The organism is Delftia sp. WSY_10, assembly GCF_043104705.1.
GTDB lineage: Bacteria > Pseudomonadota > Gammaproteobacteria > Burkholderiales > Burkholderiaceae_C > Comamonas > Comamonas tsuruhatensis.
Map to the genome: position 1 here is coordinate 1 of NZ_JBICKY010000037.1, position 53,243 is coordinate 53,243.

General features: G+C 68.0%; 57 protein-coding genes and 1 tRNA gene. 32 read left to right on the forward strand and 26 right to left on the reverse strand.

Going from position 1 to position 53,243, the window contains the following annotated elements; genetic code table 11:
• The first annotated feature begins 309 nt into the window (after nucleotides 1-309).
• From ACF8ML_RS17870 to ACF8ML_RS17915, 10 genes are all read left to right on the forward strand, one after another.
• A complete protein-coding gene (locus ACF8ML_RS17870; RefSeq protein ID WP_016448601.1) occupies nucleotides 310-1,041 on the forward strand; it encodes a TorF family putative porin in 732 nt (243 codons plus the stop codon).
• Nucleotides 1,042-1,064: 23 nt separating this feature from the next.
• Entirely contained in the window at nucleotides 1,065-1,403 is a 339-nt protein-coding gene (locus ACF8ML_RS17875; RefSeq protein ID WP_012202241.1) for a P-II family nitrogen regulator, read from the forward strand.
• 31 nt (nucleotides 1,404-1,434) lie between these two features.
• Nucleotides 1,435-2,808, forward strand: coding sequence for an ammonium transporter (gene amt, locus ACF8ML_RS17880; RefSeq protein ID WP_026062912.1), 1,374 nt, complete (start codon nucleotides 1,435-1,437; stop codon nucleotides 2,806-2,808).
• A 197-nt stretch (nucleotides 2,809-3,005) separates the two neighbouring features.
• Nucleotides 3,006-3,377, forward strand: coding sequence for a type II toxin-antitoxin system RelE/ParE family toxin (locus ACF8ML_RS17885; protein WP_016448599.1), 372 nt, complete (start codon nucleotides 3,006-3,008; stop codon nucleotides 3,375-3,377).
• Nucleotides 3,370-3,681: an XRE family transcriptional regulator gene (locus ACF8ML_RS17890; protein WP_016448598.1), complete on the forward strand. Its 312-nt coding sequence runs from the start codon at nucleotides 3,370-3,372 to the stop codon at nucleotides 3,679-3,681. Before ACF8ML_RS17885 ends, ACF8ML_RS17890 begins: the two co-directional genes overlap by 8 nt.
• A 136-nt stretch (nucleotides 3,682-3,817) precedes the next feature.
• Nucleotides 3,818-4,957, forward strand: a complete 1,140-nt coding sequence (gene glcE, locus ACF8ML_RS17895; protein WP_392407574.1) for a glycolate oxidase subunit GlcE — start codon at nucleotides 3,818-3,820, stop codon at nucleotides 4,955-4,957.
• A gap of 25 nt (nucleotides 4,958-4,982) precedes the next feature.
• Nucleotides 4,983-5,765, forward strand: coding sequence for a YoaK family protein (locus ACF8ML_RS17900; protein ID WP_012202244.1), 783 nt, complete (start codon nucleotides 4,983-4,985; stop codon nucleotides 5,763-5,765).
• Between the two features lie 61 nt (nucleotides 5,766-5,826).
• Complete coding sequence (gene glcF / locus ACF8ML_RS17905; RefSeq protein WP_313283732.1) at nucleotides 5,827-7,077, forward strand: glycolate oxidase subunit GlcF; 1,251 nt, start codon at nucleotides 5,827-5,829, stop codon at nucleotides 7,075-7,077.
• Nucleotides 7,078-7,161: 84 nt separating this feature from the next.
• Nucleotides 7,162-8,028, forward strand: coding sequence for a ProQ/FinO family protein (locus ACF8ML_RS17910; protein WP_047326931.1), 867 nt, complete (start codon nucleotides 7,162-7,164; stop codon nucleotides 8,026-8,028).
• Between the two features lie 336 nt (nucleotides 8,029-8,364).
• Entirely contained in the window at nucleotides 8,365-8,883 is a 519-nt protein-coding gene (locus tag ACF8ML_RS17915) for an AmiS/UreI family transporter (RefSeq protein WP_074922563.1), read from the forward strand.
• A 27-nt stretch (nucleotides 8,884-8,910) separates the two neighbouring features.
• Here ACF8ML_RS17915 and ACF8ML_RS17920 read toward each other — a convergent pair whose 3' ends face one another.
• Nucleotides 8,911-9,810, reverse strand: a complete 900-nt coding sequence (locus ACF8ML_RS17920; protein ID WP_392407575.1) for a DMT family transporter — start codon at nucleotides 9,808-9,810, stop codon at nucleotides 8,911-8,913.
• Nucleotides 9,811-10,008: 198 nt separating this feature from the next.
• Nucleotides 10,009-11,310 carry a lysophospholipid transporter LplT gene (gene lplT / locus ACF8ML_RS17925; RefSeq protein ID WP_016448591.1) on the reverse strand — a complete coding sequence of 434 codons (1,302 nt, stop codon included), beginning with the start codon at nucleotides 11,308-11,310 and terminating at the stop codon, nucleotides 10,009-10,011.
• A 134-nt stretch (nucleotides 11,311-11,444) separates the two neighbouring features.
• Between lplT and alr the strand changes: the two genes are divergently transcribed.
• Entirely contained in the window at nucleotides 11,445-12,548 is a 1,104-nt protein-coding gene (alr, locus tag ACF8ML_RS17930) for an alanine racemase (protein ID WP_047218852.1), read from the forward strand.
• On the opposite strand, the gene ACF8ML_RS17935 is transcribed toward alr, so the two are convergent.
• Nucleotides 12,549-12,989 carry a MarR family winged helix-turn-helix transcriptional regulator gene (locus ACF8ML_RS17935; RefSeq protein ID WP_016448589.1) on the reverse strand — a complete coding sequence of 147 codons (441 nt, stop codon included), beginning with the start codon at nucleotides 12,987-12,989 and terminating at the stop codon, nucleotides 12,549-12,551.
• 96 nt (nucleotides 12,990-13,085) lie between these two features.
• On the opposite strand from ACF8ML_RS17935, the gene ACF8ML_RS17940 reads away from it, so the two are divergent.
• Nucleotides 13,086-13,901, forward strand: a complete 816-nt coding sequence (locus ACF8ML_RS17940; RefSeq protein ID WP_016448588.1) for a siderophore-interacting protein — start codon at nucleotides 13,086-13,088, stop codon at nucleotides 13,899-13,901.
• A gap of 68 nt (nucleotides 13,902-13,969) precedes the next feature.
• Here ACF8ML_RS17940 and ACF8ML_RS17945 read toward each other — a convergent pair.
• A tRNA-Met gene (locus tag ACF8ML_RS17945) sits at nucleotides 13,970-14,046 on the reverse strand.
• Nucleotides 14,047-14,188: 142 nt separating this feature from the next.
• Between ACF8ML_RS17945 and radA the strand changes: the two genes are divergently transcribed.
• From radA to ACF8ML_RS17965, 4 genes are all read left to right on the forward strand, one after another.
• On the forward strand, nucleotides 14,189-15,574 hold the full coding sequence (radA, locus tag ACF8ML_RS17950; protein ID WP_016448587.1) for a DNA repair protein RadA: 1,386 nt from the start codon (nucleotides 14,189-14,191) through the stop codon (nucleotides 15,572-15,574).
• An 83-nt stretch (nucleotides 15,575-15,657) separates the two neighbouring features.
• A complete protein-coding gene (locus tag ACF8ML_RS17955) occupies nucleotides 15,658-16,104 on the forward strand; it encodes a hypothetical protein (RefSeq protein ID WP_016448586.1) in 447 nt (148 codons plus the stop codon).
• Nucleotides 16,105-16,148: 44 nt separating this feature from the next.
• The gene (locus ACF8ML_RS17960; RefSeq protein ID WP_016448585.1) at nucleotides 16,149-17,087 is read left to right on the forward strand and encodes a branched-chain amino acid transaminase; all 939 of its coding nucleotides are present in this window, start codon (nucleotides 16,149-16,151) and stop codon (nucleotides 17,085-17,087) included.
• A gap of 121 nt (nucleotides 17,088-17,208) precedes the next feature.
• On the forward strand, nucleotides 17,209-17,418 hold the full coding sequence (locus ACF8ML_RS17965) for a zinc-finger domain-containing protein (protein ID WP_012202256.1): 210 nt from the start codon (nucleotides 17,209-17,211) through the stop codon (nucleotides 17,416-17,418).
• A gap of 31 nt (nucleotides 17,419-17,449) precedes the next feature.
• On the opposite strand, the gene ACF8ML_RS17970 is transcribed toward ACF8ML_RS17965, so the two are convergent.
• A complete protein-coding gene (locus tag ACF8ML_RS17970; protein WP_047326933.1) occupies nucleotides 17,450-18,310 on the reverse strand; it encodes a capsular polysaccharide synthesis protein in 861 nt (286 codons plus the stop codon).
• Nucleotides 18,311-18,440: 130 nt separating this feature from the next.
• Here ACF8ML_RS17970 and ACF8ML_RS17975 point away from each other — a divergent pair, with 130 nt between their 5' ends.
• The 4 genes from ACF8ML_RS17975 to ACF8ML_RS17990 are packed head-to-tail and all read left to right on the forward strand — an operon-like array spanning nucleotide 18,441 to nucleotide 22,811.
• Nucleotides 18,441-19,709 (forward strand): O-antigen ligase family protein, encoded by a 1,269-nt coding sequence (locus ACF8ML_RS17975; protein WP_392407577.1) that lies wholly within the window; start codon nucleotides 18,441-18,443, stop codon nucleotides 19,707-19,709.
• Entirely contained in the window at nucleotides 19,706-20,827 is a 1,122-nt protein-coding gene (locus ACF8ML_RS17980; protein ID WP_280047768.1) for a glycosyltransferase, read from the forward strand. Before ACF8ML_RS17975 ends, ACF8ML_RS17980 begins: the two co-directional genes overlap by 4 nt.
• Nucleotides 20,824-21,861 carry a glycosyltransferase family 2 protein gene (locus ACF8ML_RS17985; protein WP_392407579.1) on the forward strand — a complete coding sequence of 346 codons (1,038 nt, stop codon included), beginning with the start codon at nucleotides 20,824-20,826 and terminating at the stop codon, nucleotides 21,859-21,861. The genes ACF8ML_RS17980 and ACF8ML_RS17985 overlap by 4 nt, the downstream gene beginning before the upstream one ends.
• Entirely contained in the window at nucleotides 21,858-22,811 is a 954-nt protein-coding gene (locus ACF8ML_RS17990) for a glycosyltransferase family 32 protein (protein ID WP_392407580.1), read from the forward strand. Before ACF8ML_RS17985 ends, ACF8ML_RS17990 begins: the two co-directional genes overlap by 4 nt.
• Nucleotides 22,812-22,833: 22 nt before the next feature.
• Here ACF8ML_RS17990 and ACF8ML_RS17995 read toward each other — a convergent pair whose 3' ends face one another.
• Nucleotides 22,834-23,253, reverse strand: a complete 420-nt coding sequence (locus ACF8ML_RS17995; protein WP_392407582.1) for a DUF4440 domain-containing protein — start codon at nucleotides 23,251-23,253, stop codon at nucleotides 22,834-22,836.
• Entirely contained in the window at nucleotides 23,225-24,613 is a 1,389-nt protein-coding gene (locus ACF8ML_RS18000; RefSeq protein ID WP_392407583.1) for an MFS transporter, read from the reverse strand. Before ACF8ML_RS18000 ends, ACF8ML_RS17995 begins: the two co-directional genes overlap by 29 nt.
• 89 nt (nucleotides 24,614-24,702) lie before the next feature.
• Here ACF8ML_RS18000 and ACF8ML_RS18005 point away from each other — a divergent pair, with 89 nt between their 5' ends.
• Together ACF8ML_RS18005 and ACF8ML_RS18010 are read left to right on the forward strand one after the other, a co-directional pair.
• A complete protein-coding gene (locus ACF8ML_RS18005) occupies nucleotides 24,703-25,614 on the forward strand; it encodes a LysR family transcriptional regulator (RefSeq protein ID WP_016453616.1) in 912 nt (303 codons plus the stop codon).
• Nucleotides 25,615-25,988: 374 nt separating this feature from the next.
• Nucleotides 25,989-26,429 (forward strand): hypothetical protein, encoded by a 441-nt coding sequence (locus ACF8ML_RS18010; RefSeq protein ID WP_047326940.1) that lies wholly within the window; start codon nucleotides 25,989-25,991, stop codon nucleotides 26,427-26,429.
• Between the two features lie 74 nt (nucleotides 26,430-26,503).
• On the opposite strand, the gene ACF8ML_RS18015 is transcribed toward ACF8ML_RS18010, so the two are convergent.
• The 5 genes from ACF8ML_RS18015 to ACF8ML_RS18035 form a co-directional block, all read right to left on the reverse strand.
• Nucleotides 26,504-26,746, reverse strand: a complete 243-nt coding sequence (locus ACF8ML_RS18015; protein WP_034397838.1) for a hypothetical protein — start codon at nucleotides 26,744-26,746, stop codon at nucleotides 26,504-26,506.
• Between the two features lie 23 nt (nucleotides 26,747-26,769).
• A complete protein-coding gene (locus tag ACF8ML_RS18020) occupies nucleotides 26,770-28,314 on the reverse strand; it encodes a S8 family serine peptidase (protein ID WP_082145246.1) in 1,545 nt (514 codons plus the stop codon).
• 431 nt (nucleotides 28,315-28,745) lie between these two features.
• Nucleotides 28,746-29,972, reverse strand: a complete 1,227-nt coding sequence (locus tag ACF8ML_RS18025; RefSeq protein ID WP_016448576.1) for an ATP-binding protein — start codon at nucleotides 29,970-29,972, stop codon at nucleotides 28,746-28,748.
• Between the two features lie 8 nt (nucleotides 29,973-29,980).
• A complete protein-coding gene (locus ACF8ML_RS18030) occupies nucleotides 29,981-30,742 on the reverse strand; it encodes a response regulator (RefSeq protein WP_016448575.1) in 762 nt (253 codons plus the stop codon).
• Between the two features lie 104 nt (nucleotides 30,743-30,846).
• Nucleotides 30,847-32,217, reverse strand: coding sequence for an AmpG family muropeptide MFS transporter (locus ACF8ML_RS18035; protein ID WP_392407584.1), 1,371 nt, complete (start codon nucleotides 32,215-32,217; stop codon nucleotides 30,847-30,849).
• Nucleotides 32,218-32,303: 86 nt separating this feature from the next.
• Between ACF8ML_RS18035 and ACF8ML_RS18040 the strand changes: the two genes are divergently transcribed.
• From ACF8ML_RS18040 to ACF8ML_RS18050, 3 genes are all read left to right on the forward strand, one after another.
• A complete protein-coding gene (locus ACF8ML_RS18040) occupies nucleotides 32,304-33,032 on the forward strand; it encodes a helix-turn-helix domain-containing protein (protein ID WP_047326943.1) in 729 nt (242 codons plus the stop codon).
• A gap of 72 nt (nucleotides 33,033-33,104) precedes the next feature.
• Nucleotides 33,105-34,076 carry an EamA family transporter gene (locus tag ACF8ML_RS18045; RefSeq protein WP_209672774.1) on the forward strand — a complete coding sequence of 324 codons (972 nt, stop codon included), beginning with the start codon at nucleotides 33,105-33,107 and terminating at the stop codon, nucleotides 34,074-34,076.
• A 60-nt stretch (nucleotides 34,077-34,136) separates the two neighbouring features.
• Nucleotides 34,137-35,039 carry a M48 family metallopeptidase gene (locus ACF8ML_RS18050; protein ID WP_252652806.1) on the forward strand — a complete coding sequence of 301 codons (903 nt, stop codon included), beginning with the start codon at nucleotides 34,137-34,139 and terminating at the stop codon, nucleotides 35,037-35,039.
• A gap of 10 nt (nucleotides 35,040-35,049) precedes the next feature.
• On the opposite strand, the gene ACF8ML_RS18055 is transcribed toward ACF8ML_RS18050, so the two are convergent.
• From ACF8ML_RS18055 to ACF8ML_RS18075, 5 genes are all read right to left on the reverse strand, one after another.
• On the reverse strand, nucleotides 35,050-36,507 hold the full coding sequence (locus ACF8ML_RS18055) for an aldehyde dehydrogenase family protein (protein WP_016448571.1): 1,458 nt from the start codon (nucleotides 36,505-36,507) through the stop codon (nucleotides 35,050-35,052).
• 23 nt (nucleotides 36,508-36,530) lie between these two features.
• The gene (locus tag ACF8ML_RS18060; protein WP_277849267.1) at nucleotides 36,531-37,406 is read right to left on the reverse strand and encodes a TauD/TfdA family dioxygenase; all 876 of its coding nucleotides are present in this window, start codon (nucleotides 37,404-37,406) and stop codon (nucleotides 36,531-36,533) included.
• 61 nt (nucleotides 37,407-37,467) lie between these two features.
• Entirely contained in the window at nucleotides 37,468-38,223 is a 756-nt protein-coding gene (locus ACF8ML_RS18065; RefSeq protein ID WP_013800204.1) for an ABC transporter permease, read from the reverse strand.
• The gene (locus ACF8ML_RS18070) at nucleotides 38,213-39,013 is read right to left on the reverse strand and encodes an ABC transporter ATP-binding protein (RefSeq protein WP_319076788.1); all 801 of its coding nucleotides are present in this window, start codon (nucleotides 39,011-39,013) and stop codon (nucleotides 38,213-38,215) included. Before ACF8ML_RS18070 ends, ACF8ML_RS18065 begins: the two co-directional genes overlap by 11 nt.
• Nucleotides 39,014-39,027: 14 nt before the next feature.
• The gene (locus ACF8ML_RS18075) at nucleotides 39,028-40,023 is read right to left on the reverse strand and encodes an ABC transporter substrate-binding protein (RefSeq protein WP_392407585.1); all 996 of its coding nucleotides are present in this window, start codon (nucleotides 40,021-40,023) and stop codon (nucleotides 39,028-39,030) included.
• A gap of 84 nt (nucleotides 40,024-40,107) precedes the next feature.
• Here ACF8ML_RS18075 and ACF8ML_RS18080 point away from each other — a divergent pair, with 84 nt between their 5' ends.
• Nucleotides 40,108-40,794, forward strand: a complete 687-nt coding sequence (locus ACF8ML_RS18080; protein ID WP_013800207.1) for a Crp/Fnr family transcriptional regulator — start codon at nucleotides 40,108-40,110, stop codon at nucleotides 40,792-40,794.
• Between the two features lie 13 nt (nucleotides 40,795-40,807).
• On the opposite strand, the gene ACF8ML_RS18085 is transcribed toward ACF8ML_RS18080, so the two are convergent.
• Complete coding sequence (locus tag ACF8ML_RS18085) at nucleotides 40,808-41,446, reverse strand: MBL fold metallo-hydrolase (RefSeq protein WP_034365678.1); 639 nt, start codon at nucleotides 41,444-41,446, stop codon at nucleotides 40,808-40,810.
• A gap of 86 nt (nucleotides 41,447-41,532) precedes the next feature.
• Nucleotides 41,533-41,808: a zinc ribbon domain-containing protein gene (locus ACF8ML_RS18090; protein WP_082145249.1), complete on the reverse strand. Its 276-nt coding sequence runs from the start codon at nucleotides 41,806-41,808 to the stop codon at nucleotides 41,533-41,535.
• Between the two features lie 325 nt (nucleotides 41,809-42,133).
• Here ACF8ML_RS18090 and ACF8ML_RS18095 point away from each other — a divergent pair, with 325 nt between their 5' ends.
• From ACF8ML_RS18095 to ACF8ML_RS18105, 3 genes are read left to right on the forward strand one after another with little or no spacing between them, the layout of a single operon-like run.
• Nucleotides 42,134-43,249 carry a Re/Si-specific NAD(P)(+) transhydrogenase subunit alpha gene (locus ACF8ML_RS18095; protein ID WP_047326949.1) on the forward strand — a complete coding sequence of 372 codons (1,116 nt, stop codon included), beginning with the start codon at nucleotides 42,134-42,136 and terminating at the stop codon, nucleotides 43,247-43,249.
• A 1-nt stretch (nucleotide 43,250) separates the two neighbouring features.
• Entirely contained in the window at nucleotides 43,251-43,595 is a 345-nt protein-coding gene (locus tag ACF8ML_RS18100; RefSeq protein WP_012202276.1) for an NAD(P) transhydrogenase subunit alpha, read from the forward strand.
• A complete protein-coding gene (locus tag ACF8ML_RS18105; RefSeq protein ID WP_012202277.1) occupies nucleotides 43,592-45,016 on the forward strand; it encodes an NAD(P)(+) transhydrogenase (Re/Si-specific) subunit beta in 1,425 nt (474 codons plus the stop codon). The genes ACF8ML_RS18100 and ACF8ML_RS18105 overlap by 4 nt, the downstream gene beginning before the upstream one ends.
• 70 nt (nucleotides 45,017-45,086) lie before the next feature.
• Here the strand turns inward: ACF8ML_RS18105 and ACF8ML_RS18110 are convergent, their stop codons facing one another.
• From ACF8ML_RS18110 to ACF8ML_RS18120, 3 genes are all read right to left on the reverse strand, one after another.
• On the reverse strand, nucleotides 45,087-45,251 hold the full coding sequence (locus tag ACF8ML_RS18110; RefSeq protein WP_082145251.1) for a CcdB family protein: 165 nt from the start codon (nucleotides 45,249-45,251) through the stop codon (nucleotides 45,087-45,089).
• Complete coding sequence (locus ACF8ML_RS18115; RefSeq protein WP_016453599.1) at nucleotides 45,248-45,523, reverse strand: type II toxin-antitoxin system CcdA family antitoxin; 276 nt, start codon at nucleotides 45,521-45,523, stop codon at nucleotides 45,248-45,250. Before ACF8ML_RS18115 ends, ACF8ML_RS18110 begins: the two co-directional genes overlap by 4 nt.
• 92 nt (nucleotides 45,524-45,615) lie before the next feature.
• On the reverse strand, nucleotides 45,616-46,419 hold the full coding sequence (locus tag ACF8ML_RS18120; protein ID WP_016448562.1) for an exodeoxyribonuclease III: 804 nt from the start codon (nucleotides 46,417-46,419) through the stop codon (nucleotides 45,616-45,618).
• A gap of 10 nt (nucleotides 46,420-46,429) precedes the next feature.
• Between ACF8ML_RS18120 and pyrE the strand changes: the two genes are divergently transcribed.
• The 3 genes from pyrE to ACF8ML_RS18135 all read left to right on the forward strand — a co-directional run bounded on the left by pyrE (nucleotide 46,430) and on the right by ACF8ML_RS18135 (nucleotide 50,581).
• Nucleotides 46,430-47,131 carry an orotate phosphoribosyltransferase gene (pyrE, locus tag ACF8ML_RS18125; RefSeq protein WP_016453598.1) on the forward strand — a complete coding sequence of 234 codons (702 nt, stop codon included), beginning with the start codon at nucleotides 46,430-46,432 and terminating at the stop codon, nucleotides 47,129-47,131.
• Nucleotides 47,132-47,177: 46 nt separating this feature from the next.
• Complete coding sequence (locus tag ACF8ML_RS18130; protein ID WP_016453597.1) at nucleotides 47,178-47,792, forward strand: hypothetical protein; 615 nt, start codon at nucleotides 47,178-47,180, stop codon at nucleotides 47,790-47,792.
• Between the two features lie 170 nt (nucleotides 47,793-47,962).
• On the forward strand, nucleotides 47,963-50,581 hold the full coding sequence (locus tag ACF8ML_RS18135) for a membrane-bound PQQ-dependent dehydrogenase, glucose/quinate/shikimate family (protein WP_392407586.1): 2,619 nt from the start codon (nucleotides 47,963-47,965) through the stop codon (nucleotides 50,579-50,581).
• Nucleotides 50,582-50,596: 15 nt separating this feature from the next.
• On the opposite strand, the gene ACF8ML_RS18140 is transcribed toward ACF8ML_RS18135, so the two are convergent.
• From ACF8ML_RS18140 to ACF8ML_RS18155, 4 genes are all read right to left on the reverse strand, one after another.
• A complete protein-coding gene (locus ACF8ML_RS18140) occupies nucleotides 50,597-50,950 on the reverse strand; it encodes a hypothetical protein (RefSeq protein WP_016448558.1) in 354 nt (117 codons plus the stop codon).
• 76 nt (nucleotides 50,951-51,026) lie between these two features.
• Entirely contained in the window at nucleotides 51,027-51,263 is a 237-nt protein-coding gene (locus ACF8ML_RS18145; RefSeq protein WP_016448557.1) for a hypothetical protein, read from the reverse strand.
• A 122-nt stretch (nucleotides 51,264-51,385) separates the two neighbouring features.
• Nucleotides 51,386-51,949, reverse strand: a complete 564-nt coding sequence (locus ACF8ML_RS18150) for a nitroreductase family protein (protein WP_047218857.1) — start codon at nucleotides 51,947-51,949, stop codon at nucleotides 51,386-51,388.
• 49 nt (nucleotides 51,950-51,998) lie between these two features.
• Complete coding sequence (locus tag ACF8ML_RS18155; protein ID WP_047326951.1) at nucleotides 51,999-52,949, reverse strand: hypothetical protein; 951 nt, start codon at nucleotides 52,947-52,949, stop codon at nucleotides 51,999-52,001.
• Nucleotides 52,950-53,243 lie beyond the last annotated feature (294 nt).

Here is a 53,243-nt window from a genome sequence, read left to right on the forward strand (position 1 = left end):
GCTATCCAATCAGGCATGTTCCAGAATCAGGCAATCCAGACTTGGCTGATCATGTGCTGTGGCAGGCGACCTGGGAATGCGCTGTACTGGGCATGAAAGCATTTGCACTTTTTTGGTGCATTTTTGGTGAGATACCATGTGAGCGACCGCTATCACCGTAACGGTGCAGAACTTCTGCACAAAGCCGGTGCATGGGAGGATGCTGCGGTGCTGCATTGGTAGGTCGGAAGGCGCCCCACCCAGCAGAAAAGACTGGCACGGTCCGTGCTTAACCCGGTTGTCACGAAATTTTTCAAACCGGAGGATCCCATGTCCCGTGCCAGCCTCAAGTCGCTCGCCATCGCCTGTGTCGCCATCGCTCCGCTCTGGGCCCACGCCCAGCTCACGGCCAATGTGTCCCTGACGACGAACTACAAGTTCCGCGGACAGGACCAGGACACGGGACGCAACAAGGCCGTCAAGCCTGCCCTGCAAGGCGGCTTCGACTACACCTTCGGCGACAGCGGCTGGTACATCGGCAACTGGAACTCCAGCGTGGACTGGCTGCCGGGCAACTCCCTGGAAACCGACTTCTACGGTGGCTACAAGTTCAAGGCCGGCGAGGTGGACCTGGACTTCGGGGCCCTGCAATACCTGTACTCGGGCAACTCCAGCGGCAACACCACCGAGCTGTATGGCGCGGCCACGTACGGCCCGTTCACGGCCAAGTATTCGCACACCGTATCCAAGGACTACTTCGGCTGGGCGGGCGAGAAAGCCGGCTCGGGCCTGTCGGGCCGCAATACCGGCTACCTGTGGCTGGGCTTCAGCAAGGAAGTCATGCCCAAGGTGACGGTCAAGGCATCGCTGGGCTTCACCCGCTTTGCCAGCGACATCAAGGGCCTGGGCGTGCCCAACTATATGGACTACAGCGTGGGCGGCGCCTACGATTTCGGCGACGGCGTGTCGCTGGGCGCGGCCGTGACGGGTGCGAACAAGAAGTCGTACTTCGGTGACGTCAACAAGGCGCGCCTGATCGTGACGCTGACCAAGACCCTGTAACCGGACCTGAGGAGCAAAGCATCATGAAACTGGTGACCGCCATCATCAAGCCCTTCAAGCTCGACGAGGTGCGCGAGGCGCTCTCCGACATCGGCGTGCAGGGCATCACCGTGACCGAAGTCAAGGGCTTCGGCCGCCAAAAGGGCCATACCGAGCTGTACCGCGGCGCGGAATACGTGGTCGATTTCCTGCCCAAGCTGCGCCTGGAGGCCGCCGTGCCCGACGCGCTGGTGGACCAGGTGATCGATGCCATCGAGGCCGCTGCGCGCACCGGCAAGATCGGTGACGGCAAGATCTTCGTGCTGCCCATCGAGCAGGCCGTCCGCATCCGTACCGGCGAGACCGGCGACAGCGCACTGTGAGTTTCAACCCCACGTTTCCCGAAAGACTGCCATGACCAAACGACTTCTTTCCATGGGCCTGGGGCTGGGCCTGCTGGCCGCAGGCGCCGCTGCCCTGGCACAGGAGCCCGCCGCCGCTGCAGCCGTTGCCGATGCGGCCGCTGCGGCAGCCCCCGCCGCCGCGGCGGCAGCCGAGGCGCCGGCCCCCGCGCTCAGCGCCGGTGACACGGCCTGGATGCTGACCTCGACCATGCTGGTGATCCTGATGGTGATCCCGGGCCTGGCACTGTTCTACGGCGGCCTGGTGCGCACCAAGAACATGCTGTCCGTGCTGTGCCAGGTGTTCGTGATCTTCTCGCTGATCACGCTGCTGTGGGCCGTCTACGGCTACTCGCTGACCTTTGCGGGCGAAGGCAACTTCTTCGGCGGCTTCGGCAAGATCTTCCTCAAGGGCATTGCGCCCGACACGCTGGCCGGCGCACTGCCGACCATTCCCGAGTACGTGTTCGTGGCCTTCCAGTCCACGTTCGCCGCCATCACCGTGGCCCTGATCGTCGGCGCCTTCGCCGAGCGCATCAAGTTCTCTGCCGTGATCCTGTTCTCGGTGCTGTGGTTCACCTTCAGCTACATCCCCATGGCCCACATGGTCTGGGGTGGTGGCCTGCTGGGCAAGGACGGCGCGCTGGACTTCGCAGGCGGCACCGTGGTGCACATCAACGCCGGTATCGCTGGACTGGTGGGTTCCTACATGCTGGGCAAGCGCATCGGCTTCGGCCGTGAGGCCCTGCCTCCGCACAGCCTGACGCTGACCATGGTCGGTGCCTCGCTGCTGTGGGTGGGCTGGTTCGGCTTCAACGCCGGCTCGGCAGGTGCTGCCAACGGCATCGCCGGCCTGGCCTTCATCAACACCATCGTCGCCACGGGCGCCGCCACCATCTCCTGGCTGGCCGCTGAAGCCCTGCACAAGGGCAAGGCCTCGATGCTGGGTGCCGCCTCGGGCGCCGTGGGCGGCCTGGTGGTCATCACCCCGGCGGCCGGCCTCGTGGGCCCCATGGGCGCCATCGTCATGGGCCTGATCGCCGGTCCCGTCTGCCTGTGGGGTGTGTCCGGCCTCAAGAAGCTGCTCAAGGTCGATGACGTCTGCGACGTGTTCGGCGTGCACGGCGTGGGCGGCATCCTGGGTGCCATCCTGACCGGCGTGTTCTGCGCCTCCAGCCTGGGCGGCATCGAGCCGGCAAACTTCAACATGGGCCATCAAGTGTGGGTGCAGGTCAAGAGCGTGCTGCTGACCATCGTCTGGTCCGGCGTGGTGGCTGGCATCTCCTACAAGATCTGCGACCTGGTCGTCGGCCTGCGCGTCAGCGAAGAGTCCGAGCGCCAGGGCCTGGACATCACCACGCACGGCGAGGTGGCGTACTACCGCTGATCGGTTTCCAGGGAGTTCATTGCGGATTGGCCTCGGTGCTTGCACCGGGGCCTTTTTTCATTGCCGCGCCGCAAACGCCCTTCAGCGGCTGAGGAAATCAGGAGGCCTGCTGCACGCCAACCGCCTTATGGTGAGTTCCGTTATAAGACGGATCTTTTGCCTATATGCCATTGACGGAATATATTCTGGAGGGAATAATGACCCAGCCCTGGGAGGTGGAGTACACCGACGAGCTTGGCGACTGGTGGGCCGATCTGACGCAGGCCGAGCAGGAGTCCATCGATGCATCGGTTCGGTTGCTGGAGGCAAGAGGGCCGAATCTCGGATATCCCCATACGTCCGGCATCGAGCGTTCAAGGCACCCGCACATGCGCGAGCTTCGCGTGCAGCACGAAGGCCGGCCCTATCGGCTGCTGTACGCATTCGATCCGCGCCGCTGTGCCATCTTGCTGATCGGCGGCGACAAGACGGGCGATGGCCGCTGGTATGAGGTGCATGTACCCATCGCCGACCGCTTGTACGACACGCACATCGAGACCCTGAAAAGAGAAGGACAGATCCATGGCTAGGAAATTCAACGAACTGCGCGCCGGCATGTCGCCCGAGGCACAGTCCCGTGCTGCGGCACGGGCCGAGGCCATGCTTGTGGAAATGCAGTTGCAGGAGCTGCGCAAGGCCCGCAACGTGACCCAGGTCGAAGTGGCCAGGGCCATGAGCGTGGAGCAGGCTGCCGTCTCCAAGCTGGAGCGCCGCGAGGACATGTACGTGAGCACGCTGCGCGAGTACGTCAAGGCCCTGGGCGGCGAGCTGAAGCTGGTGGCCTCCTTTCCCGACGCCGACATCCAGGTCCATCCTTTCGAGCCGGCACGATGAAGGCCGCAGGCGGCTGATTCGACTTGCGCCTTTGCCTTTTCGTCCCTGCTGTTTTGCGCCGCCCGCAGAACTTCAAGCGCGCCGTTCAAAAAATTCACGGGCCCGCACCGAGGCGAAAAAGGGCCCAGCCGCTACCATGCAGGCCATGGATTCAGCCCAAAGCCAACTCATCCAGATCGCCGAGCGCGTGCGCGCCGCGGCGGCCGACGCCACGCCGCTGCGCATACGCGGCGGCGGCACCAAGGATTTCCACGGACTGGCCCTGCAGGGCGAACTGCTGGACACGCGGACGCTGGCCGGCGTGGTCAGCTACGAGCCCAGCGAGCTGGTGGTGACCGTGCGCGCCGGCACGCCGCTGGCCGAGGTCGAGGCCCTGCTGGCCGCACAGGGCCAGTGCCTGGCCTTCGAGCCTCCGCATTTCGAGGGAGCGGATGGCCGCGCCACCGTGGGCGGCATGGTGGCCTCCGGCTTGTCGGGCCCCTCACGCGCCAGCGTGGGCGCCGTGCGCGACTTCATGCTGGGGCTGGAGATGATCAACGGCCAGGGCGAGCTGCTGCGCTATGGCGGCCAGGTCATGAAGAACGTGGCGGGCTACGACGTCTCGCGGCTGATGGCGGGCTCCTGGGGCACGCTGGGCCTGATCACCGAGGTCAGCCTCAAGGTGCTGCCCGTGGCGCCTGCCGAGGCCACGCTGCGCTTCGAATGCACGCAGCAGCAGGCGCTGGACTGGCTCAATGCCTGGGGCGGACAGCCGCTGCCGCTCAATGCCAGCTGCTGGCTGCAGGAAGACAGCGCGGCCCAGGGCGTGCTGTACCTGCGCCTGCGCGGTGCGCGTGCCGCCGTGCAGGCGGCCTGCGGGCGCCTGGGGGGCGAGCGCATGCACAGCGCTGCGGCCGACTGGCAGGCCTGCCGGGAGCACCAGCTGCCCTGGTTCACCGCACGCGCACCGGGCCATGCGCTGTGGCGCCTGTCCGTGCCGCAGACGGCTCCGGCCCTGGCGCTGCCTGACGGCTGCAAGGGGCCCCTGATCGAATGGCACGGCGCATTGCGCTGGGTACAGGCGCCGCGTGCGCTGGGCCATGCGCTTCGCGCGCTGGCAAAAGCAGCGGGCGGATCGGCCACCTTGTTCCGCTCCGAGGCAACGGGGCAGCCCGGCGCCGAGCCCGATTTCGACGCCCAGGCGGCCGATGCCACGGCCGCGCTGCATGCACGGCTCAAGCAGGCCTTCGATCCTGCGGGCATCTTCAACCGCGGCCGGCTGGCCGCCGCCTGGTAGGCCGGGCCAACGCCTGGCTCCGCCCATGCGCATGCGCCACCACCTGCACCTGCTCACGGACCGGCACCGCACGGTGGCCAGCAACCGCACGCTGGGCCTGCTGCTGGCCTTCAATGCGGGTGCGGTGAATGCGGGCGGCTTTTTGCTGGTGCACTCCTATACCTCGCACATGACGGGCTTTGTCTCGCTGCTGGCCGACAACCTCGTGCTGGGCAATACGGCGCTGGTGCTCAGTGCCTGCGGCGCGCTGCTGGCCTTTCTGTGCGGCGCGGCCGCGACGTCGCTGCTGGTTAACTGGGCGCGCCACCACCGGCTGCGCAGCAGCTATGCGCTGCCGCTGCTGCTGGAAGCCGCGCTGATGCTGCTCTTCGGCGTGCTGGGCGCGGCCATGCTGGCCTGGCCCACGCCGTTCGCCGTGCCGCTGGCCGTGCTGCTGCTGTCCTTCATCATGGGATTGCAGAACGCCACGGTGACCAAGATGTCGTCCTCGCAGATCCGCACCACGCACATGACGGGCGTGATCACCGACCTGGGCATGGAGCTGGGTCGAGCCCTCTACTGGAATCGCCATGGCAGCCCGCCCGAGCACCGGGTCCACGCCAACCATGTGCGGCTGCGGCTGTTCGCAGGGCTGCTGTCCATGTTCCTGCTGGGCGGCATTGCGGGCGCGCTGGGTTTCAGGCACCTGGGCTTCGTCTTCGTCGTGCCGCTGGCCGTGGTGCTGTGCCTGCTGTCCCTGCCGCCGCTGTGGGCCGACCGTGCGCGGCTGCCCCTGCTGCTGGGCCGGCGAGCCGCGCCTCGCGCGTGACCGCCGTGTCCGGCTGCCGTGCCTGACCGTTCCCCGATACCCATACAACAAGAGCCCCACCATGCAGACCCAACTCGCACCCCAGTACCGCGCCACGCCCGAGGGCCAGGAGGCCGAAGCCATTTTGCGCAAGTGCGTGCACTGCGGCTTTTGCACGGCCACCTGCCCGACCTACCAATTGCTGGGCGACGAGCTGGACGGGCCGCGTGGCCGCATCTACCTGATCAAGCAGGTGCTGGAAGGCGGGACGCCCACGCGCGCCACCCAGCAGCATCTGGACCGCTGCCTGACCTGCCGCAACTGCGAAAGTACCTGCCCCAGCGGCGTGCAGTACGGCCACCTGGTGGACATAGGCCGCAAGATCGTCGAGGAACAGGTACCGCGTCCCTTCGGCGAGCGCGCCAGGCGCTGGGCGCTCAAGGAGGGGCTGAACTCGCCGCTGTTCGCCCCGGCCCTGAAGCTGGGACAGGCCGTGCGCGGCCTGCTGCCCGAAGTCCTGGCCGAGAAAGTGCCCCAGCCGCAGGACGCGGGCCGCTGGCCCGTGCGCGAGCATGCGCGCAAGGTGCTGCTGCTGGCCGGCTGCGTGCAGCCCGCGATGATGCCGCGCATCAACTACGCCACGGCGCGCGTGCTGGATGCGGCCGGCATACAGACCGTGATCGCTCCCAACGCCGGCTGCTGCGGTGCCGTGAAATTCCACCTCAACGACCAGGAAGGCGGCAAGGCGCAGATGCGCGCCAACATCGACGCCTGGTGGCCCCAGGTGGACAGCGGCGCGGTGGAGGCCATCGTCATGAATGCCTCGGGCTGCGGCGTCACCGTCAAGGAATACGGCCACCTGCTCAAGGACGATGCGCAGTACGCGGACAAGGCAGCCCGCATCAGCGCCCTCACGCGCGACCTGAGCGAGCTGCTGCCTGAGCTCCTGCCCGAGCTGGCCGAGCGCCTGCAGGGCAGGGTGCGCGCACCGGCCGCGCCCATGGCCTACCACCCGCCCTGCACGCTGCAGCACGGGCAAAAGCTGCGCGGCGGCGTGGAAACCCATCTGGCCAGGCTGGGCTTCGAGCTGCGCGTGGCGCGCACCGAGTCGCACCTGTGCTGCGGCTCGGCGGGAACCTACTCGGTGCTGCAGCCCGAACTATCGCACCAGTTGCGCGACCGCAAGATCGGTGCGCTGACCGAAGGCTTCGATGCCCAGCGGCCTGCAGCCATCCTCTCGGCCAACATGGGCTGCATCGTCCACCTGCAAAACGGCACGGACCTGCCCGTGCGCCACTGGATCGAGGTGCTGGACGAGGCCCTGCTGGCCTGAGATCCGCCGCGTACCCACTGCGCATCTGTGCCTCCAGCGCGACGCCGTGGGGCCTATGCCCGCGCAAGCCTTTGCAATGCTGGCATGATGCGGGGTTTCGTTTTCTCCAAGCCCACGTGCTCCGCCATGACTGAATCCGTGTCTGAACCGCAAGAACAGAGCGCCGCGCTGCCGGCGGACGCCGCTGCCGGCACCGAGCCGCAGGCTGCCGCCAGCGCCGATGGCCAGGGCCGCAAGCGCTCGCGCCGCGGCGGACGTGGCCGCAACAAGGGCAAGGCCTCCGAGCCCGCCGCCGACGCCACAACCGACGCGGCCGGCAGTGCCGAGGCTCCCGCATCCAGGCCTGTGCGCACCCAGCACCCGCTGCTGGCGCAACTGGCCCAATGGCATCCGAACCTGTTCGGCGAGCAGCCCCTGCCGCTCAAGCGCGGCATCTTCGAGGACCTGCTGGCCGCCCATCCCGAAGCCATCGACCGCGACCAGCTCAAGCTGGCCCTGTCCCAGCACACACGCTCGAGCCGCTACCTCACCGTGGTGGCCAGCGGCCAGGCGCGCCATGACCTGCAGGGCCAATCGGTCGAGCCCATGGCGCCCGAGCATGTGCACCATGCGCTGATCGAGGTCTTTCGCCGCCGCCAGCACCGCTCGCCCGAGGACCTGGCGCCCAAGCTGCGCAACCGCATCATCGCCGCCTACGAGGCCTCGGGCCTGTCCCGCGACGACTATGCGGCGCGCGTGCAGGGCCGTGACGAGGCCACCAACGCCCTGGTGGCCGAGGCCCTGGCCGAAGCCGATGCGCGTTCTGCACGAGACGAAGCTCTGCTGCGCGCCTTCGAGGCCAGCGGCCAGACCACCGAAGCCGGCTTTGCCGACATGTACGGCATGAACCCGCGCCAGGTGGCGCAGCAGCTGGAACGCGCCCGCCGTCGCCTGCAGACGCAGGCGGCCTGAGGTACCAAGGACCGGCACCAAGGACCGGCACCAAGGACCGGCGCCAAAGACCGGCGCCAAAGACCGGCAGCACCGCCTGCCGGCACACTCCACCGCCGCGTGCCCGGCAAGGGCCGCGCCGGTGCACCTGCCCTGGATCACAGGCGGCATCTCTGCAGCGGACCCTTTCGCCAGCACGCAGATGCCCACCAGGGGCGGGCCCGGGGATGAACTGTTTCACGGACGCCGCTGCACCCGGCCACGGGGCGGCGGCGCCTTGCCGTGCGCGCTCGTTCCCGTGGTCTGGCAAGGGCGCGCAAGGCACTTCAAAAGCAAAAAAGCAAAAGGAGACTTGCGATGTGGCTGGGTTTGTCGTTGTTCTACGTGGGCGCCGTGCTGTGCCTGAATGGCCTGTGGATGCTGGGGCGCATTGCCGACCGGGAAATCTGGGTCATCAACGTGTTCGCGGGCCTGGTCTCGCTGATCATCGGCCTGGCCTCGGCCTTCGGGCCCGAGCCTGATGCGGCCTCTGTCAAGACCGGCGCGCTCACCCTGCTGTTCGCCTTCACCTACCTGTGGGTGGCCATCAACCGCTTCACGGGGGCCGATGGCCGGGGCCTGGGCTGGTTCAGCCTGTTCGTGGCCATCACCGCCGTGCCCGTAGCCATCGACACCCTGCTGGGCGCGCGCACCGCCATCGACTGGTGGATGGCGGCCAACTGGGCGGCCTGGGCCGTGCTGTGGGCCATGTTCTTCATGCTGCTGGCCCTGGGCCGCAACATCGGCCGCATGACGGGCACGCTGTGCATTGCGCAGGGCGTGCTCACGGGCTGGCTGCCGGGCTACCTGCTGCTGGCCGGGCAGCTCACGGGCTGATTGCGCAGCGTTGGTGCGGGCAGGGAGTCAAGCCCCACGCCGTCGTGCATGCGCCAGCGCAGACAGCAGCGCGGCCGCGATGATGCAGGCACCGCCCAGCAGCGTGCGCGGCGTCAGCACCTCGCCTGCAATCAGCACCGAGGAGACGCTGGCGAACACCACTTCGGCCAGCATGACCACGGCCGTCACGCCGGCCGGCAGGCGCGCGGCGCCGAACTGCAGCGCCCAGTTGCCCAGCATCAGCAGCACGGCCAGGCCGGCGGCGATCAGCATCCAGCCGGCCTGCGGAGCCGGCAGCGGCGGCACCAGGCCCACGCTGCTGCCTGCAAAGGCGCTGAACAGGCCCATCGCCATGCAGCCGCTGAACATGGCCAGCATGCGCGCCTGCGCCGGCACGGCCTGCAGGCGGCGCAGCAGCACGTTGGTCAGCGCGAAGGTGAAGCCGCCGAACAGTGCCAGGCCGTCGGCCAGCGACAGGCCGCGCAGCAGCCCGGGCGAGCCGCCGCTGAATGTGCCCTCGGGCACCAGCACCAGCGCCACCCCGCCAAAGGCCAGCAGCAGCCGCGTCAGCGCAGCGGGCGTGGGCCGCTCGCCCAGGAGCCTCCAGGCCAGCAGCACCGACCATGCGGGCATCAGATAGAACAGCAGCACCACGCGCACCACGTCGCCAATGGTCACGGCCCAGTTGAAGGCGATGTTGTTGCTGCCCGCGCATGCGCCCAGCAGGATCAGGGCCGGGTACTGCAGCGCCTGGCGCAGGCTGACCGGGCGCAGCGCCACCAGCCCCGCCAGCACCAGGGCATACATCAGCGCCGTGGCCCACAGCGGATGCAGGCCAGCCTCGTGCATGGCGCGGAACGGCCACCAGGCCAGGCCCCAGACCAGGGTGTTGAACAGCAGGGCGAGAACGGGCAGCGGGCTATGCATAAAACCACGAAAAAGTGCCCGGTCAGGCAAAGCCCGCACCGAACACAATACGAGAAGACCATTTAGACCAGGCCTATCAATCGATAGCGCCCTATGGAACTGGCGAGGCCCAAAGCGAGAGACACCGAGCCAGGGCCGCCCCGCCGCGAGGGTGTCGTCCCCCCTGGGGGAAGGCGCGAAGCGCCTCAGGGGGTAGTCTCAATGACAATCCTTGCGGGCAATCGCTAGCAGGCGCTCGACTTCCTCGGGATGCTGGCGCAGGTTGTTCCTGTGCCAGCGTCCGATCAGCCACATGATGCCGGCCACCACCAGGCCGAACACCGTGATGGCACCAAAGGCCGACAGCCCGAACTTGGTGGACAGCGCATAGAAGGCGCCCAGCGCCAGGATGCAGGCCTGCTCGTTGAAGTTCTGCACGGCAATCGAGCGGCCCGCGCCCATGAGGTTGTGGCCGCGGTGCTGCAGCAGCGCATTCATGGGCACGACCAGGAAGCCGCCCAGGCCGCCCAGCAGGATCAGGAAGGGAATGGCCACCCACACGCTGTGGATGAAGATCATGGCGATCACCAGCAGGCCCATGGTGATGCCCAGCGGAATGACGCGCGTGGCGTTGTCCAGCCGCATGCGCATGGATGCGAGGATGGCGCCTGCCGCCGTGCCGATGGCCACCACGCCCACCAGGGCCGATGCCTGGGAGGTGCCGTAGCCCAGGGCCGCCGCGCCCCAGGCCAGCACGATGTAGCGCAGATTGCCCGACACGCCCCAGAACAGCGTGGTCGTGGACAGCGAGATCTGGCCCAGCTTGTCCCCCCACAGCCGCTGGCTGCAGGTCCAGAAGTCGGGCAGCAGGGCCAGGGTGTTGGCCAGCAGGCTCTTGCTGGGGTCCTGGCGCAGCGGGCGCAGGATGGTGTCGGTCAGCGGAATGCGCAGGTTGAACCAGGCGGCCAGCGCATAGACGCCGACCAGCACGGCAATCGCCGCCTCGGCGGCCGTGTCCACGCCCGTGTCCAGCAGCGGCAGGTCGAAGTCCAGCAGATGGGTCGAGATGCCCGGGCTCAGCAACTGCCCGCCCACGAGCACGCCCAGGATGATGGAGGTGATGGTCAGCCCCTCGATCCAGCCATTGGCCTTGACCAGCTGGGAGGCGGGCAGCAGCTCGGTGAGGATGCCGTACTTGGCGGGCGAGTAGGCCGCTGCGCCCAGGCCGACCACGGCGTAGGCGATCAGCGGATGGTTGCCGAACAGCATCATCAGGCAGCCCACGATCTTGATCGCATTGCTGATGAACATCACCCGCCCCTTGGGCAGGGCGTCGGCAAAGGCGCCGACGAAGGGGGCCAGGATCACGTAGAACAGCGCGAACATGGGCACCAGGGCGGCGCGCTGCCACTCGGGGGCGCCATTGGTGCGCAGCAGTTCCACGGCGGTCACGAACAGGGCGTTGTCTGCCAGCGAGCTGAAGAACTGCGCTGACATGATGGTGTAGAAACCGCGCTTCATGGATAGGCAGATGGGGTCAGCCGCAGGGCTGCTGACCGGTTAAATAAGGGCCCCGTGGCAAGTGACTGGCGGTTATATCACGCGGCCTTTGGCCGGCAGTGCCAGAATCCCAAGCTTCTGACTGAGTGAAAACCATGCCGCGTCCCATTCTTGCCACCATCCATTCCGCCGCGCTTCGCCACAATCTGGAGCGGGTGCGGCAAGCGGTCCCCGATGCCAAATTGTGGGCCGTGGTCAAAGCCAACGCCTATGGCCACGGTATCGAAAACGTGTTCGAGGCCCTGCGCGGCGCCGACGGCTTCGCCATGCTGGACCTGGCCGAGGCCGAGCGCGTGCGCCAGCTGGGCTGGCGCGGCCCCATCCTGCTGCTGGAGGGCGTGTTCGAGCCGCGCGACCTGGAGCTTTGCTCGCGCCTGTCCATCTGGCATGCCGTGCATTGCGACGCCCAGATCGACTGGCTGGCCGCGCACAAGACGCAGAACGGCCACCGCGTCTTCCTCAAGATGAACTCCGGCATGAACCGCCTTGGCTTCACGCCCGAGCGCTTTCGCGCGGCCTGGGCCCGGCTCAATGCCTTGCCCCAGGTGGAGGAAATCTCGTTCATGACCCACTTCAGCGATGCCGACGCAGGCGCTGGCCAGTCGGGCATCTCCGCGCAGCTGCAGCGCTTTCACGACGCCACGTGCGACCTGCCCGGCGAGCGCAGCGTGGGCAACAGTGCCGCCACGCTGCGCCATGGCGACGATGCCCAGGTGCGCTGCGACTGGGTGCGGCCCGGCATCGTGCTGTACGGCAGCTCGCCCGACTATCCGCAGCACACGGCGGCCCATTGGGGCCTGCAGCCCACGCAGACCCTGAGCTCGCGCATCATCGGCGTGCAGCAGCTGGCTGCGGGGCAGAGCGTGGGCTATGGATCGCGCTTCACGGCCGAAGCTCCCGTGCGCCTGGGCACCGTGGCCTGCGGCTATGCCGACGGCTATCCGCGCCACTGCGGCACCGGCACGCCCGTGCTGGTCGACGGCGTGCGCACCCGCACCCTGGGCCGCGTGAGCATGGACATGCTGGCCGTGGACCTGACGCCCGTGCCCGATGCCGGCATGGGCAGCGAAGTCACGCTGTGGGGCCGCGCCGGCAACGGCGCCGTGCTGCCCATCGACGAGGTGGCCGAGGCGGCCGGCACGCTGGGCTATGAACTCATGTGCGCCGTCGCGCCGCGCGTGAACAAGGCCGTCGATTGATCAGGGCGCGGCCTGGACGCTGTCCCTGGCCCGTTCCAGCAGCGCCATCATCTGCTGTTGCGCGGCAGGCTCCCAATCCTTGAGCAGCCGCGCCGCCAGCGCCTGGCGCGACTGGCGCAGCCGGTCGAACAGGGCCTGGCCCTGGGGGCTGAGGCTCAGGCAGCGCACGCGGCGGTCGCGGGCGTCCGGTTCGCGGTCCAGCCATCCCTGCTCCTGCAGCTGCGCCAGCATGCGCGCGAGCTGGGCCTTGTCCATGTGGCTGTGGTCGACCAGATCCCTTTGCGTGCGGCCCGGGTGCCGGCCCACGTACATCAGCACGCGCACCTCGTTGGGCGTCAGCCCGGGCTCCATGGACTCCATGTCCTCGCGCATGCGCGAGCGGAACAGGTGCAGCAGCTCGTGCATGGCCTCGAAGATATCGGCGGGCAAGGAGGCATTCATGGCAGGGTCTTGTGGAAATATGTTGACAAAGTCAACGGATGGCAGAGAATTGGTGGACTAAATCAACATTCTAGGCCGTCACAGGCCGTTTCGCCAATGAACTTGCCCAATCCAGCCAACTCTGCCGTGGCGCCTGCCCCCGTCGTCCACCGTGTCCGCCATCCCTTCCGCGCCCGCCATGTGCAATTGCTCTCGCGCGAGCAGCCCAGCCCCGGCTTTGTGCGCCTGACCCTGGGCGGACCCGAACTGGAGGACTTCGTCAGCTCGGGCTTTGACGACCACGTCAAGCTCATCCTGCCGCAGGCCGGGCGCGAACTGCCCGCGCTTCCCGTGCTGCTCGATGGCCGCCCCACCTTCGTGGAGGACGAGCGCCCCACCTTGCGCGACTACACGCCGCTGCGCTACGACGCTGCGCGCCAGAACCTCATCATGGATTTCGCACTGCACGATGCCGGCCCCGCCACCGAATGGGCGCTGACCGCGCCCCTGGGCCAGTGGGTGGGCCTGGCCGGGCCGCGCGGCAGCCTGGTGATCTCGGCCAACCTGCCATGGCATTGGCTGTTCGGCGACGAGACCGCCATGCCCGCCATCGAGCGGCGCCTGGCCGAGCTGCCCGCCGGCAGCCGCGCCGTGGTGCGCGTGCAGCTGCGCAACCCTGCCGACCGCCGCCAGTGGAAGAGCACGGCCCAGCTGGACTGTGCCTGGGTCGAATCGCTGGCCGACGCCGTGCAGGCGCTGGAGCTTCCCCAGGACGACGACGGATATATCTGGGCGGCGGGCGAGCACAGCGCCATGGCCGAGCTGCGGCGCCTGCTGCTGGCCAAGGGCGCCGCGCCCAAGCGCATGCGCGTGGCCTCGTACTGGAAGCAGGGCCAGGCAGACCACCATGAAGACCTGAACGATCCCAGCTGACCTGCGTGGAGAAAAGCAAGAAAGGCACAGACGAAAAAAAGCCCACCGAAGTGGGCTTTTTTTCGTGGTGGTTGCGCGAGAAGGATTTGAACCTCCGACCTTTGGGTTATGAGCCCAACGAGCTACCAGACTGCTCCATCGCGCGGTAATTCCGCAGTAATTTCGTTTCACCGCATTTTGTGCAGCGAAGAAGGCAACTATAACCGATATCTCTTTGTCACGCAACTGCGTTAGACAACAGGCAGGCGGGCGGGGCGGCAGCCACCGCTCGGTATAGTGCCCAACCCATGGCCAAAGACAAAACCACGTTCATCTGCAATGCCTGCGGCGGCTCCAGCCCGCGCTGGCTGGGCAAGTGCCCGGCCTGCGGGGCCTGGAATTCGCTGATCGAGGCCGTTGCCGAGCCTGCGGGCGCGGGCAAGAACCGGCTCAGCCAGCCGCAGGGCTATGCGGGCCTGGCCAACGCCCAGGCCGTGATGCCGCTGTCGGCCATCGAGGCCCAGGACGTGGCGCGCACGCCCAGCGGCATCGAGGAGCTGGACCGCGTGCTGGGCGGCGGCATTGTCGAAGGCGGCGTGGTGCTGATTGGTGGCGACCCCGGCATCGGCAAGTCCACCCTGCTGCTGCAGGCCATGGATGCGCTGCACCGCGTGGGCTTGCCCACGCTGTATGTCACGGGCGAGGAAAGCGGTGCCCAGGTCGCGCTGCGCTCGCGCCGCCTGGGGCTGGAGGCCAGCCAGGTCAATGTGCTGGCCGAGATCCAGCTGGAGAAGATCCTCGCCACCATGGAGGCCACGCAGCCGGCCGTGGTCGTCATCGACTCCATTCAGACCGTGTACTCGGACCAGCTGTCCTCGGCGCCGGGCTCGGTGGCCCAGGTGCGCGAATGCGCGGCCCACCTCACGCGCGCGGCCAAGACCACGGGCATCACCGTGATCCTGGTCGGCCATGTGACCAAGGAAGGCGCCCTGGCCGGCCCGCGCGTGCTGGAGCACATGGTGGACACCGTGCTCTATTTCGAGGGCGACACGCACAGCAACTTCCGCCTGGTGCGCGCCATCAAGAACCGCTTTGGTGCCGTCAACGAGATCGGCGTCTTCGCCATGACGGAGAAGGGCCTCAAGGGCGTCACCAACCCCAGCGCCATCTTCCTGTCCCAGCACAGCGAGCCGGTGCCGGGCTCCTGCGTGCTGGTCACGCTGGAGGGCACGCGGCCCATGCTGGTGGAAATACAGGCCCTGGTCGACCAGGGCGGCCCCGCGCCCCGGCGCCTGTCCGTGGGCCTGGACCGGGACCGGCTGGCCATGCTGCTGGCCGTGCTCAGCCGCCATGCGGGCGTGGCCTGCGCGGACCAGGATGTCTTCGTCAATGCCGTGGGCGGCGTGCGCATCAGCGAGCCGGCGGCCGACCTGGCCGTGATGCTGTCCATCACCTCCAGCCTTCGCGGCCGCGCCCTGCCCAAGGGATTCCTGGCCTTTGGCGAAGTGGGCCTGGCCGGCGAAGTGCGCCCCGCGCCGCGCGGCCAGGAGCGCCTGAAGGAAGCCGCCAAGCTCGGCTTCACCATGGCCGTGGTGCCCAAGGCCAATGCGCCCAAGAAGGCCATCCCCGGCCTGACCGTGCATGCCGTGGAGCGCGTGGACGAAGCCATGAACATCGTCCGAGGGATGGGCTGAGGCACTGCCTTGCCGAGCGCATTGCGGGGGCATACGCACTGTCCGCAGCGGTCCTGCGGCGCCTCCATAAGACAATCGGCGCCATGAATTTGCGCAATATCCTGATTCCCCTGGGTCTGCTCGTACTGCTGGTGGCTGCGCACCAGTCCTATGGCTGGATGGGCGTGGTTGCCGTGGGCGGCGGCATCATGATGTGGCTGCTGCTGCATTTCACGCGGCTGATGTCCATCATGAAGAAGGCCTCGGACCGTCCCATGGGCTATGTGGGCAGCGCCGTGATGCTCAACGTCAAGCTCAAGCCCAAGGTCTCGCTGATGCACGTGGTGGCCATGACGCGCTCCCTGGGCGAGCGCCTGTCCGAAGACGGCCAGCATCCCGAGATCTACCGCTGGACCGACGGCACGCAATCCCATGTGACCTGCGAGTTCATGCATGGCCGGCTCGTGAAGTGGACCCTGGTGCGCCCCACGCCCGAACCCGAACCGCAACCCGAGACGGTGGCGGCCCCCGAGGCAGCCCCCGCGCCCTAAAATAGCGGGTTGGTGTTCTGTTCAATACCCCCAAGGATGTTTCTATGAGCCCCGTTGTTCCCTCGATGGCCGATCGTGACGGCAAGATCTGGATGGATGGACAGCTGGTGGACTGGCGCGATGCCAAGATCCACGTGCTGACCCACACGCTGCACTACGGCTGCGGCGCATTCGAGGGCGTTCGGGCCTACAAGACCGAACAGGGGCCGGCCATCTTCCGCCTGGAAGACCACACCAAGCGACTGTTCAACAGCGCCAAGATCCTGCGCATGCAGATCCCGTTCACCCAGGAAGCGGTGAACCAGGCCCAGGTGGAGGTCGTGCGTGCCAACCAGCTGGAATCGTGCTACCTGCGCCCGCTGACCTGGATCGGCGACCGCAAGCTGGGCGTCTCGCCCAAGGGCAACACCATCCACCTGATGGTGGCTGCCTGGGCCTGGGGCGCCTACCTGGGCGAGGAAGGCATGCAGCGCGGCATCCGCGTGAAGATCTCCAGCTTCACGCGCCACCATGTGAACATCACCATGAGCCAGGCCAAGGCGGTGAGCAACTACACCAACTCCATCCTGGCCAACACCGAGGCGCTGGACGACGGCTACGACGAGGCCATCCTGCTGGACGCCTCGGGCTTCGTCTCCGAAGGCTCGGGCGAGAACATCTTCGTCATCAAGGACGGCGTGGTCTACACGCCCGACCTGTCGGCCGGCGCGCTCAACGGCATCACGCGCAATACCGTGATGCACATCTGCAAGGACCTCGGCCTGGAGGTGGTGCAAAAGCGCATCACGCGCGACGAGCTGTACATCGCCGATGAAGTCTTCTTCACCGGCACGGCCGCCGAAGTCACGCCCATCCGCGAGGTGGACCGCATCGAGATCGGCGCGGGCAGCCGCGGCCCCCTCACCGAAAAGATCCAGCAGGCCTTCTTTGACATCGTCAACGGCCGCAACCCCAAGTACGCCCATTGGCTGACTCGGGTCTGAGAAAAATGACCCCCACGCTACCCTTGCTTTGCAAGGTCCACTGCCCCCCGAGGGGGTGCTTTTCATCTTGGGGCGGCCCGGCGATGAAAATGACAGATACCCACGAAAGAGATAAGCAAGCATGACAACGAATGCCACCGTCGAACTGGCGGCCAAGGACCTCAACGCCCAGGGCGGCGTGTTCTGCCCCAGCCCCAAGGCCGACATGAAGCTGTGGAACAGCCATCCCAAGGTCTACCTGGACGTGGCCCACACCGGCGAGGCCAAGTGCCCCTACTGCGGCACGCTGTACCGCTTGAAGGCCGGCGAAGTCTTCGCAGGCGGGCATTGAGCAAAGCGGGCCTCGGCCCGCTTTGCGTGTCTCAGCGCGCCGAAAGCGCGCGGCTCCAGATGCTGTCTGGCGCAGCATCTCCGTGCAAGGCCAGCATGTCCGTGAAATGGCGCCGTTCCCCGCCGCGCAGCTTGACGATGGGTGCCGCCACCTGCGGCGCCTTCGCCAGGCACAGCTGGGGGTAGAGCAGGTACCACTTCCAGCGCAGGGCGCGGTGGTAGAAGAAGGCGGTGTCCTCGGCCTTGAACAGCGTGAGCCGGGCATCGGGCAGCCGGCGCATCACCTGCTGGGCCGTCACATGGATCAGAAGGTAATTTGGATCGGGGATGCCCTGCAGCACCTCGGCGGCGTCGGGCCGCGACTGCAGGCGCTGCAGGTAGGCCGCAGGGCCCTCCACGATCAGCGCCTGGTGAAACTCCTTTTGCCATTCCGATACAAAGCGCGAGCCGGCCGGAGCGCAGAATGACCAGCTTTCGATCACGGGGTAGCGCCTGTCCCTGGTGAAGCCCTCAAGGTAGAAGCCGGTCAGCTCGGCAGCGCCTGCGCCGGCGCCCATCCAGTCCAGCGGCGCGGTCAGCAGCGTGGTGGCATCGAACCAGTAGCCGCCGTGGTGCGCCACCAGATACAGGCGCAGCCAGTCCGATTGCTTGGTGGGGTGGAGTTCGGCAAACGCCGCAGGAAGGTCGCCGCAGGCCACGTACTGGCCCAGGCTCTCTGGTGTCACGACGATGACCTGGTGACCCGGGCATTGCCGCCGCCAGCTGTCCACGCACTGCTGGACGAAAGGGTCCAGGCCGGACTGGTTCCAGTACGTCCAGATCGTCTTCGGGATGTCCGCTGCAAGACCATCGGCTGCCGGGGGCGATGGGGGCAGCTGCAAGGGCGCGGGCATGGTGTAATCTGCGCCGATTTTGGAAGGGGCTGCCCAGCGATGGAGCAGCCTGAATAAGACCGCAGGAATTTTTTTCATAGCGGATGGAAAGCGGAATGCCCGCATTTTGGGGCAGAAAGTCGCGGTCTTGATGAGATTTGACAAGTCGAAGCTGCCAGGGCTCCTCACGACCCTGGCCGCTGTTCTGGTGCCCGGACTGGCCTTGTGGCTGCGTTCGGGCTATTCCTATGGCGCGGGCCTCATGGCCCTGGGCGCCCTGTGTTTTCTGCCCCGCTGGGTCCGGTACAGGCAGTCGCCTGGCACCTGGCTGCTGGTGGCACTGTTCATGGGCATGGCGGTGATGTGGTACCACCTGTCCGTGCTGGACGGGGGCACCGGTCAGTTCGACCGCCCCGTGAAATTCATCCTGGGCGCGGTCAGCCTGCTGTTCGCCATGTGCTACCCGCCCACGGCGCGGATCTTCCTGTGGGGCATACCGCTGGGCAGCGCAGGCGCGGGCTTCATGGCCCTGTGGCAGGTCTGCGTGCTGGGCATGGAGCGGGCCACGGGCTACACCAATGCCATCCAGTGGGGCAACATGGCCTTGCTGCTGGGCTGCTTCTCCTGCATCTATGCCATGTCCTTCTGGCACCAGCGCTCCCTGCTGTGGCGCCTGCTGGTGCTGGCGGCCGCTGCAATGGGTGCGCTGGCTTCGCTGCTGTCGGGCTCGCGGGGGGGCTGGCTGGCGCTGCTGCCGATGTTCCTCATGCTGATGGTGCTGGTGCGCATGTACCGCCCGCAGTACTTCGGGCGCCTGTTGCTGGGCTGCGCTGCAATCGTGGTGGCGCTGGCCACCGTGATGGCCTTCATACCCCGCGTCAGCGAGCGCGTCGACGAGATCTACCTGGATGTGAGCAACTACCTGCATTCCGGCAACTCCGACACCTCGCTGGGCACCCGGCTGGAGCAGTACCGGCTGGCCGTGCAGATGATCGGCGAGAAGCCCCTGCTGGGCTGGGGCATGCAGGGCTATGTGGACGAGATGCACCGGCGCGTGGACGCGGGTGACTATGGACGCTCCATCCGCGAATACAACTTCATCCACAACGACTTCCTGGACATCTGGGTCAAGCTCGGCGTGCCGGGCGTGCTGCTGCAGGCAGCGCTGTTCATCTCGCTGCTGTGGCTGTTCTGGCCCTCGCGGCGGCGCATGGCGCTGTGGCCTGCGGACAGCACCCCCTGGCGCGAGGCCCTGCTGCTGCGTATCCTGGGCAGCCTGATGCCAGCCATGTACCTGGCGTTCGGCATGTCACAGCAATTTTTCGTGCACAACAGCGGCATCGTCTTCTTCGTCTTCCTCGTGGTGGCCCTGTGGTCATCGCTGCATGGCCTGGAAAGGGCCAGCGGAGCCGTGCGGTGAGGGAGCGCGCCGCCACCACCCGGCCCCGGGTGCTGCACTTCGTGACGGGCGGCTTCTCGGGTGCCACCCAGGTGGCGGTGGATCTGGTGTCGGCGCACCGCGCGTCGGGCCGCTTCGACGCCCGGCTGGTGCTGCGGCGCAAGCGCAATACCTCCGATGAACGCGTGCAGAAGCTGCGCGACGGCGGCATCGATGTCGACGTGGTCGCCGGCTGGTCCCATGCCGCCACCGTCTGGCAGCTGCGCCGCATCTGCCTGGACTTCCGGCCGGACATCGTCGTCGCCCATGGGTTCAGCGACCACCTGTGGGGCCGCTTTGCCGCGCTGTGGGCCGGCGTGCCCTGCCTGGTGCATGTGGAACACAACTCGCGCGAGCGCTACACGCGCTGGCGGCTGGCGCAGGCCCTGTGGCTGACCGAGCGCACGGCCGCCATCGTCGGCTGCTCCGAAGGCGTGCGCCAGAGCCTGCAGGACCGCGGCTTTCCTGCAGACAAGCTCTTGGCCATCAGCAACGGCATCCGGCCCGAGCCCTATCTGCAGGAGCCACCCCCCTTGCTGCAGCGCCGCCCGGACATCGTCATGGCCGCGCGCTTTGCGCGGCAAAAGGACCATGCCACCTTGCTGCGCGCGCTGGCCGTGCTGCGCCAGCGCGGCCTCAAGCCCACGCTGACCCTGGCCGGCGGCGGCAAGGCGCGCGCCCAGCAGGCGGCGCAGCGGCTCAGCGCCGAACTGGGCCTGCAGGACCAGGTGCAATTCATCGGCATCTGCAACGACGTGCCCGGCCTGCTGCGCGCGCACCGCGTCTGCGTGCTGTCCACGCACTACGAGGGCATGCCCCTGTCCCTGCTGGAGGGCATGGCGGCGGGCTGCGTGGTGGTGGGCAGCCGCGTGGTGGGCGTGCAGGAAGTGGTGCGGCCCGGCGACAACGGCCTGCTGGCCGCGCACGCCGACCCTGAATCGCTGGCCGACGCCCTGCAGCAGGCGCTGCAGGATGACGAAGCCGCCGTGCGCATGGCCGCCACCGCGCGGCAGGAAGCCCTTTCGCACTACAGCCTGCAGCGCATGACCGGCCAGTACGAAGACCTGTTCGCCCGCCTGCTGCAGGGGGAGCGTCCGTGACCTGGCTCAGCATCCTGGTGCCCGTCTATAACGTGGTGCCCTACCTGGAGGAATGCCTGCAGTCCGTCATGGACCAGGCCGATGCCGGCGTGCAGGTGCTGGTGCTGGACGACTGCTCCACCGATGGCTCCTGGGCCCTGATGCAGCAGCTGGACCAGCGCTGGCCCGGCCGCCTGCAGCTCATGCAGCACGAGCGCAACGCCGGCCTGAGCGCGGCGCGCAACACCATGATCGATGCGGCCACGGGCGACTACCTGTGGTTTTTGGACTCCGACGACAAGCTGCTGCCCGGCGCGATTGCCGGGCTGTCGACCATCGTGAAACAACATGCGCCCGATGCCGTGCTCTGCGACTTCTCCGTCTGGCGCGAGGCCCCGCGCCTCAAGCACCGCCTGCGCGGCGAGGCGCACCGGCACAGCTTCCAGGGCCCCACGCTGCAGCGCTCGCAGGACCGGGGCGCCCTGCTGGCCGGCCTGCTGCGCACGGGCCAGCTGCATGCCTGGTCCAAGATCTCGCGCCGCAGCCTGTGGGATGCCGGCCTGCGCTTTCCTGCAGGCCGCTATTTCGAAGACATGATGACCATGCCGCAGATGGCGCTGCGCTGCAGCAGCTTCTACTACCACCCCCAGCCCTGGGTGGCCTACCGGCAGCGTGCCAACTCCATCCTTGCCTCCATGACGCCTGCCAAGGCGGCAGACCAGTCCGCCGCCCTGTGGCCGCTGGCGCAGTCCGTGCAAGCCCTGCAAGATGATGCGCTGCGCAACGACGGGCGCCTGCAGTTCGCCTGGGCGCACCAGGCTGCGCGCAACCTCATCGGCGCCCTGCGCTTTCTCGACCGGCAGCGGGACATGCCGCCCGCGCAGCGGCAGGCGCTGGCGCAGCAGTTCCTGGCGGACTTCGGCCGCATCTCCCCGCTGTCCCTGCCGGCCCTGCGCCAGGCCTATCTGCGGCGCGGCTGGTGGCTGCGCGCATGGAAGCTGCGCAGCTGGGAGCGCCGCGCGCAGCAGCTGGGAACACCGGGAGCCCCTGCATGAGCGGCCTGAAACTGAAAACCCGGGGCGAGCTGTGGCTGGCGGCCGGCATGCGCCGCTTCTACGCCACCTTCGCACGCCGCCTGGAGAAGGGCCCGGCGCCCGACTTCCGCAGCCATGACATCGGGCCTGCGGCGCCCGTGCCGGTCTCCACGCCCATACCCCGCATCATCTGGGCCTACTGGAATGGCGACTCGGTGCCGCTGCTCATACAGCGCTGCTTTGACAACTGGGCCCGCCTGAACCCCGGCTACAGCCTGCGCATCCTCAACGACGCGCAACTGCCGCAATACGTGCCGCAACTGCCCGGCAACCTGCAGCAGCTGCCCGTGGCCAAGCGCTCGGACTGGCTGCGCCTGGAATTGCTGCACCGCCACGGCGGCATCTGGCTGGACGCCAGCACCATCCTCACCGAGCCGCTGGACTGGCTGCTGGAGCAGCAGCAGCGCAGCGGCGCCGATCTCGTCGCCTACTACCTGGAGCGCTACACCCGCGACCTGCAGGTGCCCGTGGTCGAGAACTGGCTCATGGCCGCGCCCCCGGGCAGCGCCTTCATCGCGGCCCTGCACAAGGAATACGTGGAGCAGGTCCTGCCGCAGACGGGCGAGGCCTATATCGCCCAGCTCCAGCAGGCCGGCGATTACGAACAACTGCGCCAGGGCATCGACATGCCCGCCTACCTCAGCATGCACCTGGCCATGCAGCGCGTGCTGCGCGCCGGCGGCAGCTACCGGCTGCGGCTGGCCAAGGCCGAGGACGGCCCCTTCTTCCTGCACGTGCAGGGTAACTGGGGCCGCACCCCGCTCAAGATCCGCCTGATGTTCTCGCGCACCGAACAGGCGCCTGTGCCGCTGATCAAGCTGCGCGCCCCCGACCGCAAGAAGCTGGACTTCTATCTGGAGCGCGGCCTCTACGTGCCCGGCAGCATCGCCGACCGCTACCTGCGGGCCTGAGTGGCGAGCGCGGACTGGGCCATCAGCCCAGGGCCGTCTCATGCAGGTAATGCCACAGCACCCCTTGGCCCGCACGTTTGAGGATCACGACTGATCGGCGCGAGGTCTCCACGCCGTCCAGGCGATGGGTTTCCAGATAGCGCATGGCCAGGCCGGCCGCGTCCCGCCATACGGGCTGCACGTCGCAGACGGATATCTCCAGCCCTGGCCGCTGGCCGGCCGCGCGCCGGAACATCTGTTCCACATCGTCCAGGCCGACGAGTCTGCCCGTGGTGGTCACCATGCTGAACTCCGGGCTGAACTGCGGCATCAGCGCCTGCAGCGCCTCCTGTGCGCCCGCTGGTTGGGTGAAGACGGTGTGGATCAGCTCGTGCACCCGGTGGATGCTGCGTTCGGCGATGCCGATGTCAATGTCACGGTCGATGGGCTTGTTGTCTTGCATGGTGGTCCTCGGGGGTGTGCAGCGATCGCAGTTGCAGCAGGGGTACAAGCCCTGCCAGCGATGCAATCAGAAACGTGATGTGATAGGCCCGGCCTGCGTCCAGGCGGGTGGCGAGCATGTTGAAAACCATCAGGAAGAACGCGGCGCCCACGCTGAAGGCCATCTGCCGGTTGATGTTCCAGATCACGCTGGCCTGCTGCGTCTGCCGGCCGTCGAAGTCCAGCAGGGCCGTCGTCTGCGCGGTATTGGCACCCAGGCCGCCGCCCAGGCCCATCAGCCCGTAGGCGGCCGCCAGCAGCCAGGTGTCGGCAGGGGCCGCCACGGCGGCCAGCGCCGCAATGCCCAGGCTGTGCAGCACCATGCTGGCGATGAACAGGGGCCGTGCGCCCGCGCGGTTGTACAGCCGGCCGCCCACCAGCATGGACACCAGGGCGCCGCCTGCGTAGACCATCATGAATCGGCCTGTGGCCTGCGCGCTCAGGTGCAGCATGTCCTGCAGGTAGAAGATGTTGAGCAGGTTCACGCCCGTGAACACGCCGGGAATGGCGTGGTAGACGGCCACCGACATGCGCAGGCGCGGGCTTTTGAGCAGTTGCAGTTCCACAATGGGGTGGGCGGTCTTGCGGGCATGGATGGCATACAGCACCGTGAAGGCCAGGCCCGCCGCCATGCCCAGCCAGGCCAGCGCCAGGCCCTGGCCCGAGCCTTGGCCTGCGCCATAGAGCGACATGCCCAGCAGCCAGGCGGCCAGCGCGGCGCTGACCAGCACCAGGCCTTTGAGGTCCGGCCGCTGCCGGGCCGTGGCCGGTGCATCGCGCACCCACAGCCAGGCCAGGCCTGCGGCGGCCAGGGCCAGCGCAATATTGGAATGGAACACCCAGCGCCAGGAGCCGTGGTCCACGATCAGCCCGCCCAGCCAGGGCGAGAGGGCCGGTGCAATCAGCGCCACGGCCATGACCAGCGTGGAGACACGCGCGCGCTCCGGTCCCTGGAACCGGTTGAAGGCCAGGGCCTGGCCCACTGGGATCACCAGGCCGCCCGCCATACCCTGGATGAAGCGCCAGCCCACCAGCTGGCCGAAGCTGCCCGCCTCGCCGCAGGCCCAGGCGGCCACGGCGAATGCCAGCATGGAGCCCGCCATCAGCCCGCGCGCGCCCCAGCGGTCGGCCAGCCAGGGGGCGAGGGGAATGGCCAGCGTCAATCCCAGCATGTAGGCATTGGCCACCCAGGCCCCGGCCGAGATGCCCACATGGAACTCGGCCGCAATCGTGGGCAGCGCGACGGCGGGCATGAAGATGTTGATGCAGTCGACGAAGAAACCCATCAGGAAAACGGTGGCCAGGCGGTATCGGTATGTCATCTTGCGCTTTCAGGAGGGGCAAGACTAAAGAGCGCGGGCGGCCACGTCGATGGGGCTATGCTGGACTCTTTGTTTGACTGGATTGAACAATGACCCCCACAAGCACGGCCATGCACACGCTGCTGCACCGCGCTCAGACCTTTCTGGCCGTGGTGGATTTCGGCTCGTACACCAGGGCGGCGGACTTCCTGGGCATCAGCAAGGCCATGGCCAGCCTGCACGTCAAGGCGCTGGAAGAGGCGCTTTCGGTGGCCCTGCTGGTGCGCAACACCCGCAGCATCGCCCTGACGGAAACCGGGCGGGAGTTCTACGACGAGTTCAAGGGCATCGTCCGCGACGTGGGCAGCGCCTTCGACAACGCCATGCACAGCGGCAACCGCATCGCGGGCCGGCTGCGCATCAGCACCACCAGCGAATACGGGGAGAAGTACATTCTTCCGCTGATCCCGGCCTTCCTGGAGCGCTACCCGGGCATCTCGGTGGCCTATGACGTCAACTCTTCACTGAGCGACCTGGTGGCCGAAAAGCTGGACCTGGTCGTGCGCCTGGGCCACCTGGCGGACTCCAGCTTCAAAAGCCGCAGGCTGGCCGGCTACGACATCGTGCTGGTGGCCTCGGCCGCCTTCCTGCGCAGCCATCCCGTGCGCAGGCCCGAAGACCTGGCAGACCTGCCCTGGATTGCCAACAGCAACCTCACCCACCCCACGGCCTGGACGCTGCGCACTGCCGGCGGCCAGGGTGTGGACGTGGTGGGCCGGGCGGCCCACCAATCCAACTCCTCCACCGCCATCCGCGCCCTGGCCCGGTCCTCCCTGGGCGTGGCCGTGCTGCCTGCGTGGTTTGTGGAGGACGACCTGGCCGGCGGCGTGCTGCAGCGCGTGCTGCCGGACCACGCCCTGCCGCCCCAGCCCATCAGCGTGGTCTTTCCCGACAGCAGCCACCTGCCGCGCAAGACCCGCGTGTTCATCGACTTCCTGTGCGAGCACCTGGGCCGGGATTGAGGGCTCGGCTGGCCGGCCCGCCCTGGCCCCGTTAAACTGGCCGCAAGCCGAAAGGCCCGGTGCGTAGAAACACCTTCCGTCAGGTTGCAGCCCCCACCTTAAAGCGGGGCTTTGTCATGCCTTATCTCGTCGGATTGGCGCATTTGCTTGCGCCTGTCCGCATGGTTTCGGGCGTGGTGGGGGCTATCCGCAAGGACGCCCGCACGGCTACGGACGTGTTTCTAACCACCACGCCCACCTGTTGTGCGTAGAAACTCAACCGGTGGTTTTCTGTGATCTCGTAGGAAAACAGACCATGACCCTCCCCATCCTTGCCAGCCCCAGCGCTGCGCTTGCCCCTTCCAGCCCTCTTCTCTATCAGGAGGGCTGACCCCATGACATCCCGCAAAAACACTGCCGGCGCGGCAGTGCAGGCGCAGCCGTTGCCGTTGCGGCCGCCAGCCGCAAGGCCTTCCGACTGGCCCAGCGCGTGGCAGGCCATGCATGTCTGTCTGGTCGTCATCGAGGGGCGGCTGGTCACCCTGGCCGAGGTGTGTGGCAAAAAGCCCGACCGCAAGGCCCGCCAGTTCGACGTGGAATGCGCGGTGGAGCTGGCGCTGGCGCACATACGCCGCATGCGCGCCGACCCGCCGGACAGCCACCAGGCGTTCGAGCAGCAGTGGCACCTGGCGTCCTGCGCCATCGAACTGGCCGATGGAGCCTACCGCTTCCCCCGCTCGCGCTACGGCCGCCTGCTCAAGCGCACCCGCTGGCATTTCGACCTGCTCAGGGACCTGGTGGAGCGTGTGGAGTGGCAGCACCGGCGCGGTGGCTGACTGGCGCAGCGTGGGCCGACTCAGTGGCTGCTGCGGCTGGCTAATGGCCCGCAGCAACCGCACGAGGGCAGGCCCTAACGCTTGCGTGCCCGCATCCGGGAGTCGGGCACAGGAGTTGCCGGTCCTTGCTCGGAGACGATCCAGCCCGACAGCCGTGCCGCTAGCATATCGATCTGACCGCTGGGTACGTCGGCAAGCACATTGTTGCCGCTGTGGCTCAAGATGCGGCCCCGTGTGGTGGCATCTGTGACGAGCGTGACCACGTCGGCCGCAGACACGGCGGCGTCCTTGGTCTTGCGAAGGATCACATGGCTCATGAACGGGACTCTAGCGCAAGCGTTCATTTGGGCAAGCCTTGGCCTTCAAAATCCCTGGCAAAGCCGGCCACCACACACATGGAGAAGAACAGGCGCTGGATCTCTATGGCGCGCTGGCGTGTTCGCGCCATGGTGAGGATCTGTGGATTGCGGGATAGCTCGGCAGCCAGCAAGCCACATGCCACCGGCGCTGCCATGGAGGTTCCACTCATTGCGCCGTAGCCTGCTCCTGGAAGTGTCGAAACGATGCCAACCCCTGGCGCTGTCGCAATGACTTCCGGCCCGATGTTGGTGAACTTCGCTGCGTAACGTCGCTTGTGCAGCGAGTCCGCCGTCAGTGCCGTGTACGGGTCCAGTTCGTCCAGGGTCTCCGTGGAGTGGTCGGGGTAGGTGCCTTTTTCGCCGATGGCGGTGATCGAGATCACTTCCGACCACCGTGCTGGAAACAGCAGCGGCTTGCGCCCGTTGTTGCCGGCTGCGGCAATGCAGACTGTGCCGCGGTCGAAAGCCTCCTTGATGGCGTCCCTGACGGCTTCATCGGGTGATGGGGTGCCCAGGCTCAGGTTGATCAGATCGCAACCGTCTTCCACGGCGGCTTCGATGGCCCGCAGAATGTCGTAGTTCAGCGCACCTCCGCCTGCCTGCGGGAACACACGGTAGGAGTTGAGCGTCGCGGCAGGAGCCCGGCCGGCATGGTGCCTGGCCGCGCCTTGGCCCCGGCCGGAAACAAGGCCTGCCACATGCGTGCCATGCTCCCCATCACGGGTGCGTGGCGAGCCGTCGCCGGCATCCTTTTCCTGATAGACGAAGGCACGTGATTGCTGCACTGCCAAATCCGGGTGCGTGCCGTCGACGCCAGTGTCCACCACGCCGACAACCACATTGCGACCGTCAGTGGCCTTGGGCTTGCCATAGAGGCGCGTGACGAAGTCGTCCTGGCTCAGATCCACTGCATCCAGTTTGACGGTATAGCCATCAACCAGGGTGATATGGCGCTGCACCAATCCCCAATGGCCAGTGATATCCGCATAGACGGCCAGCACTTCGACCATGGGGCCGTCTTGCAGCTTCAACGTGGCCTCGCCCTTGGCATTGCTGGTGCTGTCACCGCCCACCCCGGCGGCGAAATCAGTGAATGCCACGACGAGAGCGCCCTGGACGGGATTGCCTGCCCCGTCTTCGACCTTGAGACGCAAAGAGATGCCGGGGCCCGTTTTCGTACTCTTCGCTCGCTTGACCGCTTTCAGCCGTGGGCTGCGCATGAGGTCGTAGACAACCACGGGAACCGCGCGAACCCCGGGCGCTTCCACCCGCAGGGCCGCAAGTTCCTGGGGCGTCACCGCAACGAGCTTGGCCCCGGTAGGAGAAACCGAATGAACGATATCGACCCCTTTCGGGGCGATTTCCACATTGGCATTCTTGCTGGCTTTCAGGCGGGCGCGCAGTGTGCGGCCAAAGCTTGTGCTTGCCAATCCCAGTGTGGACATGGCTTCTGAATGCATGCCACGTACTGGAAGCAATACGTAGTCAGTCTTTTCATCAACCATCATGGTCTTGTGCGTCGTCATATTGATCTCTCTCCCTCATTGCATGGCCATTGAAGTTGAGGATTTTGATCAACCCAAGGGAATGCAATAAGGAATGCCCGGGATTTTCATGGGTATTTCATGGTGCAACGCAATTTCTTGTATTGGGGGTGCAATGGGGTTCCTGACTTTTGCCGGTCGATTTCTGCTGCAAATATGAAAACATCCAATGCATGGGAAATGCCAGAAGTGGGTTGCCTGTTGGAGTTCCTGTTGCAAGGCAGGTCAATGGGGCTGTAGGCATCAATGTCATCTCTTCCCTATGGGGGAATGCTGGAACGCGGCATGCCCCGGGCCCTGCAAGAGGAAGGCAGTCATGGAGACCATGTGAATCCTCGCGGGCTTCTTGCAACGGAATCCACGCAGCCGATGGCCGGCGGATAGGTTCAGCCGTTTTGCCGGTCCAGCCGAATTCAGGCCAGCGGCAGCCGCAGCACGAAGCAGGCGCCCGGCTGGCCGTCGGCGCGGCCTTCGCAGTGCACGCTGCCGCCGTGGCGCTGGGCGATGGAGCGCACCAGGGCCAGGCCCAGGCCCACGCCGCCCGAGCGCTCGCTGGCGCCGGGCAGGCGGAAGAACTTCTCGAAGATGCGCTCGCGGTGGGCCGGCGCCACGCCGGGGCCGTGGTCGCAGACGCGGATCTCGGCCATGGCGTCCTGGCGCGCCAGCTCCAGCGTGATGGCGCCCTGGCTGTAGCGGCGCGCGTTCTCCAGCAGGTTGCGCACGGCACGGCGCAGCAGCTTGGAGATGCCGGGCACTTCCAACGCGTCGGTGGACTGCAGGTCCAGGTCGGCATCCACGCGCGCGCATTCCTCGGCGGCCAGGCCGATCAGGTCCACGGGCTCGATCGTGCCCACGTCACCCTCATAGGTCTCCAGCCGGCTGGCCAGCAGGATCTCGTCCACCAGCTGGTCCAACTCGCTGATGTTGCGCTGGATCTCGGCGCGCGCGCGGGCGCTGGCGGGGTCGTCGCCCATGAATTCCAGGCCCATGCGGATGCGCGTCAGCGGCGAGCGCAGCTCGTGCGAGGCATTGGCCAGCAGCGATTTGTGCGAGGTCACCAGGGTCTCGATGCGCGCGGCGGCGGCGTTGAACTGGTGGGCCAGGTCGGCCACCTCGTCGCTGCCGTGCTCGGGCACGCGCACCGACAGGTCGCCCTCGCCAAAGCGCTTGACGCCGCGCTGCAGGTTCTCCAGCCGCTTGAGCAGGCGGCGGATGATGGGGAACACGCCCACGGCCACGGCCACGCCCACCAGTCCCAGCAGCCACAGAAAGCCGAAGGGCGGGCGCAGCCAGAAGGCGGCGGCGCCGTCGTGCGGCGGGCGGTCGCCGCGCGGCGGGCGCGGCGCCATGTGCAGCATGTAGGTCTGGCCGTCCGTGCCTTCGATCTCGAAGCGCAGGCCCTCCTCGGGCGGGCCGGGCAGGCGCCGCGCACGGCCCTGGGCGATCACGTTGCCCTGGCCGTCGCGCATGGCCACGTCGCGCGAGGGCGGCGAGCTGGCGCTTTGCACGTTCTGCGCGTTCTGCTCGGCCGCGATCTGCCAGGCCCAGGCCACCGTCAGCGTGAGCACGGCCACGCCGCCCACCACGGCCAGCCAGATGCGCAGGTACAGGCGCTGGGAGAAGAGGGACAGCAGCTTCATTCGCTTGGCTAGTCTTGTTGTTTGGCGAAGACGTAGCCCACGCCGCGCACCGTCAGGATGCGCTTGGGCGCCTTGGGGTCGGCCTCGATGGCGGCGCGGATGCGGCCCATGTGCACGTCGATGGAGCGGTCGAAGGCCTCCAGCTCGCGGCCGCGCACGGCCTCCATGATCTGGTCGCGCGTGAGCACGCGGCCCGCGCGCTCGGCCAGCGTGACCAGCAGGTCGAACTGGTAGGAGGTCAGCTCGCAGGGCTGGCCCGCCACGGTGACGCTGCGTGCGTCGCGGTCGATCTCCAGGCTGCCGAAGCGCAGCGCCGTGGCCGGCTGGCCTGCGGCCGAGCCCTCGCCGCCGCCGCCGCGCCGGCGCAGGATGGCGCGGATGCGCGCCAGCAGCTCGCGCGGCTCGAAGGGCTTGGGCAGGTAGTCGTCGGCGCCGATCTCCAGGCCGATGATGCGGTCCATGGGGTCGCCCTTGGCCGTGAGCATCAGCACCGGCACCTGCGCTGCGGCGCCTGGCAGGGCGCGGATGCGCCGGCAGACCTCCAGGCCGTCCATGTCGGGCAGCATGAGGTCGAGGATGACGAGGTCGGGCAGGTCGGCGCCGGCCACGCCGTCGGCGGGCTGCAGCTGCTCCAGGCCGCTGCGGGCGTCGCCCATGTGCGTGACCTGCAGGCCGTTGTTGCCCAGGTAGTCACCCACCATCTGCGCGAGGCGGGTGTCGTCTTCGATCATCAGAAGATGGTGCGTACTCATGGAGGGCAGTGTATTCATGCTGGGGCCTGGCGTCGTGTTGCGACGATGCTCGCAGCGCCCCGTCAGCCGTGCTTGTCGCTTGCGTAAAGTTCGGTAAAACAGCGCAGCCTGCGGCCAGCCGCTCAACTGCCGCGTTGCGTGGGCCGCACCGCATGCACGCGCGAGGCCAGCGCGATCAGCACCAGCACGGGCAGGCCCAGCAGGGCCGTGGCCTGGAAGAAGCTCACGTAGCCATGCGCATCGACAAAGGCGCCCGAGAAGCCGGCCAGCCACTTGGGCGCCAGCAGCATCATGGAGCTGAACAGCGCGTACTGCGTGGCCGAGTACTGCACATTGGTCAGCCCCGACAGGTAGGCGATGAAGGCCGCCGAGGCGATGCCGCCGGCCAGGTTGTCCGCGCTCACCACCCAGACCAGCGCATTCACGTCATGGCCGCGCGTGGCCAGCCAGGCGAACAGCAGGTTGGTGGCGGCCGACAGCGCGGCGCCCAGCATCAGCACGCGCATCACGCCCCAGCGCATGGCCAGCGCCCCGCCCAGGAAGGCGCCCGCCAGCGTCATGATCACGCCGTACACCTTGGTCACGGCGGCCACTTCGTCCTTGGTGAAGCCCATGTCCACGTAGAAGGGGTTGGCCATGATGCCCATGACCACGTCGCTGATGCGGTAGATGGCGATCAGGCCCAGCACCAGCAGCGCCTGCCAGCGGTAGCGGCCCAGGAAGTCGGCAAAGGGCTCGACCAGCGCGCCACGCAGCCACTCGGCCGCATTGCGGGCAGGCGCCAGCGGGCGGGGCACCGGTTCCGGCGAGAGCAGCACGGTCAGCATGCCCACGGCCATGGAGGCGGCCATGGCCAGGTAGGCCACCTGCCAGGCGCCGCTCTGGTAGCCCGCCGTGCCCGCCACCTCGGCGCGGGCGGCCAGCCACAGCACGCCGGCGCCGGCCCAGATCATGGCCAGCCGGTAGCCGGTCTGGTAGGTGGCGGCCAGCGCGGCCTGGCGCTCGGTGTCGGCCGATTCGATGCGGTAGGCATCCAGCGCAATGTCCTGCGTGGCCGAGCCGAAGGCCACGGCCAGCGCGCACCACACCAGCGGCGTGAGCGAGACGCGCGGATCATTGAACGCCATGCCGCACAGCCCGGCGACGATGAGCATCTGCGCGAACAGCAGCCAGCCGCGCCGCCGCCCCAGCCAGCGCGTGAGCAGCGGCAGCGGCATGCGGTCCACCAGCGGCGACCAGACCCACTTGAAGGCATAGGCCAGGCCCACCCAACTCAGGTAGCCGATGGTGGTGCGGTCCACGCCGGCCTCGCGCAGCCAGAACGACAGCGTGCCCAGCACCAGCAGCAGCGGCAGGCCTGCCGAAAAACCCAGGGCCAGCATGCGCAGGCTGGCCGGCTCGGCATAGACGCGCAGGGTCTGGGCCCAACTGCGGCGGGGCGCTTCAGTGGAGGTGGAAGGGGCGGAGGAGGTGGTGGTGGACGGCTCGGTCATGTTGGGCTGCGGCAGGCTGCGGCCATTATCGGGCCCATGGTGGCGCGGACTGGCGCGCGCTACCATCGCGGGCACAGGATGCCGCCATGGCCTACACCCTCTCTTCCCTCCACAGCGATGCCGCCGCGCAAGACGGCGCGGCCGATGCCACCGATACCGCCTTCGCGCCGCACAGCTCGGTGCGCAGCTACAGCGGCGAGCACCAGGCCCATGCCCACGGCCATGCGCAAATCCTCTATGCCCTGCAGGGCCGCATGGAGCTGGAGGTGGGCGGGCGCAGCGCCTTTGTGGACGCCGTCAGCGGCATGCTCATCCCCGCCGGCGTGGACCACGGCTACCTGGCGGCGCCGCGCTCGCGCGTGTTCGTCATCGATGCGCCCAGCGGCCCAGGGCTGGACCGAATGCGGCGCTTTTCCGTGCCGCCCGCCCTGCGCGGCCGGGAGTCGGAAGGCCCGGCCACAGAGCAGTTGGCCCAGGTGCTGCAGGCGCCCGGCCTGCTGGCGCGTCGGGGGCTGGACCTGCAGCAACTGACCACGAGCGTACAGGCCGCATTGCACGAGGACTGGCCCACGGCCCGGCTGGCCGCCCTGTGCCATATGAGCGCCCAGCGCTTTCACGCACGCTTCGTGGAGCTGGCGGGCCAGCCGCCCCAGGCCTGGCTGCGCGGCCTGCGCCTGGATGCGGCCGAGCGCGGGCTGGCGCGGGGCCTGCCCCTGGAGGCCACGGCGCTGCGCTGCGGCTATGCCTCGGCCAGCGCGCTGGCCTATGCGCTGCGGCGCGACCGGGGCGTGACGGCGCGGCAGCTGCGCGGCTAGCCCGTTCACAGTCTTCCGGACTACGAGCGTTTCTCGACAAATGCCCGGCCGCGCCAGGCGCAACATGGCGCCATGGTTCGCAACTCTTCCGCTTCTTCCTCCGCCGTCGGCATCGCCTTCGTTTCGGTGGCTGCCGTGCTCTGGGGCACGACGGGCACGGCGCAAAGCCTGGGCGCAGGCGGGCTGTCGCCGTTCTGGGTGGGCGCCGCGCAGTTGGCGGTTTCCAGCCTGTTTCTGGGCGTGCTGCTGGCGGTCTCCCATTGGAGGCTGCGCGGGCGGGCCGGGCAGGGCGTGGCGCCCGTCCAGCCGCTGCTGCCCAACCCGGTGCACCTGGGCCTGCGCCCGGCCTGGTTCCTGCTGGCATCCATGGGAATCGGCGGCTACAGCATCTTTTTCTACGAGGGCGTGACGCTCACGGGCGTGGCCGTGGGCACGGCCGTGGCCATTGGCAGCGGCCCCATCTGGGCCGGGCTGATGCAGGCGCTGGTGCTGCGCGCGCCCCTGTCGGCCCTGTGGTGGGCCGGCACGCTGGTGAGCGTGGCGGGAGGCGCGGCCATGGTGATGGCCCGGGGCGGCGCCACGCTGTCCTGGAGCGGCCTGGCCCTGTGCCTGCTGGCGGGGCTGTCGTACGCGGGCTATGCGCTGATCAACAAGCGCCTGGTCACCCACATGTCGCCGCGCGTGGTGAATTTCTATGTCTTCACCGGGGCGGCCTGCATGGCGGTGCCGATTGCGCTGGTGCAAAGCGGCCTGCCGCAGTGGAGCCTGGCGGCCGTGCTGGTGGTGGTCTACCTGGGCGTGGTGGTGTCGGGCCTGGCGCACATGCTGTTTTCCATCGGGCTGCGCAGCATCTCGGGCCCCACGGGCGTGACGCTGAGCCTGATCGAGCCCGTGGCGGCCTTCGTGCTGGCGGTGTGGGTCGTGGGCGAGCGGCAGCCGCTGCAATCGTGGCTGGGGCTGCTGGCCGTGCTGGCGGGGCTGATGCTGGTGATCGGCGCCGAGATGCGCTCGCAGCGGGCCGTGATGGCCGCGCAGATGGCGTGACTCTTTGTAGGCCGGCGCCGCTCTTCACGATGCGCTGTTCTCCGCATGTTTCAGGCATGCATGGCCGCTAGACTTGGCGGCATGCAGCAGCCAACCCATCTCTCCTCCGAGCCCTGTGCCCCGTCCGCCTGGGGCTGTGCCTGCGCGCCCTGGCGCGCGCGTCGCGGTTTCTTGCTGGCCGGCAGCGCGGCGGCCATGGGCCTGGCCACGGCGCCGGTGGCGGCCCAGGTGCAGGTGGGCGGTGCCTCGGGCCTGCGCAAGCTGGTGCCGGCCGAGACGCTGGAAGGCGCCGCCACCGACCAGTACCAGCAACTGCTGGCCAAGGCCCGCGCCCAGGGCGCACTGGCTGGCGACAGCAACCCTCAGCTGCAGCGGCTGCGCGCCATTGCCCGGCGGCTGATCCCCTACACCGCCCAATGGAACCCGCGCGCCAATGCCTGGCGCTGGGAGGTGAATCTGATCGGCAGCAAGGAGATCAATGCCTTTTGCATGCCGGGCGGCAAGATCGCCTTCTACACCGGCATCATCGACCAGCTGCAGCTGACCGACGACGAGATCGCCATGATCATGGGCCACGAAATGGCCCATGCGCTGCGCGAGCACTCGCGCGAGCAGCTGGCCAAGAACCAGGCCACCAGCATCGGCATCTCGCTGGGCGCCCAATTGCTGGGCCTGGGCGACCTGGGCAATGCGGCGGCCCGCCTGGGCGGCCAGTTGCTGTCGCTGAAATTCAGCCGGGGCGATGAGAGCGAGGCCGACCTCGTGGGCCTGGAGCTGGCCGCGCGCGCCGGCTACAACCCCCAGGCCTCGGTCTCGCTGTGGCGCAAGATGGGCCAGGCCACGGGCGACCGCGGCGGCCTGGAATTCCTGTCCACCCACCCCGCAGGCCCCGAGCGCATCCGCGAGCTGGAGCGCAACATCCCGCGCGTGGAAGGCCTCTACGAGGCCGCACGGCGCGGGTAGGCAGCCGCCCTCAGGCGGCGGCTTTTTGCTTTGGTTGGTAGCCCATCACGGCTTTCACTTCAAGGTATTCCTTGAAGCCGTGCTCGCCCCATTCCCGGCCCGTGCCCGACTGCTTGTAGCCACCGAACGGCGCGCCGAAGTCCGGCCCCGCGCCGTTGAGGTGGACCATGCCGGTGCGCAGGCGCGAGGCCACACGGCGTGCGCGCTCCAGGCTGCCTGACTGCACATAGCCCGACAGGCCGTAGGGCGTGTCGTTGGCCTGGGCGATGGCCTCCTCCTCCGTGTCGTAGGGCAGGATGACCAGCACGGGGCCGAAGATCTCCTCGCGCGCAATGGTCATGTCGTTGCGCACGTCGGCAAACACCGTGGGCCGCACGAAGTAGCCGCGCGCAAGGCCCTCGGGGCGGCCCGTGCCGCCGGCCACCAGGGTGGCGCCTTCGGCGATGCCGGCCTCGATCAGGCCCTGGATCTTGCGGAACTGCGCCTCGCTGACCACGGGGCCCATGTGCATGGCGCCGGTGTCGGCCAGTGCATCGCCCACCTTCATGCCCTCGGCAGCGGCCTTGGCCGCGGCCACGGCGCGCGCATGCAGGGCGCGCGGCACGAACATGCGCGTGGGCGCGTTGCAGCTCTGGCCGGAGTTGGTGAAGCAGGCGTTCACGCCCTGGGTCACGGCCTTTTCGATGTCGGCATCGTCCAGCACGATGTTGGCCGACTTGCCGCCCAGTTCCTGCGTCACGCGCTTGACGGTATCGGCCGAGGCCTTGGCCACGGCAATGCCCGCGCGGGTGGAGCCGGTGAAGGTCATCATGTCGATGCCGGGGTGCACGGACATGGCCTCGCCCACCGAGGGGCCGTCGCCGTTGACCAGGTTGAACACGCCGGCCGGCACGCCCGCTTCGTGCAGGATCTCGGCCACCAGGATGGCGTTCAGCGGCGCGATCTCCGAGGGCTTGAGCACCATGGTGCAGCCCGCCGCCAGGGCCGGTGCCACCTTGCACATGATCTGGTTGATGGGCCAGTTCCAGGGCGTGATCATGCCCACCACGCCCACGGGCTCATGCACGATGCCGGTGGTGCCGCGCACGCTCTCGAACTCGAAGTCCCTGAGCACCTGCAGGGTCTGCTTCAGGTGCCCCGCGCCCACCGTGGCCTGGGCCGCGCGCGACAGCCACAGCGGTGCGCCCATCTCCAGCGAGATGGTCTGCGCCACCTCGTCGATGCGGCGCATGTAGACTGCCAGCACCTTGTCCAGCAGGGCCAGCCGCTCGTCGCGCGTGGTCTGCGAGAAGCCGTCGAACGCGCGGCGTGCGGCGGCCACGGCTGCATCGACATCGGCGGCCGAGCCCATGCTGATGCGGGCCGCCACCTCCTCGGTGGACGGATTGATCACATCCAGCGTGCGCGGCACGGCCGGGGGAACCCATTGGCCGTCGATATAGAACTGCAGGTGCTCTTGCGTGCTCATGAAGCTGTCTCCGTGTCTCGTTGTCATTGGGTGGAAGGGGTATCGAAGGTGACGCGCTGGTTCACGCGGTAGTGGGGCCAGTAGTCGGCCACAGCATAGTGCTGCGTGCTGCGGTTGTCCCAGATGGCGATGCCGCCCGCGTCCCATTGATGATGCACCATGAACTCCGGCTTCTTCAGCCAGTCCAGCAGGAAGGCGAGCACGCCGCGCGCCTCGTGCCGGTCCACGCCCGTGATGTGGCGCGTGAAATCGGCATTGACGAAGATGCACTTGCGGCCTGAATCGGGGTTGGTGCGCACCACGGGATGCGTCACGGGCTTGAACTGGCGCAGCGCCTCGAACAGCGCCTCCTCGCCCTTGCGGCCCAGGTATTCCCGGAAGCCCGATTCCTCCCAGGTATGGACCGCCTGCAGGCCTTCCAGGTACTGCTGCATGCCGGGCGAGAGCCAGTCATAGGCCTTGCTGGTGCTGGTCCAGCAGGTGTTGCCGCCGGCCGGCGGCGTGGTCACGATCTGGATCACGGTGCCCAGCGGCGGCTGCTGCTTCCAGCTGATGTCGGTGTGCCAGTTGTCTATGGCGGGCGGGCGGTCCTTGTCGGAGATGATCATCTCCACGTCGGGCATGCCGCTCTTGCGCTCGAAGTACGAGCCCTTGGACAGCGGGCCGAACACCTGCGCCAGCGCCACATGCTGCTCGGCCGTGATGGCCTGGGGCCGGAAGAAGATGACCTCGAAGTCGTACAGGGCCTGTCGCAGTTCTGCCTGCACCTCGGAGGACAGGGGCCGGGTCAGGTCCACGCCCTCGATCCAGGCTGCGAAGTTGGGCATGCGCGGCACGGGGCGGATGTGGTGGTAGCGGGCGTCGATGTCGATCAGCTGCATGGGGGCGGCATTGGCCATGGGGTACTCCTTGAAGGAACGGATGGAAGGGGAGGAAGGTGGAGAGAGAGGGCTGGCGGGCTCACTGCCAGTGCAGCAGCCGCCTCTCGGCCCAGGACATGAAGCGCACCATGCCCACGCCCAGCAGGGCCAGCACCAGCAGCAGCGCCATGACGCCATTGATGTCGAAGGTGGAGCCCAGGTAGGCCAGGGTCTGGCCCAGGCCCTTTTCGCTGGCGATGATCTCGGTGCCCACCACGCCCAGCAGGGCATAGATCAATCCCAGGCGCAGGCCCGAGAAGATCACCGGGACGGCGCCGGGCAGCGTGACCTCGAAGAAGGTGGTGGCGGCGCTGGCGCCCAGGGTGCGGCACAGCGTCACATGGTCCTGGCTGACGCCCCGCATGCCTGCCACCGTGGCCGACAGCACGATGAAGAAGGTCAGCGAGCAGCCCACGGCGATCTTGCTGCCCAGCCCCAGCCCGAACCACAGGATGAACAGCGGCGCCAGCGCGATGCGCGGCATCACGTTCAGCGCGTTGAAGTAGGGCTCTGCAAAGCGCTCGATGGCCGGCCAGCGCACGAAGGCCAGCCCCGTGGCGAAGGCGGCCACGCTGCCCAGCACGAAGGAGCAGGCCACGGCCGCCAGCGTCCAGCCCAGGTCGGACCAGAACCGAGCCGTGCCCGCATGGTTCCAGAGATAGGCGGCCACGCCGCTGGGCTGGCCGAAGAAGGTGGGGTCCAGCCAGCGGCGCGCGGCGGCCCATTCGGCCAGTCCCAGCACGAGACAGATGAACAGCGCATGCAGCGCCAGCCATTGCAGACGGTCAGCCTTCATGGTGCACCCATCCCGATTCAAGCTGCGACCACAGGGCCGCATAGAGTTCATGGAAGCGCGGCGACTTCTGCAGGTCGCGGATGGAGCGCGGGCGCGGCAGGTCTATGGGCAGGTCGGCGATGATGCGGCCCGGGCGCGAGGACATCACCACCACGCGGTCGGAGACCGCCACGGCCTCGGCCAGGTCGTGGGTCACGAACAGCACGCTGTGGCGGTGCTGCTGGCACAGGCGCAGCAGCAGGTCCTGCAGCTGCAGCTTGGTCTGCGCGTCCAGGGCGCCGAAGGGCTCGTCCATCAGCAGCAGCTGCGCGTCCAGCGCAAAGGTGCGCGCCAGCGCCGTGCGCTGGCGCATTCCGTGGGACAAGGCCTTGGGCAGGGCCTGCGCATGGTCGGCCAGGCCCACCTCCTGCAGCATGCGCAGTGCGCGCTCCGTGCTGTCGGCCGTGCCGACGCCGCGCACGCGCGCGCCGAAGGCGGCGTTCTCCAGCGCCGTGCACCAGGGCAGCAGGCTGTCGCGCGCCAGCATGTAGCCCACGCGGGAACTGCCCAGGCGCGGTGCCTCGCCCAGCACGCGCAGCGTGCCGGCGCCGGTGTGGGCCACCAGGCCCGCGCAGAGGTTGAGCAGACTGGTCTTGCCGCAGCCGCTGGGCCCGACCAGCGAGACGAATTCGCCCTCGGCCACCTGCAGCGCAATGTTGTCCAGCACCTGCGTGCGGCCGTCGAAGCTCAGCTGCAAGCCGTCGGCGGCAATGGCCTGCGGGGGCGGCAGCTGCGATCCATTGGAAGTCATGGCGCGCTCCCCCTTCACTTCGCCAGCAGGGGCGCGGTGTCGATCAGCTTGTCGATCTGTCCCGTGCGCTGCAGGTAGCGCGCGGCATGCTGCAGGGCCTTGGGGTCCACCGCAAACTGCATGGAAGGAATGGCGTTGCGCAGCGCCACTTCCAGGATCCGGTCGCCGCCTGGCGTGTTGATCCTGAAGCTGTCCTGCGCGACTTTGAGCAATGCATCGAAATGGGCCGGTTCGCGGGCATAGTCGGCCGCCTCGTTCATGGCGCGGCGCAAGCCCTCCACGGCCTGGGCGTTCTTGCGCAGGAAGTCGGCGCGCACCACCTGCAGCACGCCGGCGCCGTTGGTGTCCACCACATCGGCCGGACCCTGGCCCCTGCGCGGATCGACGACGATGCGGCAGGCCTGGCTGACCTCGCAAAAGCCATCCATGGGCGAGAACAGCATCAGGCCATCGACCTGTTTTTGCGCAATCGCCGGAAAGGCGGTGTTGGGCGAGCCCACGGCGACGATGGTGACGTCGTCCGCCTTCATGCCGGCACCCTGCAGCAGGCTCACGAGCTGGAATTCGGCCGCGCTGCCACGCGCCGTCACGCCGATGCGCCGGCCCTTGAAGTCCTGCATCACGGCGGGATAGCCCTGGCCGGCATGCGGGGTGGGCAGGGCCGACGAGGCCATGAGGAAGAACGTCGGCGCGCTCGCGCCGCTGCCGATCACCTTGAGGTCGGCGCCCTTGTTGACCGCCTGGAGCAGCACCTCGGGCGGCGTAAACGCCACTTCGAGGTCACCGGCCAGCAAGGTCTGCAGCGCCAGCGGCGCCTGCGGGATGGGGCGCAGTTCGCAGCGTATGCCGTGCTTCTCGCACAGTCCCCGTGCGTTGGCCACGCGCACCAGGAAGTTGCCGATGCCGGGGTAGTCCTGGATACGCAGCGTGGGAGTCTGTGCCAGGGCTGCCTGGGTCGAGAGCAGGGCGAACACGAAGGCGGATACCAGGGCGAGCGTGGTGCGGATCATGGGGCGGGCTCCATACGTGTGGGTATGGGGCCGATTACAAGGACGGTGCTATGCGCCAATTGCCGCGAAAGGGACAATGATCGGGTGAACACCAAGCTCGGTTCCCCCAACACCTCTTTGGCGCAGGCGCGCAGCGAGCGCTATCGCGTGGACCTGCTGGCCGAATTGCCGGCCGCATCTGCACGCGGGCTGCGGGCCATAGGGTCCAGGCGCCGCTACCGCGATGGACAGTTCGTGCAAAAGCGCGGCGATGCGGCCGACCATGCGCTGGTGCTGCTGTCAGGGCGCTTTCGTGTCGTGGCCTTCACCGTGGGCGGCACCGAGCGCATGACGCGCTGGCTGGAGGCCGGGGAGATCACCGGCATCAGCTCGGTGCTGGGCAATGCGCCCGTGCCCGTGGACCTGGTGGCCGATGGAGATGTCGAGGTGCTGGTCCTGCCGCGCCAGCCGCTGCTGGACTTCCTGGAGCGCGATGCACCCGCATGCCTGGCTGTGGCGCGCCTGCTGAGCCTGCGCGTGAACGGGCTGCTGGACACCATCTTCATCAGTTCGGAGGACACGCTGCATGCCCGGGTCTGGGCCACCTTGCAGGTGCTGGCGGCAGAGAACGGCCAGCCCCTGCCCGGCGGCCGCACCCTGCTGCGCATATCGCAGGGAGATCTGTCGCATGTGGTGGGCGCCTCGCGCCAGCGCGTGAACGAGGAGCTGCGCAAGCTGCAGGCGGGCGGCAGCGTGCGTCTGGGCTATCGGTGGATCGAGGTGCTGGGCTGAGACAGCTGCAGGCTCAAGTCCCGCCCACGTAGGGGTTGCTCTTGCGCTCGCGGCCGAAGCTGCTTTCGGGGCCGTGGCCCGGGATGAACACGGTCTGGTCGCCCATGGGCCACAGGCGCTGGACGATGCTGTCGATCAGCTGCTGGTGGTTGCCCTGGGGAAAGTCGGTGCGGCCGATGCTGCCCGCGAACAGCACGTCGCCCACGAAGGCGCGGTCGATCTGCGGCGCATGGAACACCACGTGGCCGGGCGTATGGCCGGGGCAGTGGCGCACCTGCAGCGTTTCCTGGCCGATGCTCACCGTGTCGCCATCGTGCAGCCAGCGCGTGGGCGTGAAGGGGTCCGAATGCGGGAAGCCGAACATGGCGCCCTGCTGGGGCAGGGCATCGATCCAGAACTGGTCTCCGGGATGGGGGCCGATGATGGGCAGCTGCTGTGCATCGGCCAGCTCGCGCGTGCCGCCCGCGTGGTCTATGTGGGCGTGCGTGAGCCAGATGGCCTTGAGCGCCAGGCCCAGGCGATCTATCTCCCAGCCGATCTGCTCCAGGTCGCCGCCCGGGTCGATGACGGCGGCTTCCATGGTCTGGTCGCACCAGACCAGCGAGCAGTTCTGCTGGAAGGCGGTGACGGGGATGGTGTGGTACTGGAGCATGGGCGGCGTGGGTGCTTCTGGCGAAAGCGCCCATTATTCCCGCTCCTTCCCCTGATGGCAGCGCAGGGCCGCCTCCGCTTGCGCCGTCAGGTGGTCGGCTGCCCGCATTGCCCGCAGAACCGCGCGCCGGCCGGATGGCTGGCGTTGCAGCTCCTGCAGGCCTGCGGCAGCACCGCGCCGCCGCACTGCGGGCAAAAGCGCGAGCTGGAGGCAATCGATGCATGGCAGCCGGGGCAGACCGCCGCCACGGCCGCAGGCGGGTATGCGCCGCCGGCGTGATGCCCGCCGATATGGACGCCGATATTGCCGCCGTGATGGCCGCCGCGCGCGTGTTGTCCGAACAGTCTTTGCAAGAGTCCCATGGTGCCTTCCTTCGCACTGAGCGGCTGCGCCGCTGCAGTCGCTCAAAGGTGCATTGGGACACGGCAGCGGTGCGCCGGGTCGTGGATGGCGATCATTTAATGTGGCTGTCATTTCGCGGCAATCCGGCGTCTTGTGACGGACAGGCGACATCCTCGCGGGCAGACCCCGTGGCTGCCGCCACGCGGCCGTGATACAAGCTAGCCGTGCCGCCAAGCCAGCCTGCCGTCATGCAGGCGCGCAAGGATTTTTTCGAGGATGGGCCGGGCCGCCGCCTGCGCAATGCAGCGCAGGGCGGGTACCGGCATCACGCGAGGGAGAACCGGTATGTTGATTGGCGTGCCTGCCGAGACCATGGCAGGAGAAACCCGGGTGGCCGCGACCCCCGAGACCGTCAAGAAGCTGCGTGCGCAAGGCCATGTGCTGCGCGTGCAGTCGGGAGCGGGAGTGGCGGCCAGCGTGCCCGATGCCTTGTTCGAGGCAGCGGGCGCCGAGATCGTCGATGCGGCAGGCGCCCTGGGCGCCGATCTTGTGCTCAAGGTGCGCATTCCTTCGGAGGATGAGCTGCCCCTGGTCCGCAAGGGCGCAACGCTGGTCGGCATGCTGGACCCCTTCCAGCCCGCAGGCCTGCAGCGCCTGGCCGATGCGGGCATCACGGCCTATGCGCTGGAGGCGGCTCCGCGCACCACGCGTGCGCAGAGCATGGACGTGCTGTCCAGCCAGGCCAACATCGCCGGCTACAAGGCCGTGATGATTGCGGCCAACCAGTACCAGCGCTTCTTTCCCATGCTGATGACGGCGGCCGGCACGGTGAAGGCCGCGCGCGTCGTGGTGCTGGGCGTGGGCGTGGCCGGCCTGCAGGCCATTGCCACGGCCAAGCGCCTGGGCGCCGTGATCGAGGCCAGCGATGTGCGGCCCAGCGTGCGTGAGCAGGTCGAATCCCTGGGCGGCAAGTTCATCGACGTGCCCTACGAGACCGCCGAGGAGAAGGAGGCCGCCGAAGGCGTGGGCGGCTACGCCCGCCCCATGCCGCAAAGCTGGCTGGACCGGCAAAAGGCCGAGGTGGCCAAGCGCGTGGCCCAGGCCGACGTGGTCATCACCACGGCGCTGATCCCGGGCCGGCCCGCTCCCGTGCTGGTCACGGCCGAGATGGTGCAGGCCATGAAGCCCGGCGCTGTCATCGTGGACCTGGCGGCCGAGCGCGGCGGCAACTGCCCGCTGACCCAGGCCGGCATGACCGTGGTCACGCATGGCGTGACCATCGTGGGCCTGACCAACCTGCCCGCCATGGTGGCGGCCGATGCCTCGGCCCTGTATGCACGCAATGTGCTCGATTTTCTCAAGCTCATCATCAACAAGGATGGCGCCCTGCATGTGGACATGGAGGACGACATCGTGGCCGCGTGCCTGATGGCCCATGAAGGCCAGCTGCGGAGGAAATGACATGGAAGCCGTATCCCCCACCATCATCCATCTCATCATCTTCGTGCTGGCCATCTACGTGGGCTACCACGTGGTCTGGACCGTCACGCCCGCGCTGCACACGCCGCTGATGGCGGTGACCAATGCCATCTCGGCCATCGTCATCGTCGGCGCCATGCTGGCGGCGGCGCTCACGGAAACGGGCCTGGGCAAGACCATGGGCGTGCTGGCCGTGGCGCTGGCCGCGGTCAACGTGTTCGGCGGCTTCCTGGTCACGCGGCGCATGCTGGAGATGTTCCGCAAGAAAGAGCGCAAGAGCGCTCCGGCCAAGGACGGCAAGGATGCCAAGGCGGAGGGCCAGTCATGAGCATGAACCTCGTCACGTTGCTCTACCTGGTGGCCAGCGTCTGCTTCATCCAGGCGCTCAAGGGGCTGTCGCATCCCACCACGTCCATACGGGGCAACCTGTTCGGCATGGCCGGCATGGTGATCGCCGTGCTGACCACGGCGGCGCTCATCGTGCAGCTGGCCGGCGGCAATGCATTGGGGCTGGGCTGGGTGCTGCTGGGCCTGCTGGTCGGCGGCACGGCCGGTGCCGTCATGGCCCAGCGCGTGGAGATGACCAAGATGCCCGAGCTGGTGGCCTTCATGCACAGCATGATCGGCCTGGCGGCGGTGTTCATCGCCGTGGCCGCCGTGGCCGAGCCCTGGGCCTTTGCCATCACGGCCAAGGGCGGCGCCATCCCGGGCGGCAACCGCGTGGAGCTGGCGCTGGGCGCCTTCATCGGCGCCGTGACCTTCACGGGCTCGGTGATCGCCTTCGGCAAGCTCAGCGGCAAGTACAAGTTCCGCCTGTTCCAGGGCGCGCCCGTGCAGTTCAAGGGCCAGCATGCACTCAACGCCGTGCTGGGGCTGGCAGCAGCCTTCTTCGTCTTCGGCTTCTGGCACAGCCAAAGCTGGATGGACATCGTGCTGGTCATCGCCCTGGGACTGCTGCTGGGCGTGCTGCTGATCATTCCCATCGGCGGCGCGGACATGCCGGTGGTCGTGTCCATGCTCAACAGCTACTCGGGCTGGGCGGCGGCGGGCATCGGCTTCTCGCTGAACAACAGCATGCTGATCATTGCGGGTTCGCTGGTGGGCAGCTCGGGCGCCATCCTGAGCTACATCATGTGCAAGGCCATGAACCGCTCGTTCTTCAGCGTGATCCTGGGCGGCTTCGGCGGCGAGGCCACCAGCGCGGCCGCAGGCTCCCAGCAGCAGCGCAACGTCAAGAGCGGCAGCGCCGACGATGCGGCCTTCGTCCTGGGCAATGCCGAGACCGTGGTCATCGTGCCCGGCTACGGCCTGGCCGTGGCGCGTGCCCAGCACGCGGTCAAGGAGCTGGCCGACAAGCTCACCGAACGGGGCGTGACCGTGAAGTACGCCATCCACCCGGTGGCCGGCCGCATGCCCGGCCACATGAACGTACTGCTGGCCGAGGCCGAGGTGCCCTACGACCAGGTCTTCGAGATGGAGGACATCAACAGCGAGTTCGGCCAGGCCGACGTGGCCATCATCCTGGGCGCCAACGACGTGGTGAACCCCGCCGCACACGTCAAGGGCAGCCCCATCTACGGCATGCCCATCCTGGAGGCCTACAAGGCCAAGACGGTGATCGTGAACAAGCGCTCCATGGCGGCCGGCTATGCGGGCCTGGACAACGAGCTGTTCTACATGGACAAGACCATGATGGTCTTCGGCGACGCCAAGAAGGTGGTGGAGGACATGGGCAAGGCGCTGGAGTGAGGCGTGCGCCCGGGCTGAAGTCCGAGGAGGGCAGGGCCCAAGCCCTGGCCTCCTTGAAAACGATCTTGGGTCAGCCCCCGGACCGGGTCAGCAATTCGTCCAGCGCATCGGCGATGGCTTGGCCTTCATGCTCCAGTGAGGCCACCACTTCACCCAATTGATCCAGGGCGACTGAAGCCATGTCCTGGGCATGCAGGACGACCGGCACGCCTTCAATGACAAACACGGGATTCATCCTCGCACCCACGGTTGGAGTGCCGCGCGGCAGCAGAGCTCGTCTGCGAACGAACCCACCGAGATGTTGACCGCGTTCCAGTCGCTGGCGCAGGCGTCGGCAAGCCGTTGGCGCTCACGCTGTGCGCCCTCCTGCCTGGCAACGTATTCGGCCAGCAGGGATTCCATGGTGGCCGAGAGATTGTCGGTATAGGCCTTGGCCTGCGTCACCAGATCTGCATTGATCGTGAGATGGATTGGCCGCTTGGCGCTGGAGACAGCAATGGATTTCATCTCGGAACCCTCAGATAAAGATCATGCGCACAGTGTCTGTATGAGAGCGCGACGAGTCAAACCGCCGCGACCCAAGGCCCTGCTTGAACGTCTCACAGCTTCATGTCGTAGCCGATGGTCACCGGCGCATGGTCCGAGAACTTCACATCCTTGTAGATGTTCTCGGTGCGGGCCAGCGCGGCGGTAGCGGGGGTGGCCAGGTGGTAGTCCAGGCGCCATCCCACATTGTTGGCGTAGGCCTGGCCGCGGTTGCTCCACCATGTGTAGCAGGTGTCGGTGGTGTCGGGCTGGAGCAGGCGATAAACGTCCACCAGGCCGCCAGTCGGCTCAGTTTTGTTCAACAATTTTGTCATCCACTCGCGTTCCTCGGGCGTGAAACCGCTGTTTTTCTGGTTGCTGCGCCAGTTCTTGAGGTCGATCTGCTGGTGGGCGATGTTGATGTCGCCGCAGAGGATGAACTCGCGTTCGCCCTTCATGCGCATCAGGTGGGCGTGCATTTCGGCCAGGAAGCGGAACTTGGCCGTCTGGCGCAGTTCGCCGGAGCTGCCGCTGGGAAAGTAGGCGCTGATGATGGACAGCTTGCGCGATGGCGTGTCGAAGCGCGCCTCCACGTAGCGGCCTTCGGCGTCGAATTCGTGCGAGCCGAAGCCGACCACGACGTCGCTGGGCTCGTGGCGGCTGTAGACGCCCACGCCCGAGTAGCCCTTTTTCTCGGCGTAGTGGAAGTGGCCGCGCAGGCCGGCCAGCAGCTCGAAGCGTCCGGTCATGTCTGCGGCCTGGGCCTTGATTTCCTGCACGCAAATACAATCCGGCGCAGTGGCCTCGATCCAGGCTTCGACGCCCTTGGTCGAGGCCGAGCGGATGCCGTTGAGGTTGAGGCTGGTCAATTTGAACAAGGATGAATCCATGGTGGTGAGTAATCTGCAGGCCGATGACGCAGGCCGTCTGGCGCAGGAATTTGTGCAATTCGCCGTTGACGCAGGGGTGCTGCGTTTCGGCGAGTTCAAGACCAAGGCCGGGCGCATGAGCCCGTATTTCTTCAATGCCGGCCTGTTCGATGACGGCGGCAAGATGGGCCGTCTCGCCGAATTCTATGCAAAAGCCATTGCGGCCAGCGGCATCGAGTTCGACATGATCTTCGGCCCGGCCTACAAGGGCATCCCGCTGGCGGCCACCGTGGCGGTGGAGCTGGCCCGCATGGGCATCAACAAGCCCTTTGCGTACAACCGCAAGGAAGCCAAGGACCACGGCGAGGGCGGCACCCTGGTGGGCGCGCCGCTCAAGGGCCGCGTGCTGATCGTGGACGACGTGATGAGCGCCGGCACGGCCGCGCGCGAGTCCATCGCCATCATCCGCGCCGCCGGTGCCACGCCGCATGCCGTGGCCATCGCGCTGGACCGCCAGGAAATGGCCACGGAAAATGGCCAGGACGTGCCCCACAGCGCCGTGCAGTACGTGCGCAACCAGCTGGGCATGCAGGTCTGCACTATTGCAAAACTGGCAGACTTATTGCTTTATCTTGAGATTCAAGGTGGCAGCGCAGGCAGCGGCCACCATGAGCGCGTGCTGGCCTACCGCCAGCGTTATGGAGTCAACGACAAGGGGTAAGCGGTTGATGAAGCGGGCGATGCATGCACGATCCTTGCTGTGTGCCATGGGCTTGGCCACGCTGGGCTGCGCCGTGCTCGCCCAGGATGTGCCCCTGGGGCCGGGCATCTATTCATGCACCGACGCCCGTGGCCGCCGCCTGACGGCCGACCGCCCGATTGCCGAATGCGTGGACCGCGACCAGCGCGTGCTGGGCAACTCCGGCGTGGAGCTGCGCCGCGTGGGCCCCACGCTGACCGACAACGAACGCGCCGAGCTGGACGCCCAGCGCCGCCGCGACCAGGCAGAGCAGCGCCGCATGCGCGAGGAGCGCTCGCGCGACAAGGCGTTGATCACGCGCTACCCCAACCAGGCCGCCCACGATGCCGAGCGTGCCGAGGCCATCTCCCAGGTCGATCAGGTCATCTCCGTGGCGCGCCAGCGCCAGCAGGAACTGCAGACGCGGCGCACGGCCCTGAATGCCGAGATGGAGTTCTACAGGAAAGACCCCGCCAAGGCGCCGGCATCGCTGCGCCGCCAGCTCGACGAGAACACGGCCTCGCAGGAGGAGCAGCAGCGCTTCGTCCAGCAGCAGGACCAGGAAAAGCGCCGCATCCAGGAGCGCTTCGATGCCGAGCTGCAGCAGCTGCGCCAGCTGTGGGCTGCGAGCGCACGCCGCTGAGGCAGGCCCAACGCCGCGCCCGCCGCCGCGTTCTTTCTCCTTCCTGCCCCTCCTTTCCTTCCTCCTTCTCGTTGCACGCTTGCTGAGTCGAATTCGTCCTGCATGCGGCGCCCGCATGCAGGGCTAGGCTTTGCGCATCGAGTCTGCGGGCTGACATCAAGGGAGGCAGCATGACGGTGTGGCGTTGGTTGATGGCCTTGCTGCTGTGGGCAGCCGGGGCCTGGCTGTCCTGGGGCGGCGCCCAGCTCCTGCTGGCCGGCGGCAGCGGCTACTACGTGATCGCCGGCCTGCTGCTGCTGGTGGTGGGGTGGGGCGTGGCGCGCCGTTCGGCCATGGCGCTGTGGCTGTTTGCGCTGTGGCTGCTGGGCACCGCGCTGTGGGCGGTCTGGGAGATAGGGCTGGACTGGTGGCCGCTGGCGGGGCGCCTGGGGCTGCCCTGGTTGATGGGCCTCCTGCTGGTGCTGCCCTGGTCGGTGCGTGCGCTGCGCCATGAGCCCGACATGGGCCAGAACCGGGGCCTGGCACCGGCCCATGCGGCGCTGGCGCTGGTGGTGCTGGGCACGGCCATTCTTGCGGGCCTGTCCTTCGGGCGCCAGCGCGATGCCCATGAAACCCAGGGCCAGTTTGCGGGCGCGGCCGCCGCTGCGTCGGACCTGCCTGCCGACGGCCAAGTCACGGCCGTGCAGAACATGTCCATGGTGGCCTCCGAGGCCGGCGGCCTGCGCAGCCCGCCGGTGCTGCAGGGCGATGCCACCGATGCCGTGCCCGATGGCGAATGGCATGCCTACGGCCGCACCGGAGCGGGCCAGCGCTATTCGCCGCTGCGCCAGATCGGCCCGCACAACGTGCGGCTGCTGCAATTGGCCTGGGAGTTCCGCACGGGCGATGTGCGCGGCAAGCCCGGCGATCCCGAAGAAACCACGTTCGAGGTCACGCCGCTGAAGATCGGCGAGCGCCTGTTCCTGTGCACGCCCCACCAGTCGGTGATTGCGCTCGATGCCACCACGGGCAAGCAGCTGTGGCGGCGCGACCTGCCCATGCCCAAGGGGCTGGCGCTGCAGCACCTGACCTGCCGGGGCCTGTCCTACCAGTCGGCGCAGGCGGCCGCGCAGTTCGATGCGGCGGCAGGGCAGACGCATTCGGCGGTGGCGCCGGCTGCAAGGAAGGCCGGCGCACAGGCGGCACAGGCGGCACAGGCGGTACAGGCTGATCCGGCTTCCTCGGTCTCCCCGGCCCCTTCCTCCGATGATGGCCGCTGTACCGCCAAGCTGTTCATGGCCACGGCCGACGGCAAGGTGGTCGCCCTCAATCCCGCCGACGGCCAGACCTGCGGCAACGTGGCGGGCGGCCAGGGCCAGATCGACCTCTGGCAGGGCATGCCCGAGCGCAAGCCGGGCTCGTACTACTCGACCTCGCCGGTGGTGGTGGCGCGCGACCGCATCATCGTGGGCGGCACGGTGCTGGACAACCATTCCACGCGCGAGCCTTCGGGGGTGATCCGTGCGTTCGACATCCGCTCGGGTGCGCTGCTGTGGGCCTGGGACCCGGGGCGGCCAGCGACCAGCACACCGCTGCCCGAAGGGCAGACCTATGTGCCCAGCTCGCCCAACAGCTGGTCCATCTCCAGCGTGGACGAGACGCTGGGCCTCGTCTTCGTGCCCATGGGCAATGCGCCGCCCGACCAATGGGGCGGCCGGCGCAGCGCCGAGGCCGAGCGGTATTCGTCCTCCGTGGTGGCGCTGGACATCGCCACGGGCGCCGTGCGCTGGGTGTTCCAGACCGTGCACCACGATCTCTGGGACTATGACGTACCCTCGCAGCCCAGCCTGATCGACCTGGAGATCGGCGGCCACAGCGTGCCCGCCCTGGTGCAGCCCACCAAGCAGGGCGAGCTGTTCGTGCTGGACCGGCGCACGGGCCAGCCGCTGCTGCCCGTTACCGAGGTGGCTGCGCCGCAGGGCGCGGCACGCGGCGACCGCACGGCGCCCACGCAGCCGCATTCGCAGCTGAGCTTCAATCCCCCGGCCCTGACCGAACGCGACATGTGGGGTGCCACGCCCTTCGAGCAGGCGTGGTGCCGGCTGGCCTTCCACCGGCTGCGCTACGAGGGGCGCTTCACGCCGCCCTCGGAGCAGGGCTCGCTGATCTATCCGGGCAACTTCGGCGTCTTCAACTGGGGCGGCGTGGCCGTGGATCCGCGCCGGCAGGTGGTGTTTGCCACGCCCACGCGGCTGGCCTTCGTCTCCACCCTGGTGCCGCGTGCGGACGATACCTCGCTGCTGGTGCAGGATGGCGGCCCGCCCAAGGACGGCCTGCCCGCGCTCAACGAAAACTTCGGCGCACCGTTTGCGGTGCGGCTCAAGCCCTTTGTCTCGCCGCTGGGCATTCCCTGCCAGGCGCCGCCCTGGGGCTTTGTGGCGGGTGCCGACCTGCGCACGGGCCAGATCGTCTGGCAGCGCCGCAACGGCACGCCGCGCGACCTGAGCCCGCTGCCGCTGGGGTTTCGCATGGGCGTGCCCGGCATTGGCGGCCCGGTGGTGACCGCTGGCGGCGTGGCCTTCTACTCGGGGGCACTGGACAACTATGTGCGCGCCTATGACGTGGACAGCGGCCGCCAGCTCTGGCAGGACCGCCTGCCTGCTGGCGGCCAGGCCACGCCCATGACCTACCTGGGCACGGACCAGCGCCAGTACCTGGTGGTGGTGGCGGGTGGTCATGGTTCGACCGGCACCAAGGCTGGCGACAGCGTGCGTGCCTATGTGCTGCCCAAGGAGGTGGCGGCGCCCTGAGCGCTCAGCGCCGGCTCATGCCGATCCGGCCCGGCCCAGCATGCGCAGCACGCGCGTGACCAACAGCGCGGCCACCCAGGCCAGTCCGCCGATCAGCAGCGGCAGGCGCAGCAGCGCGCCTTGCTGGGCGAACAGCATCAGCGCGTCTGCCTTCCACAGCGCGGCATAGCCCGTGTACAGGCCGTAGGCCAGCCAGGCCAGGGCGCCCAGGGCGAACAGGGCCGCCATGCGCCGGGCGCTGCGGCCATCGCGCGAATCCGCGGGCAGGGCGCGCGTGCCGTGCCAGACCCAGCCGATGGAGGCGAGCACCAGCAAGGCACTGGCTGCCACGGACAGCTGCAGCCAGGTATGGGGGGAGAGTGAGGACATCAAAAGGAAACTGCGCGCCGACACCGTGCCGGCCGCAGCGAGTGTAGCGGCGCCGTGCTTTGCGCCGCCTGCGCGCTCAGGCCGGTTGCCAGACGGTGGCGCCGTGGCCCTGGCCGCCGCTGCCGGGGACGGAATGGATGCCCAGCACGGCTGCATGGCGCTGCAGCAGGGCGTCGAACTGCTCGATGCTTTCCGCCGTGGCCGGGGCATCGTCGTATTCGCTGGCCACCTGGTCCGTGGTGAAGGAGCTGGCGCCGAACTTCTGGACGATGTTGCGCAGCTTGTCGAGGTTGGGGCTGGAGGATGGTGTCATGGCAACTCCTTGGGGTCATGGACGCCTGCTGCGCCGCAGGCCTGTGGGCCAGTGTAGCCCCGGGGCCTGGAGCGGCCATCCGGGGCATCCCCGCAAAGCGGCGTAGGACTTGGAACCCGCCGTCAGCCGCCCGTGGCCACGGGGCCGGCGCTCAGCACTTCGGCCAGCGGCTTGCGCGGCGTGGGCACCTCGCGCTCGCGCAGATCGTCGGGCAGGGTGGCCGCATCGCCGCGCCAGCCCACGGCGATCACCACCTCGGGCTCCAGGTGCTCGGGCAGGCGCAGCACCTCGCGTGCGGCGTCGGCCGAGAAGCCGCCCATGGCGTGCGTGGCCAGGCCCATGGCGTGGGCTTCCAGCGCCAGGTAGCCCCAGGCGCAGCCTGCGTCGAAGCTGTGCTTGCCGGGCGAGGCCTGGCGGTCGGACATCAGCACGATCAGCGCGCCCGCCTCCAGGCACCAGCGGCGGTTGAACTCGTTGGGAATGGTGCTGAAGGCCTGCCAGTTCGCATCGCCGCGCAGCGCATAGGCAAAGTGCCAGGGCTGCTTGTTGCTGGCCGAAGGCGCCCAGCGCGCGGCGTCGGCCAACTGCTCGACCTGGGCCTGGCTCAGTGCCTCGGGCCTGAAGGCGCGCGGCGACATGCGGCCCAGGAACTGCGGATGGATGGGGGTGGTGGTGTTGCGTGTCATGCGGATAGGCGGCAAGCAGAAAGGAAAGCGGCAACGATAGCGCAAGGCCTCAGGGCTGGCGCGGTGCCTGGCCATGCTGCTGGCTGATCACGCGCAGGTGGCGCTCCATGCGGATGAAGACCAGCACCATCACCACCAGCACGAGGAATGACATCAGCATGCTCCAGAAGGCCGTCTCCACGGCGCCGAAGCGTTCCTTCCAGGAGCTGCTGCCGTGGCTGTCCTCGCCGCGCAGCGCGCGCGCCGCATTGTCCAGGGACAGCGTGTAGTTCAGCAGCACCGTGGACAGGATCTGCTGGGCCGTCTGCGCCTGCAGCCGCGGCTCCAGCGCGGCATTGCCGAAGACCTGCTCCAGCGCGGCGGGCAAGCCCTGCACATAGGCCGCATAGGCGCCCTTGCCGTGTTCCAGCTCGGCGGCCTGGGCACGCTCATGGATGGCGGCGGCGGTATCCACGGGATCGACCATCCAGCTGTCTTCCTCGTCGGCGGAGGCGGCTGCGGCAGCCGCTGCATCCACGGCCCCGGCATCGCCTTCGCGCTGGCCGCGCTCCTGGATGCGGCGCTGCACATCGGCCTCGGACGGCTGGGCGTCGCCTTGCAGCAGCGGGTGCAGCGGTGCCAGGCCCCGGGCCTGGTGGTCCCGCTCGGTGCGCTCGCGCCGCGCAGGATCCTTGTTCACGAAGGCGCGCACCAGGGCGTCGGCCTTCTGGAAGGCGGGGCGCAGCGCCGGATCGACCAGGCGCTTTTCCATGGCGGGTTCGCCGCCGCCCGCGCCCAGGTCGCGGCTGGTTTCGTCCACGACGAACTGCAGGTCGGGCCTGGCGTCCTTCCAGTTCAATTCCTGGGCCACGGCCTGGGGCGCCTCGGCCTTGCCGGGCCTGAAGCTCTCCCAGGTCCACAGTGCCATGCCCACCAGCACGAGCAGGGAGAACACCAGCAGCACCACGCGCACCACCTGCACCAGCAGGTCCTCGATCCTGCGCAGCATGTTTGTAATCATCGGATTCCTCGGTTGGTTCGTAAAACAAGGGCGCGTCCGGCCCGCCTGCAGGCCTGTTCTGTTGCTATTGATTTGAAAGCACCGGACGCAGACGCGCGAATTCTAGGAAGGCTGCCGCGCACGGGCGCACCGGTTCTCAATGTTTTACATTTCGCGCCAATCTCGAAGTGTGCATGTGCTCCCGTGGCATGTGCCGTCCTGCAATGGGTGTCTGCCGGATGGCGGGATGTTCATGGCCGCAGGGCGCATGGTTCTCCCGCTTGCGGGCGCGCTGGCTTTGGGCCTACCGGCTGT

Excerpts from the sequence above, each read along its gene's own strand:
- ACF8ML_RS17870 (WP_016448601.1), top strand. The coding sequence starts at position 310 with ATGTCCCGTGCCAGCCTCAAGTCGCTCGCCATCGCCTGTGTCGCCATC.
- ACF8ML_RS17875 (WP_012202241.1), top strand. The coding sequence starts at position 1,065 with ATGAAACTGGTGACCGCCATCATCAAGCCCTTCAAGCTCGACGAGGTG.
- amt (WP_026062912.1), top strand. The coding sequence starts at position 1,435 with ATGACCAAACGACTTCTTTCCATGGGCCTGGGGCTGGGCCTGCTGGCC.
- ACF8ML_RS17885 (WP_016448599.1), top strand. The coding sequence starts at position 3,006 with ATGACCCAGCCCTGGGAGGTGGAGTACACCGACGAGCTTGGCGACTGG.
- ACF8ML_RS17890 (WP_016448598.1), top strand. The coding sequence starts at position 3,370 with ATGGCTAGGAAATTCAACGAACTGCGCGCCGGCATGTCGCCCGAGGCA.
- glcE (WP_392407574.1), top strand. The coding sequence starts at position 3,818 with ATGCAGGCCATGGATTCAGCCCAAAGCCAACTCATCCAGATCGCCGAG.
- ACF8ML_RS17900 (WP_012202244.1), top strand. The coding sequence starts at position 4,983 with ATGCGCATGCGCCACCACCTGCACCTGCTCACGGACCGGCACCGCACG.
- glcF (WP_313283732.1), top strand. The coding sequence starts at position 5,827 with ATGCAGACCCAACTCGCACCCCAGTACCGCGCCACGCCCGAGGGCCAG.
- ACF8ML_RS17910 (WP_047326931.1), top strand. The coding sequence starts at position 7,162 with ATGATGCGGGGTTTCGTTTTCTCCAAGCCCACGTGCTCCGCCATGACT.
- ACF8ML_RS17915 (WP_074922563.1), top strand. The coding sequence starts at position 8,365 with ATGTGGCTGGGTTTGTCGTTGTTCTACGTGGGCGCCGTGCTGTGCCTG.
- ACF8ML_RS17920 (WP_392407575.1), bottom strand. The coding sequence starts at position 9,810 with ATGCATAGCCCGCTGCCCGTTCTCGCCCTGCTGTTCAACACCCTGGTC.
- lplT (WP_016448591.1), bottom strand. The coding sequence starts at position 11,310 with ATGAAGCGCGGTTTCTACACCATCATGTCAGCGCAGTTCTTCAGCTCG.
- alr (WP_047218852.1), top strand. The coding sequence starts at position 11,445 with ATGCCGCGTCCCATTCTTGCCACCATCCATTCCGCCGCGCTTCGCCAC.
- ACF8ML_RS17935 (WP_016448589.1), bottom strand. The coding sequence starts at position 12,989 with ATGAATGCCTCCTTGCCCGCCGATATCTTCGAGGCCATGCACGAGCTG.
- ACF8ML_RS17940 (WP_016448588.1), top strand. The coding sequence starts at position 13,086 with ATGAACTTGCCCAATCCAGCCAACTCTGCCGTGGCGCCTGCCCCCGTC.
- radA (WP_016448587.1), top strand. The coding sequence starts at position 14,189 with ATGGCCAAAGACAAAACCACGTTCATCTGCAATGCCTGCGGCGGCTCC.
- ACF8ML_RS17955 (WP_016448586.1), top strand. The coding sequence starts at position 15,658 with ATGAATTTGCGCAATATCCTGATTCCCCTGGGTCTGCTCGTACTGCTG.
- ACF8ML_RS17960 (WP_016448585.1), top strand. The coding sequence starts at position 16,149 with ATGAGCCCCGTTGTTCCCTCGATGGCCGATCGTGACGGCAAGATCTGG.
- ACF8ML_RS17965 (WP_012202256.1), top strand. The coding sequence starts at position 17,209 with ATGACAACGAATGCCACCGTCGAACTGGCGGCCAAGGACCTCAACGCC.
- ACF8ML_RS17970 (WP_047326933.1), bottom strand. The coding sequence starts at position 18,310 with ATGCCCGCGCCCTTGCAGCTGCCCCCATCGCCCCCGGCAGCCGATGGT.
- ACF8ML_RS17975 (WP_392407577.1), top strand. The coding sequence starts at position 18,441 with ATGAGATTTGACAAGTCGAAGCTGCCAGGGCTCCTCACGACCCTGGCC.
- ACF8ML_RS17990 (WP_392407580.1), top strand. The coding sequence starts at position 21,858 with ATGAGCGGCCTGAAACTGAAAACCCGGGGCGAGCTGTGGCTGGCGGCC.
- ACF8ML_RS17995 (WP_392407582.1), bottom strand. The coding sequence starts at position 23,253 with ATGCAAGACAACAAGCCCATCGACCGTGACATTGACATCGGCATCGCC.
- ACF8ML_RS18000 (WP_392407583.1), bottom strand. The coding sequence starts at position 24,613 with ATGACATACCGATACCGCCTGGCCACCGTTTTCCTGATGGGTTTCTTC.
- ACF8ML_RS18005 (WP_016453616.1), top strand. The coding sequence starts at position 24,703 with ATGACCCCCACAAGCACGGCCATGCACACGCTGCTGCACCGCGCTCAG.
- ACF8ML_RS18010 (WP_047326940.1), top strand. The coding sequence starts at position 25,989 with ATGACATCCCGCAAAAACACTGCCGGCGCGGCAGTGCAGGCGCAGCCG.
- ACF8ML_RS18015 (WP_034397838.1), bottom strand. The coding sequence starts at position 26,746 with ATGAGCCATGTGATCCTTCGCAAGACCAAGGACGCCGCCGTGTCTGCG.
- ACF8ML_RS18020 (WP_082145246.1), bottom strand. The coding sequence starts at position 28,314 with ATGACGACGCACAAGACCATGATGGTTGATGAAAAGACTGACTACGTA.
- ACF8ML_RS18025 (WP_016448576.1), bottom strand. The coding sequence starts at position 29,972 with ATGAAGCTGCTGTCCCTCTTCTCCCAGCGCCTGTACCTGCGCATCTGG.
- ACF8ML_RS18030 (WP_016448575.1), bottom strand. The coding sequence starts at position 30,742 with ATGAATACACTGCCCTCCATGAGTACGCACCATCTTCTGATGATCGAA.
- ACF8ML_RS18035 (WP_392407584.1), bottom strand. The coding sequence starts at position 32,217 with ATGACCGAGCCGTCCACCACCACCTCCTCCGCCCCTTCCACCTCCACT.
- ACF8ML_RS18040 (WP_047326943.1), top strand. The coding sequence starts at position 32,304 with ATGGCCTACACCCTCTCTTCCCTCCACAGCGATGCCGCCGCGCAAGAC.
- ACF8ML_RS18045 (WP_209672774.1), top strand. The coding sequence starts at position 33,105 with ATGGTTCGCAACTCTTCCGCTTCTTCCTCCGCCGTCGGCATCGCCTTC.
- ACF8ML_RS18050 (WP_252652806.1), top strand. The coding sequence starts at position 34,137 with ATGGCCGCTAGACTTGGCGGCATGCAGCAGCCAACCCATCTCTCCTCC.
- ACF8ML_RS18055 (WP_016448571.1), bottom strand. The coding sequence starts at position 36,507 with ATGAGCACGCAAGAGCACCTGCAGTTCTATATCGACGGCCAATGGGTT.
- ACF8ML_RS18060 (WP_277849267.1), bottom strand. The coding sequence starts at position 37,406 with ATGGCCAATGCCGCCCCCATGCAGCTGATCGACATCGACGCCCGCTAC.
- ACF8ML_RS18065 (WP_013800204.1), bottom strand. The coding sequence starts at position 38,223 with ATGAAGGCTGACCGTCTGCAATGGCTGGCGCTGCATGCGCTGTTCATC.
- ACF8ML_RS18070 (WP_319076788.1), bottom strand. The coding sequence starts at position 39,013 with ATGACTTCCAATGGATCGCAGCTGCCGCCCCCGCAGGCCATTGCCGCC.
- ACF8ML_RS18075 (WP_392407585.1), bottom strand. The coding sequence starts at position 40,023 with ATGATCCGCACCACGCTCGCCCTGGTATCCGCCTTCGTGTTCGCCCTG.
- ACF8ML_RS18085 (WP_034365678.1), bottom strand. The coding sequence starts at position 41,446 with ATGCTCCAGTACCACACCATCCCCGTCACCGCCTTCCAGCAGAACTGC.
- ACF8ML_RS18090 (WP_082145249.1), bottom strand. The coding sequence starts at position 41,808 with ATGGGACTCTTGCAAAGACTGTTCGGACAACACGCGCGCGGCGGCCAT.
- ACF8ML_RS18095 (WP_047326949.1), top strand. The coding sequence starts at position 42,134 with ATGTTGATTGGCGTGCCTGCCGAGACCATGGCAGGAGAAACCCGGGTG.
- ACF8ML_RS18100 (WP_012202276.1), top strand. The coding sequence starts at position 43,251 with ATGGAAGCCGTATCCCCCACCATCATCCATCTCATCATCTTCGTGCTG.
- ACF8ML_RS18105 (WP_012202277.1), top strand. The coding sequence starts at position 43,592 with ATGAGCATGAACCTCGTCACGTTGCTCTACCTGGTGGCCAGCGTCTGC.
- ACF8ML_RS18110 (WP_082145251.1), bottom strand. The coding sequence starts at position 45,251 with ATGAATCCCGTGTTTGTCATTGAAGGCGTGCCGGTCGTCCTGCATGCC.
- ACF8ML_RS18115 (WP_016453599.1), bottom strand. The coding sequence starts at position 45,523 with ATGAAATCCATTGCTGTCTCCAGCGCCAAGCGGCCAATCCATCTCACG.
- pyrE (WP_016453598.1), top strand. The coding sequence starts at position 46,430 with ATGGTGGTGAGTAATCTGCAGGCCGATGACGCAGGCCGTCTGGCGCAG.
- ACF8ML_RS18130 (WP_016453597.1), top strand. The coding sequence starts at position 47,178 with ATGGGCTTGGCCACGCTGGGCTGCGCCGTGCTCGCCCAGGATGTGCCC.
- ACF8ML_RS18135 (WP_392407586.1), top strand. The coding sequence starts at position 47,963 with ATGACGGTGTGGCGTTGGTTGATGGCCTTGCTGCTGTGGGCAGCCGGG.
- ACF8ML_RS18140 (WP_016448558.1), bottom strand. The coding sequence starts at position 50,950 with ATGTCCTCACTCTCCCCCCATACCTGGCTGCAGCTGTCCGTGGCAGCC.
- ACF8ML_RS18145 (WP_016448557.1), bottom strand. The coding sequence starts at position 51,263 with ATGACACCATCCTCCAGCCCCAACCTCGACAAGCTGCGCAACATCGTC.
- ACF8ML_RS18150 (WP_047218857.1), bottom strand. The coding sequence starts at position 51,949 with ATGACACGCAACACCACCACCCCCATCCATCCGCAGTTCCTGGGCCGC.
- ACF8ML_RS18155 (WP_047326951.1), bottom strand. The coding sequence starts at position 52,949 with ATGATTACAAACATGCTGCGCAGGATCGAGGACCTGCTGGTGCAGGTG.